Origin of the sequence: Sphingobacterium sp. BIGb0165 (genome assembly GCF_024810095.1) — a bacterium.
GTDB lineage: Bacteria > Bacteroidota > Bacteroidia > Sphingobacteriales > Sphingobacteriaceae > Sphingobacterium > Sphingobacterium detergens.
This window is the reverse complement of sequence record NZ_JANUEB010000004.1, coordinates 576714-626401: the sequence shown is the minus strand read 5'-3', so window position 1 is coordinate 626401 and position 49688 is coordinate 576714. Positions and strand designations below refer to the sequence as shown.

Annotated in this window: 40 protein-coding genes and 2 pseudogenes (1 of these 42 only partly in view); 32 read left to right on the top strand and 10 right to left on the bottom strand. The window is 43.6% G+C overall.

The features are described from left to right. Nucleotides 1–45 precede the first annotated feature (45 nt). Both M2408_RS12120 and M2408_RS26355 read left to right on the top strand, forming a co-directional pair. Entirely contained in the window at nucleotides 46–498 is a 453-nt protein-coding gene (locus M2408_RS12120) for a hypothetical protein (RefSeq protein WP_259182120.1), read from the top strand. A gap of 188 nt (nucleotides 499–686) precedes the next feature. Beyond that, nucleotides 687–911 (top strand): annotated as a pseudogene (locus M2408_RS26355) (transposase); the annotation flags it as partial. Here the strand turns inward: M2408_RS26355 and M2408_RS12115 are convergent. Both M2408_RS12115 and M2408_RS12110 read right to left on the bottom strand, forming a co-directional pair. Further along, nucleotides 889–1095, bottom strand: a pseudogene (locus M2408_RS12115) (IS256 family transposase); the annotation flags it as partial. The pseudogenes M2408_RS26355 and M2408_RS12115 sit on opposite strands and share 23 nt — an antisense overlap. Before the next feature lie 124 nt (nucleotides 1096–1219). Next, on the bottom strand, nucleotides 1220–1900 hold the full coding sequence (locus M2408_RS12110) for a hypothetical protein (protein WP_259182118.1): 681 nt from the start codon (nucleotides 1898–1900) through the stop codon (nucleotides 1220–1222). 221 nt (nucleotides 1901–2121) lie between these two features. Here M2408_RS12110 and M2408_RS12105 point away from each other — a divergent pair, with 221 nt between their 5' ends. Next, the gene (locus M2408_RS12105; protein ID WP_259182116.1) at nucleotides 2122–3348 is read left to right on the top strand and encodes a nucleotide-binding protein; all 1227 of its coding nucleotides are present in this window, start codon (nucleotides 2122–2124) and stop codon (nucleotides 3346–3348) included. A gap of 100 nt (nucleotides 3349–3448) precedes the next feature. Here the strand turns inward: M2408_RS12105 and M2408_RS12100 are convergent, their stop codons facing one another. Beyond that, the gene (locus M2408_RS12100; RefSeq protein ID WP_259182115.1) at nucleotides 3449–4015 is read right to left on the bottom strand and encodes a hypothetical protein; all 567 of its coding nucleotides are present in this window, start codon (nucleotides 4013–4015) and stop codon (nucleotides 3449–3451) included. A 566-nt stretch (nucleotides 4016–4581) separates the two neighbouring features. On the opposite strand from M2408_RS12100, the gene M2408_RS12095 reads away from it, so the two are divergent. The 3 genes from M2408_RS12095 to M2408_RS12085 are packed head-to-tail and all read left to right on the top strand — an operon-like array spanning nucleotide 4582 to nucleotide 10607. After that, nucleotides 4582–7962 carry a SusC/RagA family TonB-linked outer membrane protein gene (locus M2408_RS12095; RefSeq protein WP_259182113.1) on the top strand — a complete coding sequence of 1127 codons (3381 nt, stop codon included), beginning with the start codon at nucleotides 4582–4584 and terminating at the stop codon, nucleotides 7960–7962. A gap of 10 nt (nucleotides 7963–7972) precedes the next feature. Continuing rightward, on the top strand, nucleotides 7973–9331 hold the full coding sequence (locus tag M2408_RS12090; protein WP_259182111.1) for a RagB/SusD family nutrient uptake outer membrane protein: 1359 nt from the start codon (nucleotides 7973–7975) through the stop codon (nucleotides 9329–9331). Nucleotides 9332–9350: 19 nt separating this feature from the next. Then, nucleotides 9351–10607, top strand: a complete 1257-nt coding sequence (locus M2408_RS12085) for a TlpA disulfide reductase family protein (RefSeq protein ID WP_259182105.1) — start codon at nucleotides 9351–9353, stop codon at nucleotides 10605–10607. Between the two features lie 75 nt (nucleotides 10608–10682). Here M2408_RS12085 and M2408_RS12080 read toward each other — a convergent pair whose 3' ends face one another. From M2408_RS12080 to M2408_RS12070, 3 genes are all read right to left on the bottom strand, one after another. Then, entirely contained in the window at nucleotides 10683–10907 is a 225-nt protein-coding gene (locus tag M2408_RS12080) for a hypothetical protein (RefSeq protein ID WP_259182104.1), read from the bottom strand. 372 nt (nucleotides 10908–11279) lie between these two features. Continuing rightward, nucleotides 11280–11840, bottom strand: coding sequence for a hypothetical protein (locus M2408_RS12075; RefSeq protein ID WP_259182103.1), 561 nt, complete (start codon nucleotides 11838–11840; stop codon nucleotides 11280–11282). Nucleotides 11841–11934: 94 nt separating this feature from the next. Continuing rightward, the gene (locus tag M2408_RS12070; protein WP_259182101.1) at nucleotides 11935–12366 is read right to left on the bottom strand and encodes a hypothetical protein; all 432 of its coding nucleotides are present in this window, start codon (nucleotides 12364–12366) and stop codon (nucleotides 11935–11937) included. 353 nt (nucleotides 12367–12719) lie between these two features. Between M2408_RS12070 and M2408_RS12065 the strand changes: the two genes are divergently transcribed. Beyond that, the gene (locus M2408_RS12065; protein ID WP_259182099.1) at nucleotides 12720–13748 is read left to right on the top strand and encodes a hypothetical protein; all 1029 of its coding nucleotides are present in this window, start codon (nucleotides 12720–12722) and stop codon (nucleotides 13746–13748) included. Nucleotides 13749–13797: 49 nt separating this feature from the next. On the opposite strand, the gene M2408_RS12060 is transcribed toward M2408_RS12065, so the two are convergent. Then, a complete protein-coding gene (locus M2408_RS12060; RefSeq protein WP_120257627.1) occupies nucleotides 13798–13992 on the bottom strand; it encodes a hypothetical protein in 195 nt (64 codons plus the stop codon). A 603-nt stretch (nucleotides 13993–14595) separates the two neighbouring features. On the opposite strand from M2408_RS12060, the gene M2408_RS12055 reads away from it, so the two are divergent. The 8 genes from M2408_RS12055 to M2408_RS12020 all read left to right on the top strand — a co-directional run bounded on the left by M2408_RS12055 (nucleotide 14596) and on the right by M2408_RS12020 (nucleotide 19941). Further along, nucleotides 14596–15351, top strand: coding sequence for a hypothetical protein (locus M2408_RS12055; RefSeq protein WP_259182093.1), 756 nt, complete (start codon nucleotides 14596–14598; stop codon nucleotides 15349–15351). A gap of 9 nt (nucleotides 15352–15360) precedes the next feature. Then, nucleotides 15361–15765, top strand: a complete 405-nt coding sequence (locus M2408_RS12050; RefSeq protein WP_259182092.1) for a DUF5675 family protein — start codon at nucleotides 15361–15363, stop codon at nucleotides 15763–15765. A 382-nt stretch (nucleotides 15766–16147) separates the two neighbouring features. Next, a complete protein-coding gene (locus tag M2408_RS12045) occupies nucleotides 16148–16372 on the top strand; it encodes a hypothetical protein (protein ID WP_259182090.1) in 225 nt (74 codons plus the stop codon). Continuing rightward, nucleotides 16359–16532: a hypothetical protein gene (locus tag M2408_RS12040; protein WP_259182088.1), complete on the top strand. Its 174-nt coding sequence runs from the start codon at nucleotides 16359–16361 to the stop codon at nucleotides 16530–16532. Before M2408_RS12045 ends, M2408_RS12040 begins: the two co-directional genes overlap by 14 nt. Before the next feature lie 273 nt (nucleotides 16533–16805). Beyond that, on the top strand, nucleotides 16806–16994 hold the full coding sequence (locus M2408_RS12035; RefSeq protein WP_259182086.1) for a hypothetical protein: 189 nt from the start codon (nucleotides 16806–16808) through the stop codon (nucleotides 16992–16994). Nucleotides 16995–17072: 78 nt separating this feature from the next. Further along, nucleotides 17073–18242, top strand: coding sequence for an NAD(P)/FAD-dependent oxidoreductase (locus tag M2408_RS12030; protein WP_259182083.1), 1170 nt, complete (start codon nucleotides 17073–17075; stop codon nucleotides 18240–18242). A gap of 118 nt (nucleotides 18243–18360) precedes the next feature. Then, the gene (locus M2408_RS12025; protein ID WP_259182081.1) at nucleotides 18361–19158 is read left to right on the top strand and encodes a hypothetical protein; all 798 of its coding nucleotides are present in this window, start codon (nucleotides 18361–18363) and stop codon (nucleotides 19156–19158) included. 60 nt (nucleotides 19159–19218) lie between these two features. Further along, entirely contained in the window at nucleotides 19219–19941 is a 723-nt protein-coding gene (locus M2408_RS12020; protein ID WP_259182079.1) for a hypothetical protein, read from the top strand. Nucleotides 19942–19962: 21 nt separating this feature from the next. Here M2408_RS12020 and M2408_RS12015 read toward each other — a convergent pair whose 3' ends face one another. Further along, nucleotides 19963–20283: a MazG-like protein gene (locus M2408_RS12015; protein ID WP_259182077.1), complete on the bottom strand. Its 321-nt coding sequence runs from the start codon at nucleotides 20281–20283 to the stop codon at nucleotides 19963–19965. Nucleotides 20284–20388: 105 nt separating this feature from the next. Beyond that, nucleotides 20389–20520: a hypothetical protein gene (locus M2408_RS12010; protein WP_259182075.1), complete on the bottom strand. Its 132-nt coding sequence runs from the start codon at nucleotides 20518–20520 to the stop codon at nucleotides 20389–20391. 125 nt (nucleotides 20521–20645) lie between these two features. Here M2408_RS12010 and M2408_RS12005 point away from each other — a divergent pair, with 125 nt between their 5' ends. Next, nucleotides 20646–21686, top strand: coding sequence for an Rpn family recombination-promoting nuclease/putative transposase (locus M2408_RS12005; protein WP_259182073.1), 1041 nt, complete (start codon nucleotides 20646–20648; stop codon nucleotides 21684–21686). Nucleotides 21687–21807: 121 nt separating this feature from the next. Here M2408_RS12005 and M2408_RS12000 read toward each other — a convergent pair whose 3' ends face one another. Continuing rightward, nucleotides 21808–22512: an NUDIX hydrolase gene (locus M2408_RS12000; protein ID WP_259182071.1), complete on the bottom strand. Its 705-nt coding sequence runs from the start codon at nucleotides 22510–22512 to the stop codon at nucleotides 21808–21810. Nucleotides 22513–22825: 313 nt separating this feature from the next. Between M2408_RS12000 and M2408_RS11995 the strand changes: the two genes are divergently transcribed. From M2408_RS11995 to M2408_RS11920, 16 genes are all read left to right on the top strand, one after another. Then, entirely contained in the window at nucleotides 22826–24514 is a 1689-nt protein-coding gene (locus M2408_RS11995) for a ribulokinase (RefSeq protein ID WP_259182069.1), read from the top strand. Between the two features lie 16 nt (nucleotides 24515–24530). Next, on the top strand, nucleotides 24531–25223 hold the full coding sequence (locus M2408_RS11990) for an L-ribulose-5-phosphate 4-epimerase (protein WP_259182128.1): 693 nt from the start codon (nucleotides 24531–24533) through the stop codon (nucleotides 25221–25223). A 42-nt stretch (nucleotides 25224–25265) separates the two neighbouring features. Beyond that, nucleotides 25266–26768, top strand: a complete 1503-nt coding sequence (araA, locus tag M2408_RS11985) for an L-arabinose isomerase (protein WP_259182067.1) — start codon at nucleotides 25266–25268, stop codon at nucleotides 26766–26768. A 71-nt stretch (nucleotides 26769–26839) separates the two neighbouring features. After that, entirely contained in the window at nucleotides 26840–28540 is a 1701-nt protein-coding gene (locus M2408_RS11980) for a sodium:solute symporter family transporter (RefSeq protein ID WP_259182065.1), read from the top strand. A gap of 101 nt (nucleotides 28541–28641) precedes the next feature. Beyond that, nucleotides 28642–29790 carry an aldose epimerase family protein gene (locus M2408_RS11975; RefSeq protein WP_259182062.1) on the top strand — a complete coding sequence of 383 codons (1149 nt, stop codon included), beginning with the start codon at nucleotides 28642–28644 and terminating at the stop codon, nucleotides 29788–29790. Nucleotides 29791–29800: 10 nt separating this feature from the next. After that, complete coding sequence (locus M2408_RS11970; protein ID WP_259182061.1) at nucleotides 29801–31345, top strand: alpha-N-arabinofuranosidase; 1545 nt, start codon at nucleotides 29801–29803, stop codon at nucleotides 31343–31345. Between the two features lie 25 nt (nucleotides 31346–31370). Beyond that, nucleotides 31371–33335, top strand: coding sequence for an alpha-L-arabinofuranosidase C-terminal domain-containing protein (locus tag M2408_RS11965; protein WP_259182059.1), 1965 nt, complete (start codon nucleotides 31371–31373; stop codon nucleotides 33333–33335). Nucleotides 33336–33353: 18 nt separating this feature from the next. Beyond that, the gene (locus M2408_RS11960; RefSeq protein WP_259182056.1) at nucleotides 33354–34406 is read left to right on the top strand and encodes a glycoside hydrolase family 43 protein; all 1053 of its coding nucleotides are present in this window, start codon (nucleotides 33354–33356) and stop codon (nucleotides 34404–34406) included. 6 nt (nucleotides 34407–34412) lie between these two features. Then, complete coding sequence (locus M2408_RS11955; protein ID WP_259182054.1) at nucleotides 34413–35435, top strand: glycoside hydrolase family 43 protein; 1023 nt, start codon at nucleotides 34413–34415, stop codon at nucleotides 35433–35435. Nucleotides 35436–35440: 5 nt separating this feature from the next. Beyond that, entirely contained in the window at nucleotides 35441–37414 is a 1974-nt protein-coding gene (locus M2408_RS11950) for a glycoside hydrolase family 97 protein (protein ID WP_259182053.1), read from the top strand. A 33-nt stretch (nucleotides 37415–37447) separates the two neighbouring features. Further along, complete coding sequence (locus M2408_RS11945; protein WP_259182052.1) at nucleotides 37448–41419, top strand: two-component regulator propeller domain-containing protein; 3972 nt, start codon at nucleotides 37448–37450, stop codon at nucleotides 41417–41419. 245 nt (nucleotides 41420–41664) lie between these two features. Beyond that, complete coding sequence (locus tag M2408_RS11940; RefSeq protein ID WP_259182050.1) at nucleotides 41665–44787, top strand: TonB-dependent receptor; 3123 nt, start codon at nucleotides 41665–41667, stop codon at nucleotides 44785–44787. A 1-nt stretch (nucleotide 44788) separates the two neighbouring features. Further along, nucleotides 44789–46651, top strand: coding sequence for a RagB/SusD family nutrient uptake outer membrane protein (locus tag M2408_RS11935; protein WP_259182048.1), 1863 nt, complete (start codon nucleotides 44789–44791; stop codon nucleotides 46649–46651). Between the two features lie 12 nt (nucleotides 46652–46663). Further along, the gene (locus M2408_RS11930; RefSeq protein ID WP_259182046.1) at nucleotides 46664–47341 is read left to right on the top strand and encodes a DUF3823 domain-containing protein; all 678 of its coding nucleotides are present in this window, start codon (nucleotides 46664–46666) and stop codon (nucleotides 47339–47341) included. 57 nt (nucleotides 47342–47398) lie between these two features. Beyond that, nucleotides 47399–49309: a family 43 glycosylhydrolase gene (locus tag M2408_RS11925; protein WP_259182044.1), complete on the top strand. Its 1911-nt coding sequence runs from the start codon at nucleotides 47399–47401 to the stop codon at nucleotides 49307–49309. A 33-nt stretch (nucleotides 49310–49342) separates the two neighbouring features. Further along, on the top strand, nucleotides 49343–49688 hold the 5' end (the start) of the coding sequence (locus tag M2408_RS11920) for a glycoside hydrolase family 2 protein (protein ID WP_259182042.1). Its footprint extends 2105 nt past the window's final position; 346 of the gene's 2451 nt are visible here — the first part of the coding sequence; the start codon lies at nucleotides 49343–49345; its stop codon lies beyond the right edge, outside the window.

Genomic DNA, 49688 nt, shown 5'->3' with positions numbered 1-49688 from the left:
TGAAAAAATAATCTTATAATTGTTGGCCCGTAATCACCGATACGGGTGGCCCATATTCAAGCGATAGGCTTGGCCCGGAATAACCGATATACACAACGTCGTACAAATCCTATAATTTTCGGCTTTGGCGATGAGATAGACGCTGATTATCTCGAAATGGAAAAGACAAATAACAACGATTTCTTAACCTATATAAAGTCATTTGGGTATTTTAATAATACAAATTATAAACAACTAATTGACTTAATAGATTCAGATTCTTTTGTGGTTTATATTTGGGGACATTCTTGTGGTCTGTCAGATAGAACATTGTTGAATATGATATTTGAACATGACAACTGCGCAGCTATAAAACCCTATTATTGGCAAAGGGATGATAATACCGACAACTATTTGGAGATTACTCAAAATATTTCGCGCCATTTTAGAAATAAGCAAAAAATGAGAAATAGGGTCGTAAATAAGGAGTTTTGTTCAGCGTTAGGTAGTCAAAATTAGGAATTATACCAGTAAGTCGGGTATCTTTGAACAAGCTAGCCCCTGAAAATTGAATTAGATTTAGGAATGGATAAGAGACTGTAACGTGAACTGGTAAAATAGTTATTGATTGTAATTTAGGCTAATTATGGATATCCGTAAAAATTAATCATTTTGATCTTAAATTCTAAGGCAGTGATAGATCCGACACGTTTGAGCCGAAAGTAGTACCTAAAAGACAATTAATCGTCACTGAACAGCTTGAGGGAAACGTACTGAGCATGTATTCCAAAAGAATGAGCACACGGGCGATAATTGAATTTTTACCCGAAATGTATGCAATAGAGATCTCTGCTTCAGAAATATCGGGAGTGTGGGAGTGTAACACCAACTGTGTCATAGGATTAAAACTTAAAAACCTCTTTCGAGTTTGAGCCTATCCCCAAATCTAATATAAAGTTGGTATATAGTCAAGCCCCAGTTATGTATTGGCATCGTCCATTTTTTAGAAATATCCTTAATAATCAGATACATCAGCTTCAATAAAGCCTGTTCGGAGCTAAACGCTCCCTTGGACTTAGTAATCTTTCGTATCTGACCGTGTATTCCCTCAATCGGATTTGTGGTCTTATACGTCTATACCTTTACAGTTGATTGAATACGGTTCCTACTTAGCACGCCATAATCTTTACCCTTATCTCTTACAACTCAGTTTTCTGGAATACAATTATTTTCAACTTTTTTAGTTATAGAAGGTATCGTAATAACTAAATAAAGAATAAATATCCGAATCCTCTGTAACGCAAACTTGCACAATGATTTCATTTTTAGCCTGTTCAATAGTGTCAAATTTTCCACTGATTTGATAGTAGTATCTTAAATGCTTAGTTTGGCGATAAGAATTATAGCATCCAATTATAGTCTCATACCCTAAATTTGTGTGATAAGATTCAAAATGGACACTGTTTGAAATGATACTGTCAGATATTTTTGCCTCACCTAAAATCTGATCTTCTTCTTCAAATGATAGCCTACAATTAATCGGATATTTTTCATCTAGTCTCGAAAAAACAGTGAGCGCTATAACACTTTCGTCTTTAGGTCTGCTAATCACTTCCAGTTTGGCATTTCTAAATTCAAAAATATAATTATTGTGTTCATTATCGAAATACTTCCGTTGAGGTTGTCCAAAATCTTCGATTAATTTAGCTATTGTTATTTTACCTGGCTCATACTGATATAGAAAATCTTGACTCAAAATCTTCAGACTTTTTTTTCCTACGATGGAATTCTCAATCCTTTCTCTATTTTTTGTTCTTCTATCGCTAAACTGTTGAAAAGCAAGTACAATAAGTCCTCCAACAATGCCGCTACTAATGTTTTGGAAATATGGATTATCAACAATATTAAGTAGTATGTTCATATAATGATCCCAGTTACTCTATGGTTTTTTGAAAATTGTTATTAAGTATAAAATATAGTTTGTTTCGGTATTTTTACTAGCACAAATATAATTATTAAAGAAGCCAAAATATTTATGTTATGAATTATTAAATGGGACGAATATAAATTTTTATTATAATTATATTGTGGTCGTAAATCTATTTATTAACGCGTTTATTGAGACCATATTAAATTCATTTTATGAAGTGTACAGTATTTTATTCCTGGCAAGCGGATTTAAATAATAAGTTGAATCGTTCTTTTATTGGAGATGCGCTAAAAAAAGCAGCTAAAACTCTATCTGGAGATAGCGGATATACTATAGACACCGTTATTGATAGAGATACATTTGGTTTAGGAGGAAGTCCGGCAATTGTAGAATCAATTACTGGTAAAATAGCAAATTCTGATATTTTCATTTGTGATGTTTCTATTATAAATTCAAAAGAAACAGGAAAGAAAACACCTAATCCCAATGTTCTTTTTGAATTAGGCTTTGCATCAGCTATTTTAGGTTGGGACAGGATTATTATGATTCAGAATACTGCATTTGGTGATGTTGAAAAGCTTCCATTCGATCTCAGAGGAAGGAGGATATTACAGTATAAACTAGATGAAACTATTGAATCTAAAGCTGAGGAAAAAGAAAAGGTAGTAATTAGTTTAGTTAACACTCTTAAAGTTGCGCTAAGACATTATGGAGAATCAGATGAAAAAAAAGACAAAATTTTCTGGTGGGGTAATTGGAATATCGAGTCTAAGACTAAAGTAAGAGGAGGAAATTTACACATATATCGTGTTTCATCTGAATCGTTTTTATTTAAATTATCATTATTTGACGGAGCACGATCTGGTTTAATAGAAGCAAGAGCGCAGATTTTGACCCCTCATTCTGCTCTTGCAAGAATAAACAGCTTATGTAGTAATGAAGACTGCACAATATTATTTAGAAGAAGAATTATTGGAGATTCATGGTGGATTGATGTAGAGGTTGGGGGGGACTGTGGTTGTTTCCATGGTCATGGAGCAAGCTTTGAAGGAGCATATAAACATAACTCTGAACAAGTCATTAACATGTGGCTTTTAGATGAATTAGATCTAAATGAATTACAAAGAATGATGGGGCGATTTATGGAAACTTTTCTTGAAAATTTTCAGTTAATAGGTGAGAATGTAGATACAGATAATAGCGAAACAATATTTGTATGGGGAGGAGTTAAGGGGTTACATGGAAATATGGCTTCGGCTGTTGCATTAGATAATTTAGGAAACATCTGGTGTGCATTTATTGATCCTTTAGAAGACGTTATTAGGTATTTCTCAAACAATGCTTTGGAATCAATATATCTTAGAAATTGGATTAAAGAGATTGAAGGTAAGCAAATTATCGAAAACGAAGACAATCATCCCTACGAAAGTGAATATTAATCCCGTCAACCCAAATAAAGTTCAAAACTGTAAACACTATATTTGATAGGTAAAGTAAAATGTGACAATAATTTCCAATTGATGTTGCTTGGTGCCATGATTAATCAACCCAATACACATCAACCAATCTTTTGCCCTTACCACCATTTTTTAGTTTAATTGGCCTTTTGGTACTTTTTAGAATTTCCTTTTTTACAGAATATCTTAAAGCTTTGGACAGCTGATCATTAGTAAACGTTTTCTTATATTCGGAGCAAACAAAAAGTTCAATTTCATTCAAATATCTAGGCTCCTTTAGAAAACCCGACTTTATAAGAATTCTTGAAATAAATAAATCAATGCTCCTGTCAATCAATGTGCTTGAGAAATATTCTGGGTTATTCCGTTTATCCTTTTTAAATTCATGAACACTTTCTGTTTTAGCAATACCCTGTGAAACAGGAACGTTAAGGTTAAGTATTTTTGATCCGTTTACATTGAGTTTTTTACCGATATCCTCTGCTAAAGCATGGCTAAATGGTCGAGTAAGATTTAGAATACCGTATATATGTGATGAATCTCTTCCAATAAATTCAGCAAATCCAGATACTGTCATTCCTAAAATATTCATAATTTCACGCAATCTGTTCGCCAAACGCTCATTATAAATTTTGTCTTGGTTTGTCATAAGACAAATTCCGTTAAAAATTTACGCTAAAAATTATCATTAATTTACTTTTATTGTAAAATATTTATACCTATATTTGTTATAATATTTTATTGACTTATAATTTATTAAGTCTATTAGTGTAATTTAAGAGTCTCGTTTCCCAAGTCTCACATTTTAATCGAACACGAGAGCGATAGATTGCACCCATATGCCTTTATTTGCTATATTAGCAACGGTAAAGGCGTGGGTACTATCGTCTGCTGAGTTCGAAGGAGTGAGACCCGGGGAATAATGCAAGGTAGTAACCCACGTTTTTACCTTATTTGAGACTCATCGAAATAACCTTAAAAGGTGAGTTATGATTATTAAAAACAAACATTCAAAAAATCCCAATCCTCCTTAGTTCCATTAAGGCTAGAGGTCTTAATGACCATCCGAAAAAAGTGTCATTGTTAATATATCATCTGCTTTGTGTAACCAATTATAGACTACTATATCGGAACATTTTTACGAGTTATTCTAATGACCTGATCCAGCGTCTCCGCGAGGAAAGGGGAAAATTATGACCATTTTAAAACCTTAAAATGAACAATTTTATAAGGACTGGGATCGGTACTGCCTGTTCAAAACAGGCAGCCCAGTATGTAAATTTAATAAATGCACAACCTACGTGTATCGAAAGTAAAACATATAGCTTAAGAGAACTACTAATCCTAAGGACTCTTTTAGTAATTGCTACTGTATTTCATATGTTTAGTTTATCGGCTCAGACGCCCCGCAAGGACAGCGGGGCAGATGGGCCAAATAGACATGAAATAACAGGGCTAGTAGTATCTCAAGATGAAAAGCCATTACAAGGGGTGTCCATCCGTGTGGATGTAGAGAATTTACATATCAGAAGTGCCAATGATGGCACTTTTCAACTACTGGTCAAGGATCGGAAAGGCAAGATCAGATTTACCTATGTCGGATTTAAAAGCCAAGAGGTCAGTTACACCGCTGGAGCCGATCTTGTGATCAGATTGATACCCGAAGACAACAAACTCGAAGAGGTAGAAGTGGTCTCCACAGGATACCAAAAGATTCCCAAGGAAAGGGCAACCGGAAGTTTTGAGTTTGTGGACAATAAACTGCTCAATCGAAAGGTGTCCACTGATTTCGTCAGTAGGCTAGAGGATGTGGTGCCGGGCTTTACCGCTAACAAAACCGGAAATAGCCGCGGTAGTTATTTAAATGTAAATGTGAGGGGGCTGAGCACACTCTTCTCTGAAAAGTTTCCCTTGATTGTTATCGACGGTGTACCTTACGATATCTCAAATCCGGGACTCGGTCCAGGGATTTTTACCAATATTAATCCAAATGATATTGAGAATGTCACCGTACTAAAAGACGCCGCCGCCGCATCTATATGGGGTGCCCAGTCGGGAAATGGTGTCATTGTGATCACCACCAAAAGGGGCAAGTTCAATGAGCAGACCAAGCTTTCGTTTAACTCGAATATCAGTATAAAAGCAAAGCCCGATCTATATTACTACCCGCAGATGAGTAGCTCAGATTATATTGATGCACAACAATACATCTTTGATCAAGGCAAATATAACAGCTGGTTTAAAAACAAATTTAGAAACCCGCAGCCCGTCCTATGGTTAATGTATGCTAGGAAGAACGGCACACTATCTGAAGCAGATTTTAACGAGCAAATTGCACTATTAAAAGCTGCTGATCTCCGGGACGATTTCCTGAAATACATCTACCGACAGGCTGTCAATCAGCAGTATAATATCCAGTTGCAGACGGGGAGCGATAAAGTAAATACGCTATTTTCTGTTGGCTATGATAAGAACCTGAACGACGTGGTTACTTCTTCCTTTAAGCGACTGAACTTAAAGTCCAATACGCAGATCAAACCTGTCAAGAACATGATCTTGGATATTGGTCTATCGTACACAGACTCCAAAAACGAGAATTCATACTTTTCGGTAGCTTATAACCGTATGGCTAAAGGGGTGAAGAACTATCCTTATATGCGGCTTGCGGATGCAAATGGCAATCCATTAGCGGTAGATATCAGTGGGTTGAATCCCACATTCAGAGATACGATAGCCGGCGGTAGGCTACTGGACTATTCTTATGTGCCACTCGACCAGTTAAATGACTCTAAGGAGACGCAACAGATACGTGAGTTCTTCACTAATATCAATGCAGGTTATTCCTTCGACTTTGGATTGAAATTAAACTTGTTATATGCATATCAAAGGACGATGAATCCAACGGAAATATGGAAGGGGATCAGTACCTTCCAGCAGCGGGATGAGATCAATTCGTTCGCAAGCTGGAATAACAATGTGATCACTTGGAATCTGCCGGTAGGCGACTTTTTGGGAATCGTAAACTGGGATAGCTACAACCACCAGAGCAGGGCGACAGCAGACTACAGCAAAAAATGGAATGAGAAACATGAGATTTCGCTGTTTGCCGGTATGGAGGTACGCAAAAATGAGCAGAAGATAACCTCAAGCCAATACAGCGGTTATGATCCAGAGACCGGCGCATTTAAATCTGTGCCATATGGCATTCAGGTACCCATGTTGAATGGTCTATTCGGAACGTCTACGATAACGGATGTAAATGTATTTAAGCGGTTCCGTAATAACTTTGTGTCTTACTTTGCCAATGGAGCTTATACCTATGCCAACCGTTATTTGCTGAGCGGGAGTTTTCGTAAAGATGCATCAAATCTATTCGGGGTGAAAAGTAACGATCGCGGTCAGCCATTCTGGTCTGTCGGTGCTGCTTGGATCTTGTCAAACGAACCGTTAATAGCTAATGGTGTCTTTAACTTCCTAAAGCTCCGGGCTACCTATGGCTATAACGGCAATGTGAATAATTCGGTTTCAGCATATCCCATCATGTCGATACAAGGTGAAGCACATTATATGACCAATCAAAACTATGGTATGATCATGACGCCACCTAATCCCAGACTACGATGGGAGCGGATAGGGATCACAAATGTGGGGCTTGATTTCTCCCTCCGGAATAACAGCCTATCGGGTAGTATAGAGTACTATGTTAAAAATGCGAAAGACCTAATTGCCCCCGATCGTATTGACCCGAGTACGGGCTTCTCTACCCTAATGGTCAATAGTGGTAATATCCGTACCAAAGGCTGGGATATCTCCCTTAATAGTATACCGCTACAGCAAAAGAACTGGACATGGTCAAGTAATCTGGTCTTCTCATACGCGCGCACAAAAGTGCTGAAATCATATGTCCAAAATGAAAATGGAAAGGATTTTATCAGTTCGGCGCAGTCCGGTACCATGACACCTATCGAGGGAATGGATCTGTATAGCCAGCTGGGTTATAAATGGGCTGGCTTGGATCCTGGGACGGGTGAACCTCGTGCGTATATCAACGGCGAAATCTCCAAAGACTATACGGCGATATTGGGCCTTAATGTCAGAGATCTTGAAAACTATGGATCCACTGTACCACTGTATACAGGCGGATGGCGGAATAGCGTCCGTTATAAAACAATGGAGCTGTCATGGAATATTTCCTACCAATTGGGACATAAGTTTTTGAGAAATTCATTTGACAATAGCCTGTTCTTAAATAGTGATATCGGACACTCGGATTATGCCTTGCGTTGGCAGAAACCGGGAGATGAACTACATACCGATGTGCCAGCATTTAAATATCCGGCGGACCTGGGCAGTCAGGTCTATATGCGCTCATCGGCTCTATTGGAGAATGGGGGGCAGATCAAACTGCGCGATATTCAATTGTCCGTTAGCCTGCCGTCGCTATCCCGTTTCAAAGTACACAATGCTAAGATCTATGGGTATATACAAAACGTGGGGACGATATGGCGGGCTAATAAATTCGGAATTGATACGGAGTATGGCTTTAATATTCCTGATCCGATGATGTCCGCGCTAGGTCTAAGTTTTAATTTTTAATCAGATCATTATGAAAACACTATATTTCTCTATTGGCATGGTCACCATGATGATGTTGGCTGCCTGTAGCAATTTTTTGGAAGAGAAGCCCGATATCAAAATGGTAATCCCCAAAAGCTTAAATGATGCTGAGCTATTGCTCAATGACTATAGTACGATGAATGCAGCATATCCTGCCGTGGGCGAGTGGGGCACAGACGAATACTATGTCACTGCAGAAACCTTTGATGGAATGATGACCGTGGATCAGCGTAATGCTTATATCTGGAAAGATGAGCCTTACTTTGATGTAACACAGTGGCAGGGCCCCTATAAAACTGTCTTTAACGCCAATCAGGCGCTCGAAATCATAAGCAAGCTAGGAGAGGAGGCCAAAGGTGAGAAAGGACAGCAGTTGAGTGGAATTGCACATTTCTTTAGGGCATTTGCTTTCCAGCAGCTGGCAGAGGTGTTTGCACCGCCCTACAATGCTGCAACAGCTTCGACGGAAATGGGCATCCCGTTGCGTCTCGATCCGGGTATTGATACACCATCTGAGCGGGCGAATTTAAAGCAGTCCTTTGAGCAGATTATTGCGGATTATAAAATTGCCGCCTCTTTATTACCGACAAAGGAGGCTATACCCGGACGGCCATCAGTTGCAAGCGCTTATGCAGGTCTAGCTAGAGCTTATCTTTATATGGCTGAATATGAAAATGCATATCTGTATGCTGATTCTTGTTTGAGACTACATGCCGAATTAATAGATTTTAATAATCTCAATACGGGTGTCGAGCTGCCTATCGGACGATTTAATAGTGAGGTTTTATTTGCCGCAATCGCGAACAATGCGGGGCCTATGAGTCTAAACAATGGATTGGTGGATTCCAATTTATACGCTAGTTATACTCCTCATGACCTTAGAAAGCAGTTGTATTTTAGGAGCAACGACTACCCGAAAGATTCGTATAGTTTTAAAGGTAATTATGATCAGTCCTTGGCAACTCTTTTTGTAGGGCTAACGACAAGTGAGATATATCTTATCAAAGCCGAATGTGCCGTCCGTATCGGGAAGGTAAAAGAAGGATTAGCTGCGCTAAACGCATTGCTGAAAAATAGGTTCGATAAAAATAGCTTTACGGCAGTGGCCGAAATTGATGGCAATATCCTATTATCTACCATACTGCAGGAGCGGCAGAAAGAACTATTGTTTCGGGGAAGGCGTTGGTCTGACCTGAAACGGTTAAATCTGGATCCAAGATTCCAGAAAACTATACAAAGAAATATCCAAGGGCTAACGTATAGCTTGGCACCTGATAGTCGGAAATATGCTTTCCGGTTACCGGAGCCAGCAGTCCTTATAGGGAAAATACCTCAAAACTTACGCTAAACAATTAACACTTTAAAACATGAATCATTTAAAACAACTATTCGTTTCATTTATCTTATTGATCCTGACGATTAATACCTTTGCACAGACTGCTGAAAATATAATATCCAAGGAGGCTTTAAAAATCGGGGATACCTTTGTACCCCCCAGTGCTATTCAGCAAATGCGCGGAACAGGAAAACCGTTGGATCTTCAAAAGCTAGCAGGCAAAGTGGTAATATTGGATTTTTTTGACACCTATTGTGGCACTTGTATACAGTCTATGCCCAAGTTGCAAAAGCTACAGGACAAGTTGAAAGATAAAGTTCAGATCATCAGTGTAACTTGGCAGGATAAAGCAACCATCGACAAGTTCTTCGCCGGGAACAGTTACCTTAAAGAAAACAAGGTCAACTTGCCCGTTATCTATGCCGATGTTTATTTAAAACAGCGGTTCCCGCATCTAGGTGTCCCGCATGTTGTATTTCTTTACAAAGGAGGGGTGAAAGCGATAACCAGCAGCAAGTTAGTGACCGAAGAAAACATACTGGAGCTCCATAAAAAAGAACTAATAGACTTACCTTTAAAGGATGATTTTGGTAAGGGAGACCTGATCGGACGAAACAAGGAGGAAACTGGACCTGTTAAATATGGTGTTTGGATAGCTGGTTATCAAAACGGCGCTCCTTTCGAATCCTTAAAAATAAAAAAAGACAGCCTGACAAATATGATCAAAACCTCTTTTTACAATGCCTCGATCAGTAGCGCCGTTAAATTCATTTGGGCAAAAATAAGTCCGGCTGACTATGTGCCAAGGCCGGAAAGACTCGTATTAAAGGTTAAAAATCTGGATCAATACCAAGATGTTGAAGCTAAGGGAGGCGTATGGTCGCGGGAGCATGCGCTGTCCTATGAACGATTGGATAAAATATCAAGACCGGATTCGGTACAGGCAAGAATGGTGCTGAATGACCTGCATAGTTTTTTAGGTATGCGATCGTATAAAACGATGAAAAAGATTCCCTGTCTCATATTGCAGTCCTGTCCTGTACAGCCTACCCCGAAAGATACGCTTGCAAAAGGAATGGTATATGAAAATAGTGCAGTCTTGGCGGTCGTGACGGATCTAGGCGGAAAATTTCCACCTGTTTTAGACCGTGTCAATAGCAAAGAAAAAATACAGATTGCATCCTATGAAACCCTGTCGGAATTTAACGCACAGCTCGCAGCGTATGGCATTGAAGCAGTACTAGGCGAGGAGGAGATGGAGGTATTGGTGATAGAAGAAATAGAGTAGAGCGCAAAAAATATAGGGTATGAATTTTCATACCCTATTACTTAGCTAGCTAACGCTTATGTCGTAGCAATATTCCTATCGCAATTTTAATCGCACATTTGGACCATTTACCTGATTTTGCAATGAATTAATGATTTCATTTTTCAATGCATCAGTGATAACTGGTGAACCTGCAGAATTTGTCGCCTGAAGGGCACACATCTGTTCTGTCGGTGTTTCACATGACGGCGGAGTTTCTCCGGCCAATGTATAGTGCGATGGTTGTGAAGGGTCTGAACCCGTAAAGTTGAACCAACTCATGATTATGTCGGCTTTTACATGATTTAAAAGCCATAAAATTTAAAGTTCCTAATTTTGTTATATGAATATTCCGTATATTCATAAGGGTTATAATTGATCATCTTGTGTGTAACAGGATGGCCACATAAAAGCTTCCATACTGTGGAGGCTTTTATTACTAAAGTGGTCTTTATTCCCTTACCCATGGAGGGAAAGACTGCAAACTTGCGTCGGTATCTTTTAATACCTTTTTCTAAATTGCTCATGACTCATTTGTTTATTTTCCTTAATCCTATGATTTTTTACTGTTTAGCATTTTTATCCCAGTTGTCTATTACAAAGGAAAGGACATTAAAAATCGAAAAATCGGGTCTGACGGTAGTATTTCAACTTTTATTGATTTCTTTTGCTTTCATATATTGTCTTTGGGTCTATGTACAAAAATTGGCTCAGCAATTTATTGTTAAGACTATGCAACAGCACAGGCATCAGCTCCTTGAATTTTGCATATCTGGCCATGGAATCTTGGGCCATAATAAGTCCTTTTTTATTGAAAAAATCTGATTTACGCTGCCGCATGATACTCACAAAATGATGCATGCTTGGATACCGGTCTTGCAGCTCCTGCAAAACTGTTAAGGGTATACAGGCAATTTTACTCTTTTTGAGAAACTGAATATTCAGATCCTGACTGTTAAAACTATACTCGTGCTTGGTACCGGTAAAATAATGCCCTTCCGTGGCGATCCAGTGGAGATAGGGCTTTCTGAGTTGAAGCTCATATGCGCCTACCATACCCTCGAGCATATAGCACCAATAGGGACGGCTCTCGTCCTCCCGGCAATAGATCTGCCCGCGCTTACCTTGGCGTACTTTAGTATGTCGGATCAGTTCATGGCGACAGGGATCTTCTACATTGAAATGTGCATTTAAATGTTTGATAAAGCGATTCACTTTTAATATGTTGTAAATGAATAGTTCATGAAAAAGAAAAAACGCCATGAGAGAGATATGGCCCATGGCGTTTTGTTGAATTATTTTAGATCACCTAAAGAAGCGTGTAGTAAATCCTGACGATCAAATGCCCCTCTAAACGGCGACTGAAGATCTCATTTGCTTTAGATTCTACTGGTATCTCAGGTGTATCTGATTGGATCTTGTTTGACTCATACTCCGTCACCTTGACCGAATCTCGGGAAAGGGTACTGGCAGCTTTTTCAATGGTCTGCTTTTCCAAAGTGATGTCTGCCTGATTGTTGATGGCAAAGGCGATCTCTTGGGCAAGATTGTTTTTGAAGTCCGATGACAGCGATATCAGATACTCAACCTGGCTCTCCGAAAGTTCAAAGCGCGACATAAGCCAGCTGCGTAGGCAGAGCAGGATCAGCTTTTGCTCCATCATCTGGAGTTCGACTGTTGAGCTGTACAACTGTCTGAGCCATTGTCTGACTCCCATCTCATCAAATGTGTATTTGTTCATACTGTTTAGTTTGTCGGTGAATGCTGGTGCTCAAAAGATATAGCGGCATGCCTAGGCTATACATCAGGCAACTAGTATGCACCGTTGTTAAAAATTTAAATTAGTTTTATAATTCGATCGAACAGCGAATCTAAAACCAAATCACTAAAAAGCGAAGGAAACAAAGGCCGAGATCGGCGAAAACTAAATTGGTTTCGTCGAAATATGCATGAAACACGCTTGAATGCTACTTAAACGCATTTGCAAAGTCTACGAAGGCTTAAATTAAATCTATGATAACATGTAAAGGAAACGTTACCTTAAGTAATCATACATATTATTAACTTAGAGGTTAATCTTATTGTCAACCTATTATGATAACACTTAAATCTTTCTTTCGCTCCTGGTATGGAACTTTGTGGATAATTTTATTATTAGCAGCTATTTCATCTTGTTTGATCACCTTTTATACGACTAAAGAATCACCATTTTCGAGTATAACCAGAGAAAAGCATCTTTTGATATTTCTTTTTAGTTTGGTATTAATGCTATTGGCGATAGTCCCTGTTGCATTCGTCATATACAAACTTGATTCGTACAAATTTCTGGGGCAAAATGAAATAATACGCTATCTGATCCAATTTGCGCTACTCGTTTTAGTTTTGGGAGCTGTGGCCTTAAGAATTGTTTACAAGGTCTATTTAGTAGTATTTGGGCAAGATCTGCAAAAAGGTGATTATTTTGAGCGGGATTTTGTCGTGGTCATGTTCTGCTTTATCATAGTTCAGTTTTATTATGCCTTTCGAAAGGAAAGAAAGATTAATAACTATAAAAAAAAGCGGGTAAAAGTAATGCAAAAATGGCTTCTGCAGAAAGATGAGCAGATACGAGCGGAGGAAAAAAAGAGTCATGAGCTTCGGTTGCAGTATGAGCAGGAATTGAATGAACTTAGAAACCGGAAGCAACGATTGCGTGCCAATCACGATCGTTTGAGCAGTGATGAAAACAGATTGAAGGCTTGTCTCAAAGAGGTCAGCCAACAGATTGAGGTAATGATAGGTGCTGTCAATGAATGGGTGAGAATACCTCAGATTGCGTATTTCCATCTCAAGGAAGGATCCGCCAAGTCCAAGTTGGTCGATGTACGTTTGCTGGATGGCCGGGAGGGTACTGTTGATATAGACTCGCTGGCAAAAATTGAAAAATTGTGGCCTAATTTATTTTTCCGCGCCGGTCGGGGGCTGTTGATACAACAGCTGGCCATAAAAGACCAATACAAGGAGGGCAATGATTATATTGTGCAGCTACTTGGAATAGATCAGGAGCAGTTGAAAGTACCGGCTGAGGCTTACGATAGACTACTGAAAATAAGAGAAGAATGGATAATTGAGGATCCAAGATAGGATAAGAACCAAGGGGGCGGAAGACCGCTCCCTGGTTGGCTCTAGGTACTTAAAGCCGTTCAATAACTTCTGCGAGGGGTAAGTCATAATATGCTGCAAATTCATGTATGGTAAGTTGCTGGTGCTTGGCCTTTCCATAGGCATCTTTTGCCTGCTGGTATTTGCGCTGTGCCTGCCTGGGACTGAGATCGAGTATCAGGGCAACATCTTTTGGATTGATACAAAGTCGATATTTTTTGCTCATGTTTATCTGGGCTGATGGAGTGCTGTGGGGCATAATATGGTCATGCCACAGACAATCCATAGGTGGTACCATGATTTTCCTGTTAGCTGGATACCTCTCTGTCGGTAGATGCACGATGCGCACTTTTAACGACAGCCCTTAAGAAAAAAATTAATAATTCTACATTAAACGATTCAATTCATATTTTGTTTTAAATATTTGTATAACAACATTTTGATATTTACCAGTTAATCTATTACATACGATAATATCAGCCCCTTTTTGATCTTGGTTATTGCTCCGGTATCATCCTACGGAGCTATTGACAGGAGGCTACCATCCCCACACATTTTACTTACACGCAGTCTACGGATTGCTGTAACTCTTTGGTAGCTATTCAGTACCTCTCCAGTACCTTTTTGGTAGGGTATTGGTACCTTTTCAGTACACTCGCGGTACACCAACAGTACTTAAATACTAGTACATGATGGACAAATAGTGCCATATACTGCCATTCCGAGTCTAATACTGACTGTTTAAGCCATGTTGGCCATATCGGGCCATTTTGGACAGTGCGGGTTTTAATGCTCATCATCTTTGTGTTGTCATCAAAACTTAAATATCATGGCAAAACAAGAAAGTTTAATCAAGTTTAGAGGGAAGGTCGGGGACCTTTCTTTTAGCAAACACCGCAGTCGCGGTTATGAAGTCCGCATGAAAGGCGGTGTGGACAAGGCCCGGATCCAGACGGATCCCAATTTTCAGCGAACACGTGAAAATATGGCCGAATTTGGTACTGCCGCAGGTACCGCCAAACTCTTACGTATTCAGCTGAATAATCTGCTGCGCACATTTGCAGACAATACGATGCGCAACAGGCTGACGTCGCTGATCCACAGGATACAAAAGTCGGATTCGGCAAATGCACGTGGCGAGCGTATCTTTCTGGAGGAAAACAGTACATTGCTCAAGGGCTTTGAGTTTAACCAGGCCAGCAGCCTAAAAATGCTGCTGGGTGAAAAACTGGAACCAACCTATGACCGTACCGCCGGTGAGGCCACACTGATCATTCCAGAATTCAACCCACAAAATGATGTCATGCTGCTGAACGGGGCGACGCACATGTTGTTTACACTGGCCGCTGCCGAGCTGAGTACTGATGAAGTACCTCCGCGTCCGGTGATGGTCAAATCGGGCTACATTCCGCTGATTGGTGTGCACGTCGAGGAGACACTACAGGCACCATTGGTCGTAGATGCTGCAAAAGTGGTATACATCATTGTCGGTATTTCGATGTATCAGGAAGTTAACGGGGAATTCTATCCACTCAAGAACAACCCTTATAACGCGATGACCATCGTGGACGTAGACATTCCATAATAACCTGTCATGAACAACAGACACACCCTCAAGCTCCTCCGGAAATATGGGGCTGAGGGGACAAATGGAACGATGACGTACAACGGTGAGCATATCTGCCATACCATCGAGCTGCCTGACCGCAATAACATCAAGCGGATCAGCTGCATCCCGATCGGTCAGTACAAACTGGAGAAGGTCCGTTACCAGCGGCATGGTGAGCAGATCGGTATCCCGCATGTGTTAAACCGTGAAGGAATCTTGATCCACGCGGCTAATAATGCCAAGAACGAATTGCTTGGCTGCATCGCTCCGGTCACCAGCCTAACCGGTGAGGGACAGGGTGTCGGAAGTGGAAATGCCCTGGCCAAGCTGAAAGCACTGGTGTATTGCCTGTGGGATATGGGGGATGAAGTGTATTTGAGTATTCGATAATACATGGAAGGGCGGGAATAGATCATGGCTTTCTTTTGTGTCATCTTTTTAGTTCTCTGGCTATATGAATCAAACTCGCTACGCTCGGACAGTGATTCATATTTACGCCAGATTCCGTCAAAGCTTGACAGTCAGAAAGCTATATTTTCTATTCTTTGCCCTTCATGTTTATCGGAAGGTGTGTTGGTGGTAGAAAAAAGACAGGATGATTGGTCATCCGCTATATTCCTTGGTGCAATTGCTATTGCCCAATGGCTAAATGAATTCAAACTCACGATGTTCAAACAAGAATTCATTCTTAACGCCATTCGGCTTCATCAATTTGCAGTCGGAATATAATGCTATCAACCACTCATCCTGTCTATTGAAAAACGCAAAAAGGATGAAAAAGATCTTTAACAAAATAGGACAGGTGCTGCAGCTGGTGCTGGCGGCGCCTGTCAAACTACCGGATAAGGTGGGGAATGTATTAAAATACCTGGCTTTGGGGCTAGGGATCGTGGAGACAGTATTGGATCGGGAGGAGCCTCCGCCAGAGGCTGACGGCATAACAGAGAAAGGCTCGAAGGAAGCGCTGGAAAGGAGCAAAGCCGATGAAGCTGAATGATATTCGTATATCAGCCATAAGTGGAACGATCTGTTCCATCTGGGCCAGCATCTCGTTGGGCGATGTACTGCAGACGGTCCTTACGGCTGCTTTGGGTACACTGGTAAGTTTTGCGACCAGTCGTTTACTGGGACGCTATCGTAAGCGAAGACGTCCATAATGGATGGTAAGGCGCACCGTTTGGGTGCGCCTTGTTTTTTTAAAAATGATATTGGATTTTAGCTCGTTGGAATGGAGAACTTCGCCATGGAGCAGTGGATTTCCAAACTATTTCAGATCGCTGTAGTAGATTAAGGTTTAACGACCATATTGCTGCTTTTTAAGCATCGAACAGAGATTCATTATATTTTGTTTGTGGATAGAATTCAAAATAGATGAATTAATTTGTCACACATTTTTTTTTATATTTAACTAGTGAAATTTAGTTGAAAAAATGGAAAATAAAATAGCGAAAGTGGATAGAAGTCATCCTGCTTTCAGGGAAAATGCAGAACCTTTTTATCAAATTATTATGGAAGGGATAAAAGGCGAAGTGGACGGTGAAAAACAGGACAGAAAAATAATTTATTGGCGAGATTATATGGATACAATGGCAGTGATTACTGCGAATACACCGGATTAACAAAAAACGGACGAAGAACCAGGGCAGACTTTCCTCAAGTCGCCACAAATAGAAGCAAGAATAATTTGACTAAGAAATATGTTGATTAAAAACAAAAAAATAGCCATTGTCGGCGGTGGACCAGGTGGACTAACATTGGCTAAGCTTTTGCAACTGAAAGGAGTTGATGTAAAAGTGTATGAAAGAGATATTGATAAAAATGCACGGGTGCAAGGTTCGCCACTTGACTTGCACGACAATTCAGGTTTGGCGGCTTTAGAAAAAGCCAATTTATTGGATGAGTTCAAAAAGAACTACATGCCTGGAGCCGACAAAACGACAATCACCAATGAAAAAGCAGAGATATTTTTTAGTGACCACGAAACTGTACAAACCGAAGATTTTGGACACGAACATTTTCGTCCGGAAATAGACCGTGGCACATTACGAAGAATTTTAATAGACTCTTTACAAGATGATACCATTTTGTGGAACAGTCATTTTCTTTCCATGCAAAAACAAAATGAAGGCTGGTTGCTACAATTCAAAAACGAGACTACATCCTATGCCGACATTGTAATAGCTGCTGATGGTGCAAATTCAAAAATAAGACCCTACATAACCGATATTAAATCCTTTTATTCTGGTATTACAATGCTTGAAGGGAATGTATATGAAGCAGATAAATCCCTGCCAAAAATCTCAGGAATACTTCGGGGCGGAAAAATAATGGCATTTGGAAACGAGAAAGATATTTTGATGGGGCAAAAAGCGAATAATGAAATCGGGTTTTATGCAAGTTTTAAAGCTGAGGAAAATTGGGCTGCAAAAAGCAATTTAGATTTTTCGGATAAATCACAACTGCTTGAATGGTTTAAGACCACCTATTTTGAATGGAGCGATATTTGGCATGAACTATTTGAAAATGTACAAACGCCATTTATTCCGCGGCCTATAAACTGTATGCCGTTAGACCAAACCTGGGAAACCATCCCAAACCTAACTTTGGTCGGCGATGCAGCACACGTAATGCCACCTTTTGCAGGCGAAGGTGTAAATATGGCAATGCTCGATGCTTTGGAATTGAGTGAATGCTTGACAACTGACAAATACAATTCAATAAAAGAAGCAATTGCTGTTTACGAAAAAACAATGCAAAAGAGAGCTTCGCTTATTGCACAGGAATCGCTTGAAAATGGAGAAAAAATGCACAGTAAAAATGCACTAACCACAATGATTAGTTTTTTTGGCGGAGATCATCACGGATAAAAGTTATTTTATCAGGTTGAAATATTCCCCGTTTCTTTTGAAATTGTCGGCAATCAAAGTGAATAAAACAAAAAAATAAAAGCAATTGAAAATCTTTTCCGCTAAATACGATAGCAAGATGCAGCGAATATCAGGAAGACATTTAGGTTTTTTTCCCATGCTGCTTGCGTTTATTTTTATACTGGGGGCCTGTGGGCATGTGACGCCAAGGAAAACCGGAGATAATTCGGCAGGAATCCCCAAAAAAGACAGCGTAAAAGCTGGTTCTAAAGACCGGGTAGGAAACACAGCCATAAAAGATAAAGTTTCTATCAATTTTACCCAGCATAAAACTTTACTCGACCTGATCTTATTATTGCCGGACGACGCATTTTCAAGCTGGGAATGGAAACCGGAAGATCGATTAAAATGGTATAATGAAATAAAAGCCAATAATTTTTATAGTGATGCTACTTCCAGGTTTTCTAAACAGAAGTATTTTGAACCGGATAGGGCAGGATTTATGATTGTTGACGGCTTTTGGTCAATCAACCTGTATCATGCCGCCGATGGTTCAACCATTGTCATTACAGATGATCATGTCGGAGATGGTCATACCCTGAATTTTTATGAAGTTAGATCTAACAAACTAAAAGCGTACATGGACGGAGAGTCGATGCTTTCTGGCTTCAGGGAGACTTTGAAAAAGACTGATCCCGTAGAACCTTGCAGCGAGAAGTTTGAAGAGCTGGAAGATCCTATTTTCGAATACGACTTTTCTAAAAATGATAAAATTGAAATCGAAAGCTCCTGGTATTTAGCGCAGGAATCTTATGGAAACTGCCTAAACGGAAACGCCATACAATACCGTTTCAATCCACAAACCAAGAAATTTGATATCGAAAAGATCTATTGGAAGCCGAAACAAAGTGAATAAAATAATATCTTTCGGGGCTAAATGAACAACCCGATATTTTTTAACCACATATAACAACCCATGAATTGGAACAATTACTTATTGGAAGAGAAAGCACCAAATGGAGCTTACGCTCATTTAGGTGTTTTGGAAGGAATGATAACGACACCATTTAACCTTTCGGAACTACCTGTACATGCAAAAATCGTAAGTATGAACACACCGCTTAAAAAATTTAAACTTCAGTACAGTAACCTGTCATCATTAAGCGGAAACAACAATATAGAGGCAATAAGCCTGAATGATATCGATGAGGAACGCCTCGCCGTGTCTGCTTTATTACCCAATCTAAAATACCTCCAAATAAGTACAAACCAGCAAAACGAAATTCCCAATCTGTCCTGTCTAAAATCATTGGAGGTTTTGGTCTTGGCAAACCTTAAAAAAGTTGAAAATATTGATTTTGTGACAGGGATGAAAAACCTGAAAACCTTGTATATATATGGTATCGATAACCTTTATGACTTGGCTCCGATTTCAGAATTAACTAATCTCGAAGAACTTTTTATCGATCACGGCAAAATGAAGGGTACAGGGAAATCGGTCAAAAATATGGAACCTTTAAACAGGTTGACAGAACTAAAATATCTGCATTTATCCATCGCATTTGAAGAGAAGATACCCGACTTTAGTGCTTTATACAAACTAAAAAAATTACAGAAACTTACATTGCTGCCAAGATACCTGAAAGCCGGACAACTAGAGGTTTTGAAAAAAGAGTTGCCATTGCTAAAAAATCTATAAAATTTATTGACCTCGCCCCAATTATTTTAAAGCGGCTTCCGTTTTGATTAAAAATTGATCAACGGCTTCCCTAATATCAATTCCGGATCTTTCCGCCAAGACAATCAGCCACCAAATGTTTTCGCCAAGTTTATGTTCCAATTCAGCTTCAGAACCGGCTTTCGGCCAACGTTGTTGTTGCGACATAACGTTTCTGCCTACTAAACCAGCATCCGTTAAATAAGCCAGCACATCCTCTTCCACAGTCCATTCACTTCCATGGTGCAGCAATTCCAGTTCGCGATATTTTTTTCTGATTTCCATACTGCGGCGAATGATTTCATCAAAATTAGCTATACTCATATCTTTACTATTGTTTAGTCCACATTGGATTTGTTTCTAATATAGCCATAATCCATAGATAATGCTAACCTGGCAAAATCAAATTCGAGGCATACGCCCAAGATATTACAAACTGTCCTCACCGCGGCCCTGGGTACGTTGGTCAGCTTTGCGACCAGTCGTTTGCTGGGATGCTACAGTAAGCGAAGACGTCCATAATGGATGGTAAGGCGCACCCAAGCAGTGCGCTTTATGCATTTTAATAGGGTTGGGGATTTAGCTTTGGAGCTAATTCACAAGTGTTATACTTATTTTTACTAAAAATATTAGTTTTATTGAATTGTTTTTGCGATATTTACATGCAACAACCAATTATTGTATCTATGAGCGAGCCAGTTTATATAGATCTAGTTTCTGACTATGCATTTAAGCGCATTTTTGGATCCGAACCCAATAAGGATTTATTGATTTCACTATTGAATGGGTTATTCCGTGGACGGAAATCTATTGTCGATTTATTGTACGAAAAGAATGAACATGTAGGAGATAGCGAGGAGATCGGTACCGTGATCTTTGACCTGATCTGTACCGCTGATAATGGTGAGAAGTTTGTGATTGAAGTACAACGTACTGCACAGATAAATTTGAAAAAACGTATGCTTTACTACAGCAGTAAGTTGATTGCGGATCAGGCTCCCAAAGGAAAACGGCGAGCGTGGAATTATGCGATAACCGAAGTATACATTGTGGTACTCATGGATGGATTTACTTTTTCACAAGCAGAAGAATCCAGCGCTGTTCTTCACGATATCTGTTTGTGTAACAGGGAGACAGGTCGAGTTTTTTATGAAGAGTTGGGGTTTATTTACGTTCAATTGCGTAACTTTACAAAAGTAGAGGCGGAATTAGAAAATGATCTTGATCGTTGGCTTTATGTTTTACGTAATATGTCAAAGCTGAACAAGATCCCGGTCTATCTGAAGAAGACTATATTTGAAAAATTATTTAAAATAGCGGAATACGCAAAGTTGAATAAGGAGGAACGAGCAATGTATGATGTAAGTCTAAAACGTAAATGGGATGCTGAAGCTGTGCGCCAATATCAGGAGCAACAGCTTAGCGAGGCTATTCAGAAAGGCCTCGAAACAGGTATTGAACAAGGTATTGAGACTGGTATTAAACAAGGAATAGAACAAGGAATAGAACAAGGAATAGAACAAGGAATAGAACAAGGAATTGAGACTGGCATTAAGCAGGGAATAGAAAAGGGAATAGCACGAGGTGCTGAGGAGAAAAGCTATGAGGTCGTGGAAAATTTGATTAATGAGCTTAAGCTTACCGACGATATTATCGTGCGTGTTGCTGAGGTTTCGCTTGATTTTGTACAGCAAGTACGGGCTGATCTAGCCAAAGACAAAAAATAAGTATTCCCAATGATACAAACATAACAAGCAGCTGTTCATCTTTTTGAACGGCTGTTTTTGTTCTAACCTCGCTGCTGCTTTTGGTACATAGGTCAGCTTTGCTATTTCCCCTTTTCCCGGATTAGTTTTCGGGAAACCAGCTCGGTAAATAGCGCAAAAATGACATGATTTTTTCCTTGTAGATGGCTGTATTCAATTTAAAATAAAAAGCGCCTTTCTTGGAATTTTCTTTGTCCTTTTCTTCCAATTTGATTATAAGATCCGAGGAAAGCAACTTACGGCTAAAATTGCGTTTATCAAATTCGATATTATATACTCCCTCGTATAAAGCGGCAATCTGGGGAATGGTAAATTTCTCCGGCAATAATTCAAACAGAATAGGATAGAGCGCTGCTTTCATCCGCAGTCGATGCTGTGCCGAAGCAATCATCTGGTCGTGATCAAAGATTAACGTCGGATAGTTTTGCAGTGGAAACCAATTGGCCTCATATTCCTCACTTAAAATATGCGTATATTTTTGCGTATCAATTAAAGCAAAATAACAGATACTGACAACCCGGCTGTTGGGCTCACGTTTTGGATCACCAAAGACACTGCACTGTTCCATGTATACATTTTCAAGTCCCGTCAGTTTTTTTAATACCCTGCTGGCAGCTAGTTCAGGACTTTCGTCCGGTTGAACAAAACCTCCCATCAAACTCCATTTGTTCCGCTCCGGCTCAAAATCACGTTTTATCAATAATACCTGCAGGGATTCGCCATTAAATCCAAAGATGATACAGTCTACTGCTAAAAGGATTGCTGAGTCTTCTCTATAATATTCCATTATCTATTGTTTTGTCTCTCTTTTGACTTGATCTATTTTTTTGATAAACCTAAACAGCTGATCAAATGCACAGTACAATGTGCACTACCGCTTTTGAAAGCTGCAATTACCCCGTACCCATCAGCCTTGGATTTATCTTATTTCGATGAGATGAAGATAGTTCAATTTTTTAAATATGAAAATATTCTTTCATATTTAAAAAAAATAAATGTTAATTTGACACTAATTATTTTTAGGCCCATTATCCAACTGGACAAACACCAAAAAGTAAGCTTTAAATCGAATTATAGATTATAAACCAAATTCAGTTAAAATGAGTAAATCATATGTCATCGGGGTGGATTATGGCAGCGATTCTGTCCGTTCAGTCTTGGTTGATGCAAGTTGTGGGGCGGAGATTGCGTCTTCCGTATTTTATTATCCGCGCTGGAAAAGGGGTGAGTTTTGCAATGCCGCCCGCAGCCAGTTCAGACAACATCCCCTGGATTATATCGAAGGCCTGGAGGCCACTGTAAAAGATTGTTTACAAAAATCCGGAATACAAAATATTGGGGAGCTGGTGAAAGCAATTTCGGTGGACACCACGGGTTCCACACCGGTTGCTGTGAACGAAGCGGGTGTGCCACTGGCATTACTGCCGGAGTTTAAGGACAATCCCAATGCCATGTTCATCCTCTGGAAAGATCATACCGCTGTCAAGGAGGCCAAAGAGATTAATCGGTACAACCAAAGCTACGCTGTTGATTACCTGAAATATGTAGGGGGCATTTATTCCTCGGAGTGGTTCTGGGCCAAATTGCTCCATACCGTTAGAGTAGATCCGCAGGTGCGCCAAGCAACATTTAGCTGGGTGGAACACTGTGATTATATTCCTTTTTTGTTAACAGGTGGAAAACAAGCCAACACAATTAAACGAAGTGTTTGCGCTGCTGGGCACAAGTCGCTCTGGGCTGCTGAGTTTGATGGTCTGCCCCCCAATGAATTCTTCGCAGGTATTGACCCCTTGCTGGACGGCTTTGTCGATCGCTTGTTTTCAGAAACCTATACATCGGATAAGCCGGCGGGCCACCTTTCGCCGGAATGGGCAGAGCGTCTAGGTCTTTCGATCTCTGTTGTCGTTGGTGTGGGCGCATTCGATTGCCATATGGGTGCCGTGGGTGGGCAGATTGAACCTTATTATCTGAGCAAAGTCATGGGAACATCCACCTGCGATATGCTGGTTGCACCAAAAGAAGAGGTAGCGGATGTACTGGTAAAGGGGATCTGTGGTCAGGTAGACGGCTCCATCATCCCCGGAATGATCGGCATGGAGGCTGGCCAGTCTGCTTTTGGAGATGCCTATGCCTGGTTAAAGCAGTTGCTCTTATGGCCAACATACAATCTGATACCGGAACTGGAAGGGCTGAGCGATACAATGCGTGAAAACATACTGACCACACTGGAGGAAAAATTGTTATTGCGACTAAGTGAAAAGGCGAGCAAATTGCCGCTAACGGCAGATTCGGAACTGGCGGTAGACTGGCTAAATGGCCGTCGGACTCCGGATGCGGATCAGTCGCTCAAAGCGGCAATCATGGGATTGCAGCTCGGCACCGATGCTCCGGCGATCTTCAGGGCGATTGCCGAGGCGACCTGCTTTGGAGCCAAAGCCATCGTGGAGCGCTTTGTGGATCAGGGGATTCCCATAAAGGGTTTGATCGGCCTTGGTGGCGTTGCCAAAAAATCACCTTTTATCATGCAGATGATGGCCAATGTGATGAATATGCCGATTCGTATCCATAAAAGCGAGCAGACCTGTGCGCTTGGTGCCGCCATGTTTGCAGCCACCGCTGCCGGATTATATGATCGGGTGGAGGATGCCATGCAAGCCATGGGCCAAGGCTTTGAATGCACGTATGAACCTGAACAGGAATGGCTGTCCATCTATGCCGAACGTTATGAAAAATACAAAGCCCTCGGTGCATTTGTAGAAAGTAGGGTATCAATGCCTGTTACTGTTTAACCACAAAATGAGTACTATGTATAATTCAATTAAAGAAGAGGCTTATCGCTGCAATATGCAGCTGCCACAGTTGGGACTCGTGCTTTTTACATTTGGAAATGTGAGTGTTGTTGACCGTCAGCAGGGTGTTTTTGCAATTAAACCCAGTGGTGTGCCCTACGAAGAATTGTCTCCCGAACTGATGGTGGTGGTGGACTTTGACGGAAAGGTCATCGAAGGCAAACTTAGGCCTTCCTCAGATACAAAGACACATGCGGTGCTGTATAAGCATTGGCCGGATATCGGCGGCATCACCCATACCCATTCTACATATGCCACTGCCTGGGCGCAAAGCCAAAGGGATATACCCATTTTCGGAACGACGCATGCCGATCACTTAACATCGGATATTCCCTGCGCGCCGCCGATGGATGATGAGATGATTGCTGGCAACTATGAACATGAAACGGGCTTTCAGATCATCAATCACTTCAATCAGCAGCAACTGGATTATAAGGAAGTGGAAATGATCCTTGTCGGAAATCATGCGCCATTTGCCTGGGGTAAGGATGGAATGAAGTCTGTTTACAACAGTGCGGTATTGGAACAGGTGGCCAAAATGGCCTGGCTGACCGAGCAGATTAACCCCAAGGCTGGGCGGTTGAAGCCAGCATTGATCAAAAAACATTATGAGCGCAAACACGGTACTAATGCCTACTATGGCCAGTAGCCTGTTGTTTGACAAAATCTATAACGAAACTAATATTGAAAAATGAATATCGATTTAAAAGAACTCGAGGTCTGGTTTGTCGTTGGCAGCCAGGATCTATACGGTGAAGAAACATTGAAACAGGTCGCAGCACATGCAGAAGAAATTGCACATTATCTGAATGACCAGACCCTGATTCCGGTAACGGTGAAGTATAAACCCATCGTAAAAAATACGGATGAAATCTATGCAACGCTAACGGCTGCAAATAGCACAGCAAATTGTATCGGTATCATCACCTGGATGCATACATTTTCCCCAGCGAAAATGTGGATACGGGGTTTAAAGGCATTGCAAAAGCCGTTGTTACATCTCCATACGCAGTACAACCGCGACATTCCATGGAATGGCATTGATATGGATTTTATGAATTTAAACCAGAGTGCTCATGGTGACCGCGAATTTGGACATATCGTCAGCCGCCTGAAAATTGGACGTAAAGTCGTCACAGGGCATTGGCAGGATATGGAGGTGCTCCAGCGGATCAATGTCTGGTGCCGGGCGGCAGCGGGTTGGCACGATTGGCAGGGAGCCAAATTTGCGCGCTTCGGCGATAACATGCGGTACGTGGCGGTGACCGATGGCGACAAGGTTGAAGCGGAAACACAATTTGGCTTTTCGGTCAATACCTATGCCGTTGGAGATCTAGTCGAGGTCATCAACGCCAGTACGGCCGATGAAATCAATGCGTTACTAGCGGAGTATGAGGCCAATTATGAGCTGGCGGATAATGTGAAGGCGGGTGCTGAATTCCATGATAACCTGGTCGAGGCGGCTAAGATTGAGGTGGGGCTGCGAAAGTTTTTGAAACAGGGAAGCTTTAAGGGCTTTACAGATACGTTTGAGGATCTGCACGGGATGGTTCAGCTTCCGGGACTAGCTGTACAACGCCTGATGGCTGAAGGGTACGGTTTTGCAGGTGAAGGGGACTGGAAGACACCGGCATTGGTAAGAGCATGTAAGGTCATGGGAGCGGGTTTGGTCGGAACCACCGCCTTTATGGAGGATTATACCTATCATTTTGACCCGCAGGATGCCATGGTGCTAGGCTCGCATATGCTGGAGGTAGACCCTGCACTGGCTGTCGGAAAACCACGTATTGAGGTTCACCCGCTGGGGATCGGTGGTAAAGCAGATCCCGCCCGGCTGGTTTTCAATGGCCAATCTGGCGATGCCTTGAATGCATCACTGGTAGACATGGGGACACATTTTCGTTTGATTGTCAACAAGGTATTGGGTGTTGAAGTGCAGGCCGAACTGCCAAATCTTCCCGTTGCACGTGTGCTGTGGAAGCCGCTACCGGATATGAAAACGGGCTGCAGTGCCTGGATTCTTGCCGGTGGAGCGCATCATACGGCCTACAGCTTATGCTTAACACCGGAATACCTGCAAGATTTTGCCCGTATGGCCGGAATAGAGTATGTACTGATCGACGAGGATACCACAGTGGCCAAACTCGAAAATCAACTGAAATGGAATGACCTCTATTATTTACTTGGTAAATAATAGAGACATTGATCTTCGGTAGCTGAATGCCATCCGAAGGTCGCTTAGCAATACAACCAATTAGGGAAAATATGGAAAAATTTGCAATGGTGGACTACGTTATCTTCGTGGTTTACTTCTTCATTGTGGCGGGATATGGTTATTATATCTATCGTCAAAAAAACAATAGCTTAAGCAGTAGCAAGGATTATTTCTTGGCCGAAGGTTCATTGACCTGGTGGGCAATCGGTTCCTCCTTGATTGCATCGAATATTTCAGCAGAACAGTTTATTGGCATGAGTGGTAATGGATTTGAAGTGGGCATTGCAGTGGCGGCCTATGAACTGATCGCTGCTGTCGCCCTCATCATTGTAGCGGTATGGTTTATACCGGTTTATCTGAAAAACAAGATATTCACTATGCCGCAGTTTTTAAATAATCGGTACAACGAGACGACCAGTTTGATCATGGCTATTTTCTGGCTGTTTTTATATGTATTTGTCAATCTCACATCAATTTTATACCTGGGTGCGATAGCCATTTCGAGTATGGCCGGTGGTGGGGACAGTTTCCATACCATCACCATTGCCCTCGCCGTATTTGCTGTTATCATTACGCTTGGCGGAATGCGTGTTATTGGCTTTACCGATGTCATCCAGGTGGTGGTATTGATTGTCGGTGGTATCGCGACGACTTATGTCGCGCTGACCCTGGTGAGCGAGCATTTTGGATTGGGCAAGGATGTGCTTGCTGGATTTAATAAGCTGATGGAAGACGCTCCAGAGCATTTTAACCTGTTTGTGGCAAAACCGGGAGCTGGGGCCAGTCAGGAGGAAATCAATAAATACCTGATGCTGCCGGGAATCGGAATGTACCTGGCAGGGATATGGATCGTCAACCTCAATTACTGGGGCTGCAATCAGTATATCACCCAACGCGCATTGGGCGCAGATCTAAAGACCGCGCGCACGGGAATCCTTTTTGCGGGTTTTCTCAAGCTATTTATGCCCATCATTGTGATGCTCCCAGGGATTGCGGCATATGTTCTCTATAAAAATGGGGCCTTGCAGCAGGAGATGGCCCCCGGCGGTGTATTCCATGCAGATAATGCGTATTCAGCGATATTGGGCTACCTGCCCAATGGCATGAAGGGGCTGGCCCTGGCCGCCCTTACAGCAGCCATTGTAGCTGGATTGGCAGGAAAGGCAAACAGCATCGCAACGATCTTTACCCTCGACATCTATAAGAAATACATCCGTAAGGATGCCAGCGAAACAAAGATGGTGTGGGTGGGTAAAATCACGATTGTCGTTTCGATTTTACTTTCGGTATTATTTACCTGGAATGACAGCCTGGGAATCGGCGGTGCCGGTGGATTTACATTTATCCAAAAGTATACGGGCTTTATCAGTCCCGGCGTCTTTGCCATGTTTTTACTGGGGATGTTCTGGAAAAGAACGACCGGTGCAGCGGCGATCACTGGGCTGATTTCCGGTTTCGCGCTGTCGATATTTTTTAATGAGTTCGCAACAAAGGTATTTGGCCCCGAAACATGGATCTATACAGCTTACCCAAATAAAGCGGGTGTCTATGAGATCCCTTTCCAGATCTGTATGGGCTTGGCTTTTGCTTTTACCCTATTGGCCATGATCGGCGTGAGTTTATTCGGCCCGAAAATCAATCCCAAAGCATTTGTCTTGGATCGTTCAATGTTTAAAGTGGAACCGTCGGTACTTGCGCTGATCGTGGTCACGCTATTGATGGTAACGGCAATTTATGTTCGTTTTTGGTAGCATAAGGCATGCAGTTGAATAATTAATCCATTTATACACCTTCTCCTGGGTTAACCAGGAGAAAATCCATCCGAAGGATGGAATAAAGACCTGAATAATTGATGAAAGATAAAATTATTATTGGCTTGCTAGCCTGCACTTTATTAACCTATGGCTGCCAGTCCAATTCAAAAAAAAACACTTCGCAGCAGACTGGGCTGGATACCGCCTCAAGCCCTGCTTTTGATAGCCGGATAGATGGAAAGGATGTCCGTTTATTCCGCTTGAAGAACAATAAACTCGCTGTGACGCTAACAAATTATGGTGCACGTTTGGTTAGTCTTAGTGTTCCCGAAAAGAATGGAAAAACGACTGATGTGATTTTGGGTTACGATTCAGCAAAAGAATATAAAGATAACGCGGATAATTTTTACGGTGCAATAGTCGGACGCTATGGTAACCGTATCGGTCAAGCTACTTTTACACTCAACGGTACGTCTTATTCGTTAGAAAAAAATGACGGGGAGCATTCACTTCACGGTGGTACCAATGGGCTATACAACAAAGTGTGGGATGTGGTCAGCAATACCGATACCTCAATCACCTTGGCGTATACGTCACCGGATAAGGAGGCCGGTTATCCCGGCACGGTCAACATGGAGGTGACTTATACGCTGGAGGAAAATGGGGGCCTGGACATCGCCTATCAGGCCACAACAGATAAAGAAACGGTTCTAAATCTGACCAATCATGCTTATTTTAACCTCAATGGTGCCGGTGATCCCTCCATCCTGGATCATGAGCTGCAGATTGATGCGAAAGCAATCACGGAAGTTGACAACACACTGATTCCAACAGGAAAAAGCTTTCCTGTAATAGGTACGGCATTTGATTTTACAAAACCACGGCTCATAGGTGCGCATATTGAAGATGAAGACCCACAGTTGAAGATCGGAAAGGGCTATGATCATAATTTTGAGCTTGACAAGAAAACGGGTTTTCAGAAAGTCGCCAGTGTATACGCCCCTAAAACGGGCATTCAAATGGAGATTTTCACGACCGAACCGGGGCTTCAGTTCTACAGCGGCAATTTTATGGCTGCTGCTGATCCGAAGGGAAAAGCCGGGCAAAGCTATCCTTTTCGATCAGCATTCTGCCTCGAAACGCAGCATTTTCCAGATGCTCCAAACCACCCCAATTTCGCATCTACGGTATTAAAACCCGACGAAAAATATCGTTCGAAGACCGCATATCGCTTTACTGTAAAATAATATTCCTTTTATGATGAAACTAAATTTAAAACTTGGAATCGCTTTCATGCTGATCAGTGGAGTGACCTATGGGCAGAGCAGCATAAAACTGGAACGTTCGGCGCAGGAATTCACCATCAGCAGACATATTTACGGCCATTTTGCCGAACACCTGGGACGTTGTATTTACGATGGGTTTTATATCGGGGAAAAGAATGATTCGATTCCGCATGCCAATGGCGTACGGACGGATGTCATCGAAGCCCTCAAGAAGCTGAATATCCCCAACCTGCGTTGGCCCGGTGGCTGTTTCGCGGATACGTACCATTGGAAAGATGGAATCGGTCCTAAGGCGGAGCGTCCTACCATGGTGAACAACTGGTGGGGTGGCGTGACCGAGGATAATTCCTTTGGTACGCATGATTTTCTAAATATGTGCGAACTGCTCGGGGCTCAACCGTATCTGGCCGGAAATGTGGGCAGCGGCGAGGTGCAGGAGCTTGCCGATTGGGTGCAATATGTAAATTTTGCCGGCAAAAGTCCCATGTCGGACTGGCGGCGCAAGAATGGACGCCAAGAACCCTGGAAGGTGAAGTTCTGGGGGGTAGGAAATGAATCATGGGGCTGCGGCGGCAATATGACCATGGATTACTATACGGATATCTACCGCAAGTACGCCACCTTTATGTCGGACTGGACCAATGGAGCTGGACTGTACCGAATTGCCTCAGGGGCGAATAGTGCTGATTATAACTGGACGGAAACACTCCTTAAAAATATTCCCGGTAGCTTGATGAAAGGGATGGGGCTGCATCATTATGCGGTGATCAATTGGGACAAGAAAGGTTCAGCAACAGAATTTTCGGAATCGGAATATTTTAAAACCATGAAGTCTGCCTGGTTTATGAATGAACTGGTCGAAAAGAATATCGCCATTATGGACAAATATGATCCGAAAGGAAATATCGATTTGATCGTGGATGAATGGGGTGGCTGGTACGAAGTCGAACCGGGTACAAATCCGGGCTTTTTGTATCAACAAAATACCATGCGCGATGCCATGATTGCAGGAATGACCCTCAATATTTTCAATAATCACGCCCGTCGTGTCAAAATGGCCAATCTCGCACAGGCGATCAATGTGCTGCAGGCAGTGATCCTGACATCCGGCAAAAGCATGATCCTGACACCGACCTATCATGTCATGGAGATGTATAAGGTGCATCAGGATGCAAAATTGATCCCGATTACACTCCAATCGACAGATTTTGAATTTAACGGCGAGAAACTTCCGGCGGTATCGGCATCGGCTTCACAGGATGCAAAAGGCCGCGTACATATTTCCCTCGTCAATATTGATCCGAAAAAAACAAATAAGATCCGTGTAGACCTGGGGGAACTGAAAGCTTCGAAAGTCACGGGAAGAATCTTGCACGCTGACAAGCTGCGGGATTACAACTCCTTCAAAGTGCCTACGAAGATCGTACCCGCGGCCTATAACAAGGCGAAGGTTCAAAATGGGCTTGTAGATATCGAGATCCCGGCATTTTCTGTGATTGTATTGGAGCTTAATTAAAATTGCGATGGATCAAATGAAACGGATGAGAAAAAAGATTTCGATGTTGCTCTTGGCGACGGGCCTGGCAGCTTCGGCAAGCGCACAGTTGCCGGTTGAATTGAATATACAGCTGGATAAACCCAAAGGCAAGATATCACCGCATATGTGGGGTGTGTTTTTTGAAGATATTAACCTGGGGGCAGATGGTGGGATCTATGCCGAGCTGGTCAAAAATAGATCCTTTGAATTTGACAACCCCTGGATGGGATGGAAAAAACTGGGAAATGCTTCAACGGAGGGGGCCTACCTCTTGCTTAATGATCAGCAACGCAAAGGCAATAAGCGGTATGTAAGATTAACGAATGGTACGGGCAGCAAGCTGGGTTTACAAAATGAGGGTTTTCGGGGCATGGGCATCAAAGCGGGTGCTACCTATGAATTCAGTCTGCAGCATAGAAGCAATAGCCCATCCATGAACATTCATGTGGCGTTGCTGGACGAAGGGGAGCAGGTGATCGCTGAAGCGCAAACGCCCTTACAATCAACAGCAGCATGGACCGAGACTGCGCTGAGACTGCAGGCTACGGCCACAACGGCTAAAGCAAAACTAAAGATATGGCTTACTGGCGAGGGGACGGTGGATGTCGACATGCTATCGCTATTTCCACTGGATACCTGGAAGGGGCGACCGAAAGGACTGCGTAAAGATATGGCGCAGCTACTGGCGGATATGAAGCCTGGATTTATCCGCTTCCCCGGCGGCTGTATTGTTGAGGGCAGGGATCTGGCCAACAGGTTCCAGTGGAAAAAAACCGTGGGTCCGATTGATGAACGCGAATTGATCATCAATCGCTGGAACACGGAATTTAGCCACCGTTTGACGCCGGATTATTTCCAGACTTTTGGACTTGGATTTTATGAGTATTTCTTATTGGCTGAAGATATTGGCGCGGCCCCGGTTCCGATTATCAATTGCGGCATGGCCTGTCAGTTTAACAGTGGCGAACTGGTGCCAATGGACCAGCTCGACGAATATGTACAGGATGCGCTGGATCTGATTGAATTTGCAAATGGATCAACAGCGACCAAATGGGGTAAACTACGCGCGGATATGGGCCATCCCCAACCGTTTAAGCTCAAGATGATCGGTGTAGGCAACGAAAACTGGGGGCCTCAATACATTGAACGTCTTACGGTCTTCAAGAAAGCGTTAAATGCAAAGCATCCCGAGATCGCGATTATCGCGAGTTCAGGAACTGATCCTGAAGGTGAGCGCTTTGAATTTCTGGACGATAAGCTCCGGGCGATGAAGATTGACATCATCGATGAACATTACTACCGACCACCGTCCTGGTTCCTGTCCAGTGCCAGCCGTTACGACAATTATGATCGCAAGGGTGCGAAGATTTTTGCAGGTGAATATGCATCACATACCACCAGGCCCAATGGCCCCGGAAAAAGCACTTGGGAGGCTGCGCTTTCTGAAGCAGCATTTATGACTGGTCTCGAACGCAACGGCGATGTTGTTGAGATGGCGTCTTATGCGCCCTTATTCGGACATGTCGATGGTTGGCAATGGTCGCCGGATTTGATCTGGGTGGATAATCTTCAGGTTTATGGAACACCTAGCTATCAGGTGCAGAAATTATATTCCACCCACAAAGGCTCGGATATTATTCCGGTCCACAGGGATGGTCAGCCGGTTGCCGGCAGGGATAGTTTGTATGCCTCTGCGGTGTACGACCAAAACACGAAGGAACTGCTGATCAAAATCGTCAATTACAACAGTAAGCCGATGCCTCTGCGTTTTGCCCTTGCGACGGACAGGAAATTTGCGCAGGTTGCCCAGAAAATCTCGCTGGCAAGCAAGGATCTGAATGTCAGCAACAGCATCGAAGAACCATTGAATATACAGCCAAAGCAAACGGATATCCGGTTTAAAGGCAAGACACTCACAGATAGTCTCGCTCCATATTCGTTTACCCTGATTAAACTTCAAACCAAATAGTAGCTCGTTTATAAACCCATGAAAAACATCTTTATCGGTTTTGTCTTTTTGTTGAATGCTATCCACGGCTTACATGCCCAGGTAAAGGAAGCTGATTTGTCGGCTTATTTAATGGTTTATTTTAAGGATGAGAGCCATGGTCTTTACTTTGCGCTCAGCAAGGATGGCTATTCCTTTACGGATATAAACAAAGGCCAGCCGATTATCGCAGGTGACAGCATTGCCCAACAAAAAGGGATTCGCGATCCTTACATCTTACGGGGACCGGATGGTCTTTTTTATATGGTAATGACCGACTTACATATTTATGGCCAGCAGCAGGGCTATCGCAGCCAGGAATGGGAAAGGGATGGCAAGGAATTTGGCTGGGGCAATAACCGGGGTATTGTACTGATGAAATCCGCTGATCTGATCCGTTGGAGCCACCTTGAGCTTCGGCTCGACCAGCTGTTCAAAGGCTGGGAAAATGTCGGTGCAATATGGGCTCCCCAACTGATTTATGATGAAGCTGTAGGCAAGCTGATGATTTATTTCACCATGCGTTTTGGCAATGGCCTGAACCGCTTGTATTATGGGTATATGAATATCGATTTTACCGCTTTGGAAAGCGAGCCGCAGTTGCTTTTTCAATATCCCAAAGTAAATAAAAACTATATCGATGGGGATATCACACGCGTAGGCGACAGGTATCATTTATTTTATGTTGCCCATGATGATGTACCCGGAATTAAGCAGGCTACTGCCAACCAACCCGCTGGTCCTTATCGGTATGACGACAGGGAGTACGATCCAGAAGCAGCAGCCTGTGAGGCCCCGCATGTCTGGAAGAAAAATGGTGAGCAAAAGTGGATATTGATGTACGATATCTATGGTATTTCACCGCACAACTTCGGCTTTAGCGAAACCTCGGATTTTAAAAATTTCGTCGATCTGGGCCGGTTTAATGAAGGAAAGATGAAGGCGACCAATTTTTCGTCACCCAAACACGGAGCCGTTATTTCACTGACAAAAAGGGAGGCGGATCGTCTGGCGCAGCATTGGCAGCTGGACATGCCGCTTACAGGAAAATAGAAATTCATGAAACGATTAAAAAAACTTTTACTGATCTGTTCCTTGCTATTAGCGGGAACAGTTGCAGCCACTGCGCAGACAGTGGCCACTGAATCCTTGCTTGCCGGAAAAAAACTGGAACCGGGGCAGCGATATCACTTTGTGGCGCAGGGAAACCCCATCATCAAACATCATTATACCGCTGATCCGGCGGCGCTGGTCAAAGGTGATACACTGTGGCTTTTTGCAGGGCATGATTTCGCGGGTGGACAGAAAGGCTATAAAATGAAAGATTGGTTGGTATACGCAACGACCGATCTGAAAAACTGGGTTGAATACCCTGTACCCATGAAAATATCGGATTTCTCCTGGGCCAAAAGTGGCGATGCTTTTGCCGGGCATGCCGTGGAGCGAAACGACAAATATTACTGGTACATCAGTACCAATTGGTCGGGTATCGGTGTTGCTGTGGCCGACCGTCCTGAAGGACCTTACCGGGATGCACTGGGGAAACCGCTCCTGACCAACAGGGATTGTTTTGCTTCCACCCATGCCTGGGCTTGTATTGATCCCGCAGTACATATAGACGATGATGGGCAGGCCTGGATATTCTGGGGCAACCGCGAATGTTATTACGCCAAACTGAAGGATAATATGATTGAGATTGACGGTGAAGTCAAACAGCTGAAGTTCGATGGCTTCGAGTTTACCGAAGCGCCTTGGCTGCATCAATATCAGGGCAAATATTACCTGAGCTATGCAACTGGCTTTCCCGAGAAAATTGCTTATGCCATGGCTGATCATATTGCGGGCCCCTATACCTACAAAGGCTTGTTAAACGAGATTGCGGGAAATAGCAACACGAACCACCAGGCCATTGTCAACTTTAAGGATCAATGGTATTTTATCTACCATAATGGTGGCATCAATACAGATGGCGGCAGCTATAGCCGGTCAATCTGCATCGACAAACTGGAATATCGTGCCGATGGCACCATAAAACGGATCAATATGACAAGTGAAGGCCCTTTTAATGAAATAGCGCGATGATGTGTATGAAATATAAGCGGTATTTTTCCACCGTAAAGAAACGAATTGCCCTTAGTGGTTTGTTGCTCCTGCTATTTTCGGGCTTAGGTGCACAGGAGTTGCGGGTAGCAGGACCGGACGGAAAATTGGAGGTCAACTTGTTGTTAGAGAAGGGCAAACTCTATTATCGTGTGAACCTGGCTGGGCAGGAGATGTTAGAACGATCGCCTTTGGGCTTGCGGGGCGACAAGGTGGATCTTGCCAGTAAGCTGCATCTGCTGACCTCGGACAGCCGGGTAATTGACCAAACGTATGAGGAAGCTAAAATCAAACGTCGGCTGATACATCACCAGGCAAATGAACTGCAGTGTACCTTGGAGAACGACTTAAAACAGCAGCTTATTGTGATTTTTAGGGTCAGCAATAATGATATTGCTTTTCGCTATGGCATTCCACAGGTGGGTGAACCCGCAAATTTCAGGGTCGAGGAAGAAATGAGTGGCTTTAAATTTCCAGATTCAACCACGACCTTTTTGACGGCGCAGGCTGCAGCAATGATCGGCTGGAAGAAAACAAAACCCAGCTATGAAGAAGCCTATGTACCGGATCAGGCGATGGGTGTACCTTCACAATACGGTGTTGGTTACACTTTTCCGGCACTGTTTCATGTGGGTTCCCACGGTTGGGTACTGCTTTCCGAAACCGGATCGAATGGCAGTTACTGTGGGACCAAGCTCAGCGAAGGCACAAAATCGGGTTTTTATAAAATTGCCTTTCCCGAGCAAGGTGAAAATAATGGCATGGGCGACGCGGCTCCAACGCTGGCGCTACCGGGCTTTACGCCATGGCGCACAATCACTGTGGGTAGTACGTTAAAACCTATTGTGGAAACCACGATTCCTTTTGATGTGGTCGAACCGCAGTATGCTGCAAGTAAGCCTTATACCTTTGGACGGGCCACCTGGAGCTGGCTGGAGTGGCAGGACGGAAGTATTAATTTCGAAGATCAGAAGAAATTTATCGACCTATCTGCTGCCTTGGGCTACGAATTTGTCCTGGTGGACAACTGGTGGGACAAGCAGATCGGGCACCGTAAAATCGAGGAACTCGTGGCCTATGGCCGGGAGAAAGCCGTGGGGCTCTGCCTTTGGTACAACTCAAACGGATACTGGAACGACGCACCACAGACGCCTAAAAATCGGATGAATACAGCCATCGCCCGTAAAAAGGAAATGGCCTGGATGCAGTCCATTGGAATCAAAGGAATCAAAGTGGATTTTTTTGGCGGTGACAAACAGGAAACATTGCAGCTGTATGAAGATATTCTTGCGGATGCAAATGACTATGGACTGACCGTGATCTTCCATGGATGCACCTTGCCCCGTGGTTGGGAACGCATGTACCCTAACTTCGTGGGAAGTGAAGCGGTATTGGCCTCTGAGAACCTCATCTTTACACAGGAAGCCAACGATAACGAAGCTTTCAATGCGACTTTGCACCCCTTTATACGTAATGCTGTAGGGGCAATGGATTTTGGCCCTGTGCTGCTCAACAAAAGGCATAATCGTGAAAACAAAGGCGGGACGACCCGTAAGACAACGGAAACATTTCAACTGGCAACGGCAGTGTTGTTCCAGACTCCAGTACAGAATTTTGGGCTGACACCCAACAATCTACTGGATATGCCCGCGCATGTGATCGACTTTATGAAGCAGGTTCCTACCCTTTGGGATGAGACGCTGTTTGTGGATGGTTATCCCGGAAAATATGTGGTGCTGGTGCGACGCAAAAATGAGCAGTGGTATATCGCTGCAGTGAATGCTGAAGGGAAAGAGAAGACGATCGAAGTAAACCTGCCGATGTTTTCTGAAAAAGTTGTGCAATACATCGGGGATAATAAGTCGCGCGGGTCGGAGCAGAAAACGATACGCCTAAGCCGGGAGAAAACCGTCAGATTGATTTTACAACCGGGCGGTGGAGCCTTATTGATTGGAAAGTAGTTGGTTTAGTTTTGCCTTTTTTGGACTTAAGCTATGAAAAATAGATTGATTTTGTGGGCCTTTGTATGTCAGTGTACACTGTTGTTTGCGCAGCCCAAGCAGGCTCGCTTCTTTTCCTTGCAGGATGGGTTGAGCAACCAGCAAGTGCTGGATATTGTGCATGATGACGAGGGCTTTACCTGGGTGGCGACAGAACTGGGCTTAAATAGATTTGCTGGAAAATCCTTTAAATCCTATTACGCATCCGAACGCCAGGATGGCCTTTCACTCAACAGCAACGAGATCAACACGCTTTTATTTGATGATCGAAAGCTATATATCGGCACACGTTCCAATGGCCTGAATGTGCTTGACTTGAACAGCAACACGTTTACCTATTACCTGCACGATCCCAAAAATCCGAAATCCATCGCTACGAATGATATCACCGATCTGATCAAAAGTAAGGACGGCACGCTGTGGCTGGCAACTTATCATCAGGGGGTCCAGCATTTTGATCCTCAAAAAAAAGTATTCACGCCGATCAATAAGAAGAATCTGCCACAACTTCCCGAAAATAGCATTTGGTCCCTAGCCGAAGACAAAAGACGTACCCTCTACATCGGCCATGTGAATGCGGGCCTCACGATATTGGATCCGGTCCGCCGCTCAGTCAGACAATTGACAAGCCTAAATACGGACTATCGCTTGCCCGATAATGAAGTGAAGGCACTTTTTTGCGATCGTTATGATAATATCTGGATCGGCACACGCAAGGGCCTGGCAGTTTACCATCCTTTAACGGGGCGACTTCAGTCTATCCCTTTGGCCAGCCTCACAAAAGGCAAGACCGAACCCTTCGTATATTCCATTAAAGAAATTGATGAAAAGTTATGGATAGGAGCGGAATCTTCACAGCTTTTTATCTTGCAGCCAGATTATGGCTATGACAGTCAGGTAGCAGGTTTTAGGCAACAGCATACGGTGGATTTGGGAAAAGGAAATAATGCAATGGTGCAACATATTGCGCCTGATCGTTTCGGCAACATATGGTTGGCATTATATGGTGGTGGCCTGGGGGTCATCAGTCACCTAAAGCCATTCTTTGATTTTTTTCCGGCAGAAGGTGTACTATCAGAACGCCTGGCAACCGTCAGTGGGATCTATGAAAATGAAAATAGGACCATGAGCTTGACAACAGAAGGGTCCGGAATTGTGGATACCGATCAGAAAGGTAGACTGTTGCGGCAATTGAACAGCAAAAGTGGTGCTCCGGATGATTTTATCCTTTCGGCTTTCAAGGATCAGAAGCAGCAGATCTGGCTGGGCCTGAGAAAGGGTGGGGTAGCGGTAAAATATAAGGGATCAGATCGTTGGCAGGATATCTCTTTGGGAGAGCAGGTGACTGACGTGCGCACGATTTACGAAGATCACCAAGGCTTTATTTGGATCGCCGCCCAGCAGGGGCTGTTTATTTATAATCCACTGGATCGAACGGTGCAGAAGTTGTTGATCAATCAGCCTATGTTGGGAGACTATGCGCCAAGGGCAATTGTGGAAGATGAAAAGCATAACATCTGGGTGGGTACTTACGGACAGGGTTTATATGTGTATGATCAGCATCGGAAACTGATCCGAAAAATGAACCGCGGCAACGGCCTGCGCAATAACACCATCAACCACCTGCTTCGCGACCGCAACAATACGATTTGGATCGCAACCAATGCCGGTGTGGCGATGCAGCGGGCGCAGCAGAAAATAGGGGATCTGATCCTGTTGACGCCGCCGGGAGAAGGCGCCTGGCTATTTACAAATGCTCTGGCAGAGGATCAATATGGAAATATCTGGTGTTCCACAAAATCGGGCATGCTGCGCTATGTGCCGCAAGAGAAACGTTTTTTGCAGTATGACGAACACTTCGGCCTTCCTTTAGGTGGTTTTATCAATGGGAGTGTAGGAAAAGATAGTCATGGGCGTTTATTTTTCGGAATGCAAGAGGGTGTATGTTCTTTTGAACCGGGTAATTTACCTTTGAGCTTGCCCGTATCGCCCGTGCGCATCGGTCGCTTTACAGTATTTCAATCCGGGGAGTCCAACAGGCAATTGGATAAATATCCCGGCCCAACCCAGGAGGTGGAGCTCAGGCATGACGAAAATAGTTTTCGCGTTGAGCTCGCTGTGATGGATTATGCCCTAAACGGCCTTGTAGAGTTTGGTTATCAACTGCAGGGATTTAACAACGAATGGATTTTTTTGGGAACGGAGACAAACCTGGATTTTCGTAATATTCCTTATGGTGACCATGATCTTTTGATCCGCACGCGTATGAAAAATGGGCAATGGTCGCCAACATTACTGCGGCTGAAGATCAATATTGCAGCACCTTTTTACCTGACTGTACCCGCAAAGATCGCCTATGCGTTAATTGTTTTACTGTTTATCTACACCTTGGTTTTCTTTTACATCAAGCGGATGCATGCCGAAGCCGAACTTAAATTTAAAGACAGAAAGCATAAACAGGAGGAGGAGCTCTACAACGAACGCATGAGTTTTTATACGCACATGACGCATGAACTGCGTACGCCACTGACCCTAATCCTTGGCCCGCTGGATGATCTGGTGCATGAAGAGCAGTTAAATGCCAAGCATCGGGGACTTGTGCAGACGGTTCAGAAAAGCGCCAGTCGCCTTTTCAACCTAGTCAACCAGCTCCTTGAATTTAGAAAAGTAGAATCGCAATTTAAGCCACTTGTACTGGAAGCGGGATCTTTGGCGGAGATGCTCACTGATCTCGTTCATAAATATAAGGCCTTAAATAACAAACCCCAGTTAGCACTGCTTGCCGATTTACCCGAAGCAGATGTAAGAACGCTATTTGATCCGGAGATCGTACAACTTATCGTCGATAACTTACTTTCAAATGCCTATAAGTATACGGCTGCGGGCTCCATTAAGTTACATCTACATTACGAGGGCTCCGATATAAACCATTGGGCGGTACTCAGCGTGACAGATACAGGCTGTGGAATACCGGTACCGGAGATCGACCGGATTTTTGAGAAGTTCTACCAGATCCCGAAGACCGGTATTCATGGCACTGGCATAGGCCTGGCCTTGGTGAAAGAGCTTGTTGCCATTCATCAGGGCCAGATTGATGTGCAGAGTAGGCTGGGAGTGGGTACGGTGTTTACGGTTAGATTTCGGATGAACAAAGTCCGTCCGAAAGAAGTGGAATCAACCTTGGCCAGGCAGCGTAGCCTCATCTTACTTGTTGAAGACAATCCTGAACTACGTGCCTATCTGGGCGACAGTCTATCACAGCAATATGATGTTTTGCTGGCCGAAAATGGCGCAATGGCATTTGAGCTCGCAAGTGCAAGAATGCCGGATTTGATTATAAGCGACATTATGATGCCTGAACTGGATGGCTTTCAGCTGGTCGAAAAAATAAAACAGACAGACTGCACGAATTCCATTCCCTTATTGTTGCTGACCGCAAAAGATACGGATATGGATAGACAGCGTGGTTATGACCTGGGCATAGATTCTTATCTGGTCAAGCCTGTTAGCACGCAACTGTTGCACAAACGGATACAAAATTTGCTCGGAAGGACCAAGCCGGTTCAAGATAGCCCCGAACATCATCGGGAACAAAAAGATACGCAGGATGCCTGGTTCCGCAAAAATGAATTTGTACGCGATTTTATAAGCATCGTTGAACAGCATATGCAGGATGAGCTGCTGGATGCGGCGGCATTGGCAGAAAAAATGAATATGAGCCAATCCACACTTTATCGAAAATTGAAAGGAATCACTGGTAAGAATATCAATCAGCTCGTTCGAAAGATACGGATTCATAAAGCAGCAGACTTACTGAAAACAGGTAAATACAACGTCACCGAAGTATCCTTTCTGGTCGGTATCAACAGTGTCATCTATTTTCGACAATGTTTTAAAGAAGAGTTTGGACAGCTGCCTTCAACATTTCAAAAATCTGATTTGAAGTTACAGGTACAAGGGAATTAAAAATAGATTTCAAGCATTCGGACCAACGAACAAAAAAATAACCTAGAACACCAAAAAAGACTGTTTTTGACCAAAAATTGTATGCTAATTGACGGATTTGTATACGTTCTGCACCATCAAAAACGGCTAAGTTTGGACAGTTAATCCAATTATAAATCTACATGCGGGACGAGAACAGGGCAGTATATTCTTACTGTCTTTACCAGCTGGATTTTATTATTTACTATTAATAAGTATTAAAATTTATGAACAACCTAAAGATTGTTTCTCTTTATACCATGTTGAGCGTTGTGCCAACACTGGTATATGCCCAAGAGAAGATTACGGGGCAAGTTTTTAACAAAGCCAATGAACCTGTCGTAGGTGCTAGCGTTGTTATTGAAGGTGGTGGCCAGGGAACCTCCACCGACAAAACGGGGAATTTTGAACTGCATGCTGGCAAGGGAATTCTTGTCGTATCCTTTGTGGGATACAAAACGTACCGTGTTCCATTAAATGGGACGAAAAACCTGAAAATCCAACTGGAAAACGACGACCATGTGTTAGAAGATGTTGTGGTCGTTGGATATGGTAAACAATCCAAACGCAACATTACTGGCGCCGTCAGCAACATCAAGTCAGACGATATTGTGCGTTCTTCGTCGACAACGACTGCTGGAGCATTGGCTGGTAAAGTACAGGGTATTTCAGTAAGGGCAAAAGATGCCCGTCCTGGTCGCGGAGCGTCCATTGAAATTCGTAATATGGGTTCGCCTCTTTACGTAATTGACGGGGTGGCTTATGGTGGTCAGGAAGGAACAGACTGGGTGGGCACGCAGAACGGCTCCGGTGCGGATATATTTAACGCACTCAACCTGGAGGATATTGAAAGCATTTCTATCCTGAAGGATGCGGCAGCGGCTGTATATGGTTTTCGTGCGTCCAAAGGTGTGGTGCTGATCACCACCAAGAAAGGCGCGAAGGGGGATCGTGCAAAGATCAACCTCAACGGTTACCGAGGCTGGCAAAATCTGACACGCTTTCCGAAAATGGCAAATGCCAAACAGTATACACGTGGCCTGGTGGAGGCTGCGCAAAATGTAAACCGGGATCCTAACTCGGTGTATACACCTGAAGAGCTGGCCAAATGGCAGGCCGGGACCGAACCCGGTTACCAAGGTTATGACTATTACGATATGGTGATCCGTAAAAATATTCCGCAAAGTTACATCAATGCAAATATTACCGGCGGAAGCCAAAAATCCAATTACTTCCTCTCGATCGGCCATTTGAATCAAGAGGCCATGATCAAGGACTTTAATTACAAGCGAACGAATTTGCAGGCGAATATGGAGGCCGAGGTGCTGAAGGGGCTGACAATAGGAACGCAGATCTCAGCACGGCATGAAGGTACGCAGGATGTTGGCTTACCTGGTGGGGATGGCTATTTTTCATCCATATTGGCCATTATGAAAAATCGGCCGACCGTGGGGCCTTATGCCAACGATAATCCGGAGTATATCAATCATACGAATGATTTTCCTTATAATCCGGCGCTTTTCAGTCGGGATATTGTTGGTTACAAGGATAATAAATACCTTGCTGGAAACGTAAATCTCTTTGCGGCTTACAAAACCACTTTTGGCCTCTCGGCGAAAGGAACGGTTTCGTACAATTATACCAATAATAAATTTGAAGGTTTTCAATATACCTATGATGTATACCGTTATGAAAACGATATATACAAACGGACGGGGGGAAGTGACGCCGGATGGCGCTACGATACCAGCAGGGAGATTGTTTCCAGGTTTGCCCAATTCCAGATTGACTACAATAAACAGATTGGGGATCATAGTCTTGCCGGGATGTTGGGTTACGAACGTTCGGACTGGGACAGAACGTATAAGGCTTTGGGCGCAAATCCTTCCAACAATTACATTCCGCTATTGCGTCTTTCGGAACTCAATGGTTTAAGTGATGAATGGGCCTATGAGGCGCGTGCAGGTTATATTGGTCGGATCAATTACAACTACAAAGGAAAATATTTATTGGAAGTACTGGGACGCTATGACGGGTCCTACAAATACTATGACGGTAAGCGCTGGGGGATTTTTCCCGGTGCCTCCTTGGGTTGGCGGATCTCTGATGAGCGCTTCTTTCAACCCTTAAAGTCTGTGGTCAACGATTTAAAACTGCGGGCTTCCATTGGGCAGACGGGACTTGAAGAAGGTGTGGGCATGCATGACTACCTGGCCGGGTATAACTGGGCGGCAGGAAGTGCGGTGCTGGATGGCACTTATGTTCCCGGTGTACAGCCCCGGGGATTGCCGGTACGTAATCTCTCCTGGGTAAAAAACACCAATTACAACATCGGTATGGATGTTTCCCTATTAAATAATAAACTGACGCTAACGGCGGATGCCTTTAAGATTATTCGGACTGGATATCCGGGCAAGCGGTATGATGTGCTGTTGCCGGCCGAAATTGGATACGATCTGCCGAATGAAAACTTAGGTAAAAATGCATACTATGGTGCGGAGGGTATTATTACCTATACGGATAAAGTTGGCGAACTCAATTATGTTGTCAGTGGAAATATGACTTTCTCCCGTTTTCGTGACCTCGAAACCTATAAACCGCGTTTCAGTAATTCCTGGAATGAATACCGGAGCTCGATTGAAGACCGTTGGGGTGGCGTCTGGTGGGGCTATCAGGTGGTTGGAAGGTTTCAGTCGGAGGACGAAATCCGTAACCATCCAATCAACAATGATGGGCAGGATAACCGGACGCAATTGCCCGGTGACCTGATCTACAAAGATGTGAATGGCGATGGTATCATCAATGACATGGACCAACGCCCGATTGGTTATCCGACAGGCTGGGCACCGATGATGACTTTTGGCGGCCGGATCGGTCTGGACTGGAAAGGCATCAACCTGAATATTGACCTGGCTGGCGGTGCAATACAATCCTGGTTTCAGGACTATGAACTGCGCAATGCCTTTCACGGTGGGGGTAACTCGCCGGCGTACCTACTTGAAGACCGATGGCACCGCAAAGATCCCTACGATCCAAATAGCGAATGGATTCCGGGATATTATCCGGCTATCCGCAATGGCAATTCAGGCCCCAATAGCGCCAACAGCGATTTTTGGCTGACCAATGTGCGCTACCTCCGTGTCCGAAACCTTGAGCTTGGCTATAACCTGCCCAAAGCCTGGATACAAAAATTAAAGGCCGAGAAAGTACGGTTCTATATCAATGCCTCGAACCTGATTTCCTTTGACAATGTGAAGGATTTTCAGATCGACCCTGAGATAGAAGCCCGCGCTGCAGTGGTGTATCCGCAGCAGAAAGTATTTATGGTTGGATTTAACATGACTTTTTAACATGAAATTACGATTGATATCTATGGGGATTGCAATGTTTGCAGTTTCCTTACTCAACAGCTGCAATCATGACGACTGGTTCGACCGCGAATCGAAGACCCTGATTACAGATCAGCAGCTTTGGAATGATCCCAAACTACTGACATCGCTGGTGGCCAACTATTATGATCGGCTGCCGACCCTACATGGTGTATTCAATACCGGCGGAATGACCGAACTGGATGACGCCATGTGGTCCGGGCATCGCGACCAAAACTGGCGCAATGATTTTCAGTTCGGTGATGACTATGGTCGCTATTGGGATTATGGCTTAATTCGGGACCTGAACCTTTCGCTGGAGAATATAGCCAAATTCAGTACGCAATTGAGTGATGCGCAACGAAAGCAATATAATGCCGAAATACGCTTTATTCGTGCTTTCGTATATTTTGAAATGGTCAAACGCATGGGTGGTGTACCTATTGTGACCACACAGCTTATCTATGATTTTAGCGGGGATCCAACACCTTTGCAAGTGGCCCGCTCCAAGGAACATGAGGTCTATGATTTTATCTACCAAGAGCTGGAGGAGATCAAAGAAGACCTGGCGGCAAACAACGCCAGCAAAACAAGAGCGAATAAATACGCGGCATTGGCGCTCGAAAGCCGCGCCATGTTATATGCAGCATCCATCGCTAAATATAATAACCTCATGGCTTCGCCGATAACAACTGCCGGTGGCGAAGTAGGTATTCCCGCGAATATGGCTTCGGCCTATTACAGCAAGTCGTTGGCAGCATCCAAGGAAATTATCAGTGCCCCCTTTGCTTTATATACGGAAAACGCCGATAAAGGAGCCAATTTCTACGATATGCTCAATAAGAAAACCGGCCGCGAGGTCATCTTCGCCAAGGATTTTGCGACCAGCTTGAAAGTTCACCGCTTTGCTTACGACAATATTGTCAGAAGTCTTACGGAAGATAATGAGTCCTCGTCAACGATTTCCCCATCGCTGAGTTTTGTCGAGAGCTTTGACTATCTGGATGGTAGCAAAGGAACTTTACACACTAAAAATACGGATGGCAATTATGTTGCCTATTCCCATATCGATGCTATTTTTGCCAACAAAGATGCGCGTCTTTATGGGACGATTATTTACCCGGGCAGCACTTTTCGCGGCCGGGCGGTCAGTATCCAGGCCGGAGTGGCAATTTGGAACAACAATAAATATCAACTGCACGCAGCGGCGCAACTTGGGCAACAGTTAAAAGAGGAACTCGGGAAGGAATATGCAGGCGGATTATGGACCGGTTTTGATGGTCCATTGTACGATGCGCAGGATGTGAGCAATACAGGGTTCTACATCCGGAAATTTGTAAGCGATGCGCCGGCAGCCAGTACACGCGGTACCTCAGCAGCAAACTGGTGGCCCTGGTTTCGCCTAGGAGAAATCTACCTTAATGCCACTGAAGCTGCTTTTGAACTTGGTCAGGTGGCCGATGCTACAGGCTACGTGAACAAGTTGCGTGAACGTGCTGGATTTCCAGCCAACAGCGTGACCAACCTAAGCATGGATATCATCCGTAACGAGCGCCGTGTTGAACTCGCATTTGAAGACCACCGTTTTTATGACCTCAAAAGATGGCGCATGGCGCATCTGGTATGGGACGGATCTGAAAATGATACAAATGCCGTCGTCTATGGCTTATATCCTTACCGTATTTCCCGTCCCGGACATGTGGATGACGGTAAGTTTATCTTTGAACGCGTCAGACCGGCACGTTTCCGAAGAGCCCGTTTCTTCCGGATGGCCAATTACTATGCATCCATCAGCCAGGATGTCATCAATAAAAACCCTAAAATCGTTAGAAATCCATTCCACTAAATTATTCGTACGATGAAAATGAAACTATTAAGCTCCCTGTTAGCTTGTATAAGCCTACTTTTTGTAGGATGTGAATATGATAATTATGAGGCTCCCAAATCAACCCTTTCGGGCCGCATCGTTTATGAGGGCACACCCGTCGGTGTCAGAAATAACGGACCACAGCTTGAGTTATGGCAAGATGGCTTTCCCTTGCGCTCCTATATACCTGTTTTCTTAAATCAGGATGGCAGCTTCGCGGCCAGTTTATTCGACGGCACGTACAAGCTCGTCCGAAAAGGTGATTCCCCCTGGTTGCAGCAGGCTGCCGATACGATACTGGTTCAGGTAAAAGGCAATACGCACCTGGATGTACCCGTCATGCCTTATTTTACGATTAGCAATCCTTCTTTTCAGCAAAACGATAAGGGCATAACCGCAAATTTTACAGTCAATAAAATTGTAAATACGGCTAACCTTCAATTTGTTCGCCTCTATATCGGAAAGTCTATACTGACAGATCAGGGACAGCAGGAACTACGTGTGGATGCAAATCTTTCTTTGATCAGCTTTGGGCAGCCGGTTAGCATCCAGGCTGCTTTACCGGACAATCTAAAAAACCTGGATTATGTATTTGCCCGCATAGGTGTCAAATCAACGGTGTCCAACGAATATTATTATACACAAATTCAAAAGATCACTTTAAAATAAGTATGCTGATCAGAAAATTGCCGAACTTAATGCTTTAATTATCCAAGATAAATCTGAATGAAAAAAAATATTATCCTCCTCCTTACCTTATTTTTAGTACATGTTACCTGCTTTATTTATGCACAGGCCTATCGCAATGGGCCGACCGAAAAGGATTTTTCCGGTTATTTATTCGCTTATTTTAAGGGCAATGCTGTGGCAGATGAAGCGGTCTGTTTTGCCATTAGTACCGATGGCTATACCTACCGTGCGTTGAACGGTAATCGTCCGGTGCTGGATTCGAAGACCATCAGTAAAACCGGGGGAGTCCGGGATCCACATATTCTCCGTGCTGAGGATGGAAAGACATTCTATATGGTACTGACCGATATGACCTCCTCCAAAGGCTGGGATTCCAATCGTGGTATGGTCCTGCTAAAATCGCAGGATCTGCTGCACTGGTCGCATCAGGCCATCGATTTCCAGCAGCGATTCACTGGGCAGGAAGATTTGAAGCGCGTATGGGCACCACAGACCATTTTTGATTCGGCAGCAGGAAAATATATGGTCTATTGGTCCATGCAGCATGGGAATGGTCCGGACATCATCTATTATGCCTATGCGAATAAAGATTTTACCAATTTTGAAACGGAACCAAAAGTGCTCTTCGTACCTAAAAATGGTAAATCCTGTATTGATGGCGATATTATTGAGAAGAATGGCCTCTTTTACCTCTTCTACAAAACAGAAGGCCATGGCAACGGGATCAAACTTGCTATGACCGATTCGCTGACTTCGGGAAAATGGATCGAACAAGAAGGGTATAAGCAGCAGACGAAGGATGCCGTGGAGGGATCAAGTGTCTTCAAGCGAAATCAGTCGGATCAATATATCCTGATGTATGATGTGTATGGTAAAGGAAAATACCAATTCTGCGTTTCCGATGATCTGGATCGTTTTAAAGTGATCGATCAGGAGATTGATATGGATTTTCATCCCCGTCACGGGACCATTATTCCCCTTTCCAGAGAGGAGCTGATCCATTTGACGTCTCATTGGGGCAAACCCAAGGATATACCGCTTGCCCTGAAAAGGAACCCCATTCTGGACGGCTTTTATGCAGATCCCGATATTCTTTACGCCCACAAAACCCAAAAATATTATATCTATCCGACCAGTGATGGCTTTGATGGCTGGGGCGGCTTCTATTTTAAGACCTTTTCTTCGACCGATCTTATCCATTGGAAGGATGAGGGCATCATCCTGGATCTTAAAAAGGAGGTTGCCTGGGGACCACGTCATGCCTGGGCGCCAACGATTACAGAGAAAAAAGTCAAAGGCGACTATAAATATTACTACTATTTTACGGCGGCGCAGAAAATCGGTGTCGCCGTAGCGGACCAGCCAACGGGCCCCTTCAAGGACTCGGGCACCCCCTTGATCGATTTCAAACCTCCAGGTGTAACAGGCGGGCAGGAGATCGATCCCGCGGTGTTCAATGACCCCAGGTCGGGTAAAAGTTATTTGTATTGGGGGAACGGTTACCTTGCCGTTGCCGAACTAAATAAGGATATGGTCTCCATCAAAAAGAATACAATAAAGGTATTGACGCCCGACAAAACATTTCGTGAAGGGGTATATGTGATCTTTCGCAATGGAATATACTATTTTCTTTGGTCTGAAGATGATACCCGCAGCGAGAATTACCGAGTTCGCTATGGGACATCAACCTCTCCCTATGGGCCAATCCAGGTGCCCGAGAACAATCTGATCTTGCAAAAAGATCCAGCGAAAGGAATCTATGGTACTGGTCATAACTCGGTCTTGCAGGTACCCGGAACCGACGAATGGTATATTGTCTATCATCGGTTTAATTATCCAAATGGGATCAAGATGGGGGATGCGGCAGGTTTCCATCGTGAAGTATGCATGGATCGGCTTTATTTTGATGCGAATGGCCAGATCGTACCTGTCATTCCAACTCATTAATAGCAATCAGACCAAGCTAAGCGACTACATAACATGAGCATACTAATTAAAAATATAGCGATCCTTGCGGCGTCAGTGTTAATCGGGCTGAGTTCCGTTTACGCCCAGCCGGGTTTTGGTGTCGCGCAGCGTATCAATGCAGACTGGCAGTTTCAGTTAGAAACCGCAGGAGCGGGGCAAAGCGCAACCGCACTAAACGAGCAGGCCTGGAAATCTGTCATACTACCCCATGACTGGGGCGTGAAGCTACCCTTGAGTCCAAACCTGGCCAGCGCCACGGGATATTTACCCGGCGGTATAGGCTGGTATCGGAAACAGCTGCCCATACCTGCTGAAGACCAAGGAAAGAAGATCTTTCTTTATTTTGAAGGTGTTTACA

Coding starts and splice junctions, on each gene's coding strand:
- M2408_RS12110 (WP_259182118.1), bottom strand. CDS start 1,900: ATGAACATACTACTTAATATTGTTGATAATCCATATTTCCAAAACATT.
- M2408_RS12105 (WP_259182116.1), top strand. CDS start 2,122: ATGAAGTGTACAGTATTTTATTCCTGGCAAGCGGATTTAAATAATAAG.
- M2408_RS12100 (WP_259182115.1), bottom strand. CDS start 4,015: ATGACAAACCAAGACAAAATTTATAATGAGCGTTTGGCGAACAGATTG.
- M2408_RS12095 (WP_259182113.1), top strand. CDS start 4,582: ATGAACAATTTTATAAGGACTGGGATCGGTACTGCCTGTTCAAAACAG.
- M2408_RS12090 (WP_259182111.1), top strand. CDS start 7,973: ATGAAAACACTATATTTCTCTATTGGCATGGTCACCATGATGATGTTG.
- M2408_RS12085 (WP_259182105.1), top strand. CDS start 9,351: ATGAATCATTTAAAACAACTATTCGTTTCATTTATCTTATTGATCCTG.
- M2408_RS12080 (WP_259182104.1), bottom strand. CDS start 10,907: ATGAGTTGGTTCAACTTTACGGGTTCAGACCCTTCACAACCATCGCAC.
- M2408_RS12070 (WP_259182101.1), bottom strand. CDS start 12,366: ATGAACAAATACACATTTGATGAGATGGGAGTCAGACAATGGCTCAGA.
- M2408_RS12065 (WP_259182099.1), top strand. CDS start 12,720: ATGATAACACTTAAATCTTTCTTTCGCTCCTGGTATGGAACTTTGTGG.
- M2408_RS12060 (WP_120257627.1), bottom strand. CDS start 13,992: ATGAGCAAAAAATATCGACTTTGTATCAATCCAAAAGATGTTGCCCTG.
- M2408_RS12055 (WP_259182093.1), top strand. CDS start 14,596: ATGGCAAAACAAGAAAGTTTAATCAAGTTTAGAGGGAAGGTCGGGGAC.
- M2408_RS12050 (WP_259182092.1), top strand. CDS start 15,361: ATGAACAACAGACACACCCTCAAGCTCCTCCGGAAATATGGGGCTGAG.
- M2408_RS12045 (WP_259182090.1), top strand. CDS start 16,148: ATGAAAAAGATCTTTAACAAAATAGGACAGGTGCTGCAGCTGGTGCTG.
- M2408_RS12040 (WP_259182088.1), top strand. CDS start 16,359: ATGAAGCTGAATGATATTCGTATATCAGCCATAAGTGGAACGATCTGT.
- M2408_RS12035 (WP_259182086.1), top strand. CDS start 16,806: ATGGAAAATAAAATAGCGAAAGTGGATAGAAGTCATCCTGCTTTCAGG.
- M2408_RS12030 (WP_259182083.1), top strand. CDS start 17,073: ATGTTGATTAAAAACAAAAAAATAGCCATTGTCGGCGGTGGACCAGGT.
- M2408_RS12025 (WP_259182081.1), top strand. CDS start 18,361: ATGCAGCGAATATCAGGAAGACATTTAGGTTTTTTTCCCATGCTGCTT.
- M2408_RS12020 (WP_259182079.1), top strand. CDS start 19,219: ATGAATTGGAACAATTACTTATTGGAAGAGAAAGCACCAAATGGAGCT.
- M2408_RS12015 (WP_259182077.1), bottom strand. CDS start 20,283: ATGAGTATAGCTAATTTTGATGAAATCATTCGCCGCAGTATGGAAATC.
- M2408_RS12010 (WP_259182075.1), bottom strand. CDS start 20,520: ATGCATAAAGCGCACTGCTTGGGTGCGCCTTACCATCCATTATGGACG.
- M2408_RS12005 (WP_259182073.1), top strand. CDS start 20,646: ATGAGCGAGCCAGTTTATATAGATCTAGTTTCTGACTATGCATTTAAG.
- M2408_RS12000 (WP_259182071.1), bottom strand. CDS start 22,512: ATGGAATATTATAGAGAAGACTCAGCAATCCTTTTAGCAGTAGACTGT.
- M2408_RS11995 (WP_259182069.1), top strand. CDS start 22,826: ATGAGTAAATCATATGTCATCGGGGTGGATTATGGCAGCGATTCTGTC.
- M2408_RS11990 (WP_259182128.1), top strand. CDS start 24,531: ATGTATAATTCAATTAAAGAAGAGGCTTATCGCTGCAATATGCAGCTG.
- araA (WP_259182067.1), top strand. CDS start 25,266: ATGAATATCGATTTAAAAGAACTCGAGGTCTGGTTTGTCGTTGGCAGC.
- M2408_RS11980 (WP_259182065.1), top strand. CDS start 26,840: ATGGAAAAATTTGCAATGGTGGACTACGTTATCTTCGTGGTTTACTTC.
- M2408_RS11975 (WP_259182062.1), top strand. CDS start 28,642: ATGAAAGATAAAATTATTATTGGCTTGCTAGCCTGCACTTTATTAACC.
- M2408_RS11970 (WP_259182061.1), top strand. CDS start 29,801: ATGATGAAACTAAATTTAAAACTTGGAATCGCTTTCATGCTGATCAGT.
- M2408_RS11965 (WP_259182059.1), top strand. CDS start 31,371: ATGAGAAAAAAGATTTCGATGTTGCTCTTGGCGACGGGCCTGGCAGCT.
- M2408_RS11960 (WP_259182056.1), top strand. CDS start 33,354: ATGAAAAACATCTTTATCGGTTTTGTCTTTTTGTTGAATGCTATCCAC.
- M2408_RS11955 (WP_259182054.1), top strand. CDS start 34,413: ATGAAACGATTAAAAAAACTTTTACTGATCTGTTCCTTGCTATTAGCG.
- M2408_RS11950 (WP_259182053.1), top strand. CDS start 35,441: ATGAAATATAAGCGGTATTTTTCCACCGTAAAGAAACGAATTGCCCTT.
- M2408_RS11945 (WP_259182052.1), top strand. CDS start 37,448: ATGAAAAATAGATTGATTTTGTGGGCCTTTGTATGTCAGTGTACACTG.
- M2408_RS11940 (WP_259182050.1), top strand. CDS start 41,665: ATGAACAACCTAAAGATTGTTTCTCTTTATACCATGTTGAGCGTTGTG.
- M2408_RS11935 (WP_259182048.1), top strand. CDS start 44,789: ATGAAATTACGATTGATATCTATGGGGATTGCAATGTTTGCAGTTTCC.
- M2408_RS11930 (WP_259182046.1), top strand. CDS start 46,664: ATGAAAATGAAACTATTAAGCTCCCTGTTAGCTTGTATAAGCCTACTT.
- M2408_RS11925 (WP_259182044.1), top strand. CDS start 47,399: ATGAAAAAAAATATTATCCTCCTCCTTACCTTATTTTTAGTACATGTT.